This window comes from Sphingomonas sp. DC4900 (genome assembly GCF_049896485.1).
In the GTDB taxonomy this organism is placed as follows: domain Bacteria; phylum Pseudomonadota; class Alphaproteobacteria; order Sphingomonadales; family Sphingomonadaceae; genus Sphingomonas; species Sphingomonas aquatilis.
Genome location: NZ_JAFCUK010000007.1, coordinates 1 through 54,485, shown reverse-complemented (window position 1 = coordinate 54,485; position 54,485 = coordinate 1). Strand labels below are relative to the sequence as shown.

The window sequence follows — 54,485 nt, the reverse complement described above, 5'->3', positions numbered from 1 at the left end:
GACACCGACGTGCTCGGCAAGTGGGCGGTGTTCTTCTTCTATCCGGCCGACTTCACGTTCGTCTGCCCGACCGAGCTGGAAGACCTCGCCGACGTATATCCCACGCTCCAGAAGATGGGCGTCGAGGTGTACAGCGTGTCGACCGACACCCACTTCAGCCACAAGGCGTGGCATGACAGCTCGCCCGCGATCGGCAAGATCAACTATTACATGCTGGGCGACCAGAATCACGTGATCAGCAACAACTTCGAAATCCTGCGCGAAGGCCAGGGCCTGGCCGATCGCGGCACGTTCGTGATCGATCCCGACGGCGTGATCCAGCTGATCGAAGTGACGTCGGAAGGCGTCGGCCGCAACGCCGCCGAACTGCTGCGCAAGATCAAGGCCGCGCAGTATATCGCCGCGCATCCGGGCGAAGTCTGCCCAGCGAAGTGGGAAGAGGGCGAAGAAACGCTCGCCCCCAGCCTGGACCTCGTCGGCAAGATCTAAGCCGGCTGCCCCCCGGGGCCACGGCACGCGCGGCCCGGGGCGGACCATCCGCCTCGGGCCGTTCGCTTTTTACGTAGACTCATTCCTTTCGGGAGCCTCCCATGCTCGACGCCAATCTGACGCAGCAGCTCAAAGCCTATCTGGTCCACGTCCGCTTCCCCTTGGAGCTGGTCGCGAGCCTGGGGCAGGACGCCAAGTCGCAGCAGATGCGCGAGCTGCTCGACGAGATCGCCGCGCTGTCGGACAAGGTCAGCGTCACCACCGGCGATGACGACCGCACCCCCAGCTTCCTGATCCGCCGCACCGGCACCGACATCGGCGTCCGCTTCGCCGGCCTGCCGATGGGCCACGAATTCACCTCGCTGGTGCTCGCGCTGCTCCAGGTCGGCGGCCACCCATCGAAGGCGGCGCAGGACCTGATCGAGCAGGTCGTGGCGCTCGATGGCGACTATCATTTCGAAACCTATTTCTCGCTGTCCTGCGCCAATTGCCCCGACGTCGTGCAGGCGCTGAACCTGATGGCGGTCCTCAACCCGCGCGTGACGCACACCGCGATCGATGGCGCACTGTTTCAGGACGAGGTCGCCAGCCGCAAGGTGATGGCAGTGCCGACCGTATTCCTGAATGGCGAACCCTTCGGCCAGGGCCGGATGGAGCTGGAACAGATCGTCGCCAAGCTCGACACCGGCGCCTCCGCGCGCGCGGCCGAAAAGATCGGGGCCAAGGACGCGTTCGACGTCCTCGTCGTCGGTGGCGGCCCTGCTGGTGCCGCTGCGGCGATCTACACCGCGCGCAAGGGCATCCGCACCGGCATCGCGGCGGAACGCTTCGGCGGGCAGGTGCTCGACACGATGGGGATCGAGAATTTCATCTCGGTGCCGCACACCGAAGGCCCGAAGCTCGCCGCAGAGCTGGAACGCCACGTGCGCGACTATGACGTCGACATCATGAATCTGCAGCGCGCGGAAAAGCTGGTGCCCGCGGGCGCCGACGGCCTGCACGAAGTCGTGCTCGAAAACGGCGCGTCGCTGAAGGCGCGCACCGTCATCCTCTCGACCGGCGCGCGCTGGCGCACGATGAACGTGCCGGGCGAGGCGGAATACCGCAACAAGGGCGTCGCCTATTGCCCGCATTGCGACGGCCCGCTGTTCAAGGGCAAGCGGGTTGCGGTGATCGGCGGCGGCAATTCGGGCGTCGAAGCGGCGATCGACCTTGCCGGCATCGTCGCGCACGTCACGCTGATCGAATATGACAGCGAATTGCGCGCCGACGCGGTGTTGCAGCGCAAGCTGCGCAGCCTCGCCAACGTCACCGTCCTCACCTCTGCGCTAACGACGGAAGTCCATGGCGATGGCGACAAGGTCGTCGCTTTGTCCTACCGCGACCGGAATAGCGAGGCGGTGCATCGGGTCGATCTCGCCGGTATCTTCGTGCAGATCGGCCTCGTCCCCAACACCGAATGGCTGGCGGGAACCATCGCGCTGTCGCCGCGCGGCGAAATCGAAATCGACCACCGCGGCCACACCTCGCAACCCGGCATCTTTGCTGCGGGCGACGTGACGACCGTGCCGTACAAGCAGATCGTGATCGCAATGGGCGAAGGGTCGAAGGCAGCACTGTCGGCCTTCGACCACCTGATCCGCATGCCGGTGGAAGAGACCCGCGACTGGGAAGAAGCGGCGGAGTAATCCTCAAGGCAGACGATCGCCTAGCACTACCCGTCACCCCGGACTCGTTCCGGGGTCCACCGGGCGGCAAGGGGGTGGCAAGAGGCTCCAGCCCTCCCCCCGCGGCTAAGTGGACCCCGGAACGAGTCCGGGGTGACGAGTTTTGCCGGGCAGCCGCCACGCCAGCCAACCCGCCAGACTTAGGACTGGCATCCCCCTGCCCCACCCCCTATCTCGCCAGCCCATGGCGGCGACCTACCTCCCCACGCTCAAACAGCTGCAATATCTCGTCGCGCTCAAGGACCATGGCCATTTCGGCCGCGCGGCCGAGGCGTGCTTCGTCACCCAGTCCACGCTGTCGGCGGGTCTGCGCGAGCTCGAAACGCTGATCGGCGTCACCCTCGTCGAACGCACCCGCCGCGTCGTCCGCTTTACACCGCTGGGCGACCGGATCGCGGACAAGGCGCGCCGTGTGCTGCGCGAGGCGGAAGAATTGGGGGACATCGCTCGCGCTGCCGGCCGGCCGCTGTCGGGCGAGATGCGGATGAGCGTGATCCCGACGATCGCGCCGTTCATGCTCCCCCACATCCTGCCCCGCCTGCGCCGCGACTATCCCGACCTCAAGCTGTTCCTGCGCGAAGAGCCCTCAGGCGCCGCGTGCGAAGGCTTGCATAACGGCCGTACCGATTGCGTGCTGCTCGCTTTGCCCTTCGCGTGCGGCGACGTCGCCAGCCAGCCTTTGTTCGACGATCGGTTGTTCGTCGCCTATCAGCCGCAGGACATGCCGTCGGACCCGCCCGCCGTGCCCGCCGCGCTGATCGACGAAACGCGGCTGCTGCTGCTCGAGGACGGGCATTGCCTGAAGGACCATGCGCTCTCGGCGTGCAACCGCCCGGAATTGCGCGCGGAAGCGACGATGCTCGGCACCTCGCTGCACACGATCGTCCAGATGGTCGACAACGGCCTGGGCATGACAATGCTGCCCGAAATGGCGTTGAAGGCGGGCATCCTCGATCACACCAATATCGTCGCCAAACCGCTGGACGCCGACAATGCGGTGCGGCGTATCGCATTGGTCTGGCGCCGCGCGTCGCCACGCGAAAAGGATTTCCAGCTGCTTGCCGAGGCGCTGGCCGAAGCCCGGTAAGGGCCGAGAAACACAGGAGTGCGCGTGACCCGACCCTACGCCCGATCGATCCGCCGGCTCGGCCCGTCCGTTCTGCTCGCCAGCCTTGCCGGCTGCGTGCCGCCCGCCACCGCGCCGGTGGTCACGCCGCCGCCCGTCGTATCCGCCCCGGCACCGGTGGCGGTCGATCCCAGCCGGATGGAGTCGGAAGCGACGATCGCCCAGTCGGTCGCGATGACGCCCGGCCTCACCACGCTCGCGCGGGAGCTGCGCGTCGCCGAACTCGATCCGCTTCTGGCGGGCAACGGCCCCTACACGCTGTTCGCGCCGACCGACATGGCCTTCACCCGCCTGGCGCCCGGCATCGCAGGCGATCTGCTCGCACCGGAGAACCGGCCGACGCTGGTGGCACTCCTACGCTACCATATCGTCCCCGGCACCATGACCACCGAGCAGCTGGAGGCGCGCATTGCGGCAGGCGGCGGCCGCGCGACGCTGACGACGCTCGGCGGCCAGCCGCTGACCGCGACGATGACCGGCGACGTCATCACGCTGACCAGCGCCAGCGGCAATCGCAGCTATGTCGAGGCGGCGGATGTCGCGCAGGCGAATGGCGTGATCCACGTCGTCAACGGCGTGCTGGTGCCGCGGCTGCCGTAAAGCGCGTCGGCCAACCCTTCCTTCGTCGTCACTCCGGACTTGGTCCGGGGTCCACCGGGCCGCGAGGGGGCGGCAAAAGGCTCCAGCCAACCCCTTGCTGCAAGGGGACCCGATACCAAGTCCGCGATGACGGGTTTAGGAAAGGCGCCCCTAGCGCCCCCACCGCGCCGCCGCGTCGGCGTCACTGTCTCGCGCCTCCACCCAGCGCGCCTCGCCGCCGCGGGTCTCGCGCTTCCAGAACGGCGCATCGGTCTTCAGCCGGTCGATCAGATAGGCGCACGCCTCCAGCGCCGCTCCCCGGTGCGCCGCGGCCGCTGCCACGAACACGATCCGCTCGCCCGGCGCCATTGGCCCGACGCGGTGGACGATCGTCGCCGCGCCCAGCGCCCAGCGCGCCGTCGCCTCCTCCGCCAGCCGCGTCAGCGCAGCCTCGGTCGCGCCGGGATAATGCTCCAGCTCCAGCGTCCCCACGCCATCGTCGCTCCGCACGAGGCCGGTGAAGGTCGCGACCGCCCCGGCACCATCCGCGCGTTCGACTCCGGCCATCTCCGCCGCCAGATCGATCGGCGTGGGCGAGACGTGGACGCGGATCATCCGCCCGTCACCGGCGGGAACAGCGCCACCTCGCGCGCGCCGGCGATCGGCGCGTCGAGCGTCACGAACGCCTGATCCACCGCCGCCCGCAACCGCGCGCGATCGGTCAGCGCCGCGGCGGACGCATCGTCGCGCGCCGCCAGCCAATCGACCAGATCGGCGACGCTCGCCAGCGTGTCCGGCGCGTCCACGGTCTCGCTCGCCCGGCCCATGCCCTCCCGGACCCAGGCGAAATACAGCATCTCGATCCGCATCGCGCTCAGTCCATGTGCTTCAGGCCGACGCGCAGGTAATCCCAGCCCGTCACCAGCGTCAGCACCGCCGCACCCCACAAACAGCCGAGACCGGCGACTTTGATCCACACCTGCGCCGGCAAAGCCCCCGCCAGGATCAGCGCGCCGAAGGCGACGAGTTGCAGCGTCGTCTTCCATTTGGCGAGCTTCGATACGGGCAGCGACACCTGCAGCCCGGCCAGAAACTCCCGCAGCCCGGATACCGCGATCTCACGCAGCAGGATGATCAGCGCCGCGATCAGATGCACGCCGGTGATCAGCGCGCTGTCGTCGTGCCGCGTGCCCACCAGCATCAGGATGACCGCCGCGACCATGATCTTGTCCGCGATCGGATCGAGGAAGACGCCCAGCTTCGACACCGCCCCTTGCGCGCGCGCGAGATAGCCGTCGAAATAGTCGGTGATCCCCATCAGGCAGTAGAGCGCGAAGGCGATGGCGAAGCCCGCCTCCCACCGCGGCCACCACAGAAAGGCGACGAGCAACGGCACCGCGACGATCCGCGACAGCGTCAGAAGATTGGGCAAGGTCAGCATCGTGGGTCTCTCCTAACCCGCTGCGGGCCGGGAAGTAATGATGTTTTGCACATCGCTGCGAAACATGTGCGAGCGCCCTCCTCAACCGTCATTCCCGCGCAGGCGGGAATCCAGACGCGATACCATATCGATAGAGCCGCAGCGTCCGAGGTTCTGGATTCCCGCCTTCGCGGGAATGACGACCTGCGCGGGGAAGCGCCCGCCCACCCAACCCCGGTTGGCGTCGCGCCGCCACTGGGCTATGCCCGCCGCAATCCTGCCACGATCGAAGGCCGTGTTCCGCATGATCAATGCTTTGGGGTTGCTGAAGCAGCGCCGCTTCCTGCCCCTCTTCACGACGCAGTTCCTGGGCGCCTTCAACGACAATCTGTTCAAGACGTCGATGGTGCTGTTCGCGACCTATGCGATCTTCAACGATCCGAAGGTGGAAACGATCTTCAACGCGGTCGCCACCGGCATCGCGATCCTGCCCTTCTTCCTGCTCTCCGCGCTGGCGGGTCAGCTCGCCGACAGCCACGACAAGGCGCGCATCATCCGCATCGTGAAGACCGCGGAAATCGGCATCATGCTGCTCGGCGCGGGCGGGCTGATGGTGGCCCGCGCGGGCTATCCGCACGTCGGCATCGGGCTGATGCTGGGTGCCGTGCTGTTCCTGGGCGTCCATTCGACCTTCTTCGGCCCGATCAAATACGCGATCCTGCCACAGCATCTGAAGGCGCACGACGTCCTCGGCGGCACCGGCCTCGTCGAGGCGGGCACGTATCTCGCCATCCTGATGGGTACGATCATGGCGGGCTGGGTGCCGATCGAGGGCGCCGCGATCCTCGTCCTCGTCATTGCCGGCATCGGCTGGATCACCGCCCGCGCGGTGCCGCCCGCGCCGCGCGAGGGGCCGCGACTGAAGCTCAACTACAACCCCTTCACCGCCTCGTTCCGCCTGATCCGCACGACGATGCACATCCCGCGGCTGTTCCTGGCGATCTGCGCGATCAGCTTTTTCTGGACGATCGGGTCGGTGCTCATCATCATCTTCCCGCCGCTGGTGAAGAACGTGCTGACCGCCGACGAGCGCGTGGCGAGCGGTGCGATCGCGATCTTCTCGGTCGGCGTCGCGATCGGCTCCGTGGTCATCAACACGATGCTGAAGGGGCGGATCAGCGCGCGCTATTCGCCGGTATCGGTGATCGCGATGGGCGCGTTCGTCGTCCTGTTCTCGTTCCTGTGCCGCGGCTGGACGCCCGCGGCACCCGGCCATTTTTACGACTGGGCGCAATTCGTCGCCCAGCCGCGCGCCATCCCGATCATGCTGTCCCTGCTCGCAATCGCGACCACGGGCGGAATGTTCGTCGTGCCCCTCTACGCCTTCCTGACGACGACCGTCGAGAAGGACCAGACCGCGCGCACCGTGGCGGCGAACAACGTCGTCAACTCGGGCGCGATGACGCTGGGTTCGATCGCCGCGATCGGAATCAACGTCGCGGGCGTGCAGGCGGTCGACATGCTGTTCCTGGTCGCCGCCATGTGCCTCGTCTCCGCATGGATCGCGCAGCGGCTGCATCTCGCCTGCGATTGAGCAGGCGCGCGGCGTTCAGAACAGGAACGTATAGAAGCAGGTGAAGAAGGCGGCGAAGCTGAGCAAGAACAGCTTCCAGTCGCTGTCGTCGCTCTTGCGGGGATCGACCACCTTCGGCGGCGGCAACGCGCGACGGAAAGGATGCCGGGCGGATTCGTTGGTAAGGACGAGGCGTCTGGTCATAGCAAAGGCGTTAACGCCGCGTTTACGATTTGGACCAGCGGCAAAGGTGGTTAAGCCCCGCCTGTCCGATGGTGGGACAGTGATGGAGAGGATGAGATGAGCGTCGCCTTCCGCTGCGAGAGCGACGAAGAGCATCTGGAACCCAAGTTCGAACGCCCCCTGCCAGCCGGCCCCAATTGGGTGACGGCGGCGGGCAAGGCATTGATCGAGCGCCAGATAACCGACCTGGAAGCCAGACTGGCCGACGCCGATACCGAACAGGCCGAAGCGATCCGGCGCGATCTGCGCTATTGGCAGACGCGGCGCACGACCGCGATCGAGACGCCAGCCCCTGCGAACGGGAGCGCCGGTTTTGGCACGATCGTCACGATCCGGATGGGCGGCCGCACGCGCGAGATCGGCATTGTTGGCGATGACGAATCGGAACCGCAGGCCGACCGGCTGTCGTTCCAGTCACCGCTCGCGCGCGCACTCATGGGAGCCGAGCCTGGCGACGCCCTGCCCTTCGGCGGTCGCGACGATGCGATCGAGGTGCTGGCGGTCCGCGCGATCGACTGAGGGAGCCGCCCCTCACGCCTTCACGAAAACATCGTCGCCCCAGCGCAGGCTGGGACCTCCTCCGAGCCTTGCCCGCGCGCCACCACCGGGGAGCCAAGCCCTCGCTGTGACGACGGTCGTTTCAACCACCTGCCCCAAAACGCAAAACGCGCGCCGGCCAGAAGCCGACGCGCGCGGTACTCTGTAAGGCAACGTCGATCAGTCGAGGCGGCGTGCCAGTTCCTTGTTGAGGCCCAGCGCCACCAGCGTGCCGATCGCACCCGACAGCAGGTAGCCACCCGCGGCGATCAGCCCAAACTCGCTGGCCAGCACCAGCGCGGCGAGCGGCGCGAAGCCCGCACCGAACAGCCACGCAAGGTCCGACGTCAGCGCCGCACCCGTATAGCGCGCACCCTTGGGGAAGTTGTTGGTCACCGCGCCCGACGACTGGCCGAAGGCGAGGCCCAGCAGGATGAAGCCGCCGATCATGAAGGCAAGCTCACCCGAGCTGCCCGCACCAAGCAGCTGCGGCGCGAAACCGCTGAACACCGCGATCGCCGCCGCGGTATAGCCGAGCACGGAACGCCGCCCGATCCGGTCGGCAAGCAGGCCCGAGATGACGACTGCGCCCAGTCCGAAGAAAGCGCCGACGATCTCGATCCCCAGGAAGCGCGCGATGTCTTCCTTGGTGAACAGCGCGACCCAGGACAGCGGGAACACCGTCACCATGTGGAATAGCGCGAAGCTGGCGAGCGGGGCGAAGGCGCCGATGATGATGTTGCGCCACTGCGCCTTCACCGTCGCGGTCACGCGGCTGGGGGTCAGCTCGCGCGTCTTGAACAGCTGGGTATATTCCGGCGTCACAACGATGCGCAGCCGCGCGAACAGCGCGACGACGTTCAGCGCGAAGGCGACGAAGAACGGATAGCGCCAGCCCCACGACAGGAAATCGCCCATGTCCATATTGGACAGGAAGAAGGCGAACAGCGCACTGGCGACGATCAGGCCGAGCGGCGCACCGAGCTGCGGCACCATCGCGTACCAGCCGCGCTTCTCGGCCGGCGCATTGAGCGCGAGCAACGACGCGAGGCCGTCCCACGCGCCGCCCAGCGCGAGGCCCTGGCCGATGCGGAACAGCGACAGCAGGATCGCCGACCAGATGCCGACTTCGGCATAACCGGGCAGAAAGGCGAGCGACACGGTCGACGTGCCGAGCAGGAACAAGGCGATCGTCAGCTTCGTGCCGCGGCCATAGGTGCGGTCGACCCACATAAAGATCTGCGTGCCGATCGGCCGGGCGATGAACGCCAGCGGGAAGAGCGCGAACGACCAGAGCGTGCCGGTCAACCGGTCGACATAGGGGAACACCAGCGCCGGAAAGACGATGACCGAAGCGATGGCATAACAGAAGAAGTCGAAGAATTCGGACGTGCGGCCGATGATAACGCCGATCGCGATCTCGCCCGGACGGACCTCATGGTCGCCCCGCGTGTTGACGGCACGGGCATCGCGTTCAAGCGGTGCGGAATGGGCGGAAGCCACTGACATGTATCGCAGTCCTGTCGTCTCACGGCCTTTCGGCCACCGGTCGTCAACGCACGTCGTGTCCTTTCGGACGCAGCGCGCGCACGACCTTCTAGCGCGCGAACGGCGGGGACGGGATAGGACAAAATGTCCTATTTTGCGGTGCAGCGAACGGGATTAGCGCGAATGACGATGCGAACCCTTCCGTCCTTCCGCGCGGCGCGCATGCGCACCGCCGCCCTCGCGCTCCTCGCGCCGGCCCTTTTGGGTGGGTGCGATCTGGTGGTGATGAACCCGGCCGGCGATGTCGCGCGGCAACAGGCCCATCTGATCCTGTGGTCGACCGGCCTGATGCTGCTGATCATCGTCCCCGTGATCGCGCTGACCGTCCTGTTCGCGTGGAAATACCGCCACACGAACGAAGACGCCGAATATCGCCCCAACTGGGACCATTCGACGGGGCTCGAGCTGATCATCTGGTCGGCGCCGCTGCTGATCGTCATCGCGCTGGGCGCGCTGACCTGGATCAGCACGCACAGCCTCGACCCCTATCGCCCGCTCGCACGCATCGCGCCCGGCCAGCCGGTGGCGAAGAACGCGAAGCCGCTGGAAATCCAGGTCGTCTCGCTCGACTGGAAGTGGCTGTTCATCTATCCCGAACAGGGCATCGCGACCGTCAACGAGCTGGTCCTGCCGGTGAATCGCCAGGTCGTGTTCCGGATGACGTCTTCGTCGGTGATGAACACCTTCTACGTCCCCACCATGGCCGGCATGATCTACACGATGCCGGGCATGGAGACGCAGCTGCACGCCGTGCTGAACAAGCCCGGCCGGTTCGAAGGCATTTCGGCCAACTATAGCGGTGCGGGCTTTTCCGACATGCGCTTCACCGTCGACGGCTTCGACGATGCCGGCTTCGCCAAGTGGGTGTCGGAAACCCGCAGCGCGCAGGGCAAGCTCGACAATGCGACGTACCTGAAGCTCGAGCGTCCGAGCGAAAAGGTCCCCGCGATCCGCTACGCCGGCTTCGCGCCCGGCCTGTTCGACCGCATCCTCGGCATGTGCACCAAGCCCGGCGAAACCTGCATGCAGGCGACGATGATGAAGGATGGTGGGATGGACATGGGCCATGCCCCTCCCGTCAACGACACCGGCCACATGCGCGGCAGCGATTCGAAGGGCGCGCTGCAGAAGGAGCCGGAGGAAAAGGGCAGCAGCCCGCACCGTAACGCCCCCCGCCAGCAAGCCCCCGGCAGCAGCCAGCCCGGCAGCGAAGCCAACCGCAGCATGACCGCGATCGATCCGCTGCCCCTTCCCGGCGTTACTGCCGTGGCCCGTTCGTAGGACCGACATGATGTCCGATAGCTTTCTCAAGACCATCTTCGGGCGCCTGACGCTCGACAGCTTCCCGATCCACGAGCCGATCCTGGTCGCGACCTTCATCATGGTCGCGATCGGCGGTGCGGCGGTGCTGGGCGCCCTCACCTATTTCAAGGTGTGGGGCTACCTGTGGAAGGAATGGTTCACGTCGGTCGATCATAAGAAGATCGGCGTGATGTACATGGTGCTCGGCATCATCATGCTGCTGCGCGGCTTTGCCGACGCACTGATGATGCGTGCGCAGCAGGCCATGGCGTTCGGCGCCAACGAAGGCTTCCTGCCCGCGCACCATTACGACCAGGTGTTCACCGCGCACGGCGTCATCATGATCTTCTTCGTGGCGATGCCCTTCGTCACCGGTCTGATGAACTATGTCGTGCCGCTGCAGATCGGCGCGCGCGACGTGTCGTTCCCGTTCCTCAACAACTTCAGCTTCTGGATGACCGCGGCGGGTGCGGCGATCGTCATGGTTAGCCTGTTCGTGGGTGAGTTCGCCCGCACCGGCTGGCTGGCGATGGCCCCCCTGTCGGGGCTCGATTATTCGCCTGACGTCGGCGTGGATTATTACATCTGGGGGTTGCAGGTCGCCGGCGTCGGCACCTTGCTATCCGGCGTCAACCTGCTCGCGACCATCGTCAAGATGCGCGCGCCGGGCATGTCGCTGATGAAGATGCCGATCTTCACCTGGTCGGCGCTCGCCACCAACACGCTGATCGTCGCCGCCTTCCCGATCCTGACCGCGGTTCTCGCGCTGCTCAGCCTCGATCGCTACCTCGGCACGCACTTCTTCACCAACACCATGGGCGGCAACCCCATGATGTACGTAAACATGATCTGGATCTGGGGCCACCCGGAAGTATACATCCTGATCCTGCCGGCGTTCGGCGTGTTCAGCGAAGTGACCAGCGCGTTCTGCGGCAAGCGGCTGTTCGGCTATACGTCGATGGTCTACGCGCTGCTGGTCATCACCATCCTGGCGTATCTCGTCTGGCTGCACCACTTCTTCACCATGGGGTCGGGGGCGAGCGTCAATTCGTTCTTCGGCATCACCACGATGATCATCTCGATCCCGACGGGCGCGAAGATCTTCAACTGGCTGTTCACCATGTACAAGGGACGCATCCGCTTCGAACTGCCGATGATGTGGACGGTCGCGTTCATGATCACCTTCGTGATCGGCGGCATGACCGGCGTGCTGCTCGCGGTGCCGCCTGCCGACTTCGTGCTGCACAATTCGCTGTTCCTGATCGCGCACTTCCACAACGTGATCATCGGCGGCGTGCTGTTCGGGATGTTCGCCGGCATCAACTTCTGGTTCCCGAAGGCGTTCGGCTTCAAGCTCGACAAGTTCTGGGGCACGATCAGCTTCTGGTTCTGGGTCGTCGGCTTCTACGTCGCGTTCATGCCGCTGTACGTGCTCGGCCTGATGGGCGTGACGCGCCGCCTGCGCCACTTCGAGGATCCGTCGTTACAGATCTGGTTCATCGTCGCGGCGATCGGCGCGCTGCTGATCGCGGTGGGGATCGGCGCCTTCCTGATGCAGATCTTCGTCAGCATCAAGAATCGCGACAGCCTGCGCGACGAGACTGGCGACCCGTGGCAGGGCCGCAGCCTGGAGTGGGCGACCTCGTCGCCGCCGCCGGCCTATAACTTCGCGTTCACGCCCGTCGTCCGCGACGTCGACGCCTGGTACGACATGAAGGCGAACAACGCCGTGCGCCCGACCACCGGCTTCCGCGACATCCACATGCCGCGCAACACCGGCACGGGCGTGATCCTGGCGGGTCTGGCGGTGGTCTTCGGCCTCGCGATGATCTGGTACATGTGGTGGCTCGCCATCCTGTCCTTCGTCGGGATCGTGGCGGTCAGCATCGGCCACACCTTCAACTACGACCGCGATTATTACATCCCCGCCGAGGAAGTGACGGCGTGCGAGGACCTGCGCACGCAGCAACTCGCCGCCCGCGCGGCCCAGCAGCCGGCCCAAACCCCGGCCCAAACCCCGGCAATGGGGGCCTGAGGAGCCATGAGCGAAGCGACCATCCCCCCGGGCACCCAGGCCCCGGTCTTCTACGAGACCGACGAACATCATCACGACGCCGGCGGCAGCACCATGCTGGGCTTCTGGCTGTACCTGATGAGCGACTGCCTGATCTTCGCCATGCTGTTCGCAGCCTATGGCGTGTTCGGCAGCAGCTACGCCGGCGGCCCGCAGCCGCACGAGATTTTCGAGCTGCCGCTGGTGGCGCTCAACACCTCGATGCTGCTGCTGTCGTCGATCACCTATGGCTTTGCGATGCTGTCGATGAACGACGGCAACGTGAAGGGCACGCAGGGCTGGCTGGCGATCACCGGCCTGTTCGGGCTCGCCTTCCTCGGGATCGAGCTCTACGAATTTTCGAACCTGATCGCCGAGGGCGCCGGCCCGCAGCGCAGCGCGTTCCTGTCGTCGTTCTTCACGCTCGTCGGCACGCACGGCCTGCACGTCACCTTCGGCATCATCTGGCTGGTGACGCTGATGGTACAGGTCGGCCGCAAGGGCCTGATCCCCGCCAACCAGCGTCGCCTGCAGTGTCTGTCGCTGTTCTGGCACTTCCTCGACGTGATCTGGATCGGCGTCTTCACCTTCGTCTACCTGCTGGGAGTGCTGCGATGAGCGCGCATAACGCACACGATCATGCGCACGATCACGGCCATGGCCATGACCACGGCCATTCCTCGGGCGAGGCGCACGGCACCCGCCGCGATTATGTGATCGGCTTCGTCCTGTCGGTGATCCTCACCGCCATTCCGTTCGGGCTGGTGATGAGCGGCGTCATCGCCGACGCGCGGATCACGGCGGGCATCTGCATGGCGTTCGCGCTGGTGCAGATCGTCGTCCACATGATCTACTTCCTCCACATGAACTCCAAGTCGGAGAATGGGTGGACGCTGATGGCGCTGATCTTCACCGTCATCATCGTGGCGATCTGCCTCGCCGGCTCGATGTGGGTCATGTATCACATGAACGCCAACATGATGCCGGGCATGAGCGGCGGCGACATGGGGGCGATGTAGCCCCATGAATCGTGCGCGCGCGATCACGACCGGCCTGCTGCTGTTCGTGATCGCCGCGCTGATCGGGCTGGGCGTCTGGCAGCTCGAGCGCCGGACGTGGAAACTGGCGCTGATCGCGCACACCGAGGCGATGCTGGCGCAGCCGCCGGTGCCCGCCCCCGGACCTGATCGCTGGTCCACCATCGGCAAGGACGACGTCTACCGCCCCGTCATCGTGCGCGGGCATTATCGCACCGGCGCCGACACGCTGGTGCAGGCGGTGACGGAACTGGGCGGCGGCTTTTGGGTGATGACGCCCTTCGATACCGATCGCGGCTTCACCCTATTGGTCAACCGCGGCTTCGTCCCCGCCGACCGGCGGACCGGAATCGCCCCCTCCCCCGCCATGCAATCCATTCGTGGCCTGTTGCGGCTAAGCGAACCGGGTGGCGCGTTCCTGCGCAGCAACGACCCGGCGGCAGACCGCTGGTATTCGCGCGACATCGCCGCGATCGCGGCGCGCCGGGAGTTGGGCCGGGTCGCCCCTTATTTCATCGATGCGAGCGAACCCAGGAGCGGGTGGCCGCGCGGCGGGCTGACCGTGGTGCGGTTCCGCAACAGCCATTTGGTGTATGCGCTGACCTGGTTCGGACTGGCCGCGCTGGTTGCGGTGATGGCGTGGCGGGTGCGGCGGCGGGTGTGAGCCGTTAGAGCGCAGCACCTGCCCTCACCCTTCCGGCGCTACGCGCCTCCCTCCCTCTCCCAATGGGAGAGAGAAGAGCCGCCGAAGGCGGCGAAGGGTGAGGGTGGGCGCAATGCCCTCTTCCTCAATCCTCCAGTTTCGCCCCATCCAGCGTCCGCTCGATCCGCGCCGCCTCGGCGTCTGCGGCCTCACGCTCCGCCTTGGTCCGCCCGAATTTCGCGCGGTTCGCATCGGCAACCCTGCCCGCCGCGGCCCGGTCCCGTGCCTTGCGGGCGCGGCGGAAGTTGACCACCTCGCCCATCAGCGCCCCGCCCGCTCTTCCGCGGCGCGCTTCACCAGCCCCCAACGACGCCATTCGTCGCGCGCGTCGGCCAGCGCCCGGTGCGCCGGCACGTCTTGATCGCGCACCTCGCCCAGCACCACGGCATCGGCTACCGCCCGCCCCAGTTCGACATCCGGCACCACCCCGCGCAGAATCGCGGTCGCCGTCTCGCGCTGCGCCTCCTCGCTGTCGCGCAACCGCAGCGCGTGGCGCGGCTGTTTCGCGGCACGCAGCAACGCGCTCAGCCATTTGCCGTCCCACGACGGCGCACTCGCGAACAGGGCATGGCCGCTGAGCACATCGATCATCCGTTGCGCGACCACGTCATGCGGCGTGCCGTTCGCCTCGATCTCGGCGCGCGTGATGTGATGGATCGCCTCCGCCTCGTCGTCCCAGTCCGACCATTGTAGCGGCGGGCGGATCAGGTGGCTTTCCTCGGCGCCGTCCTCGAACACCCAGGCGACCTCGATCGGATAGCTTTTTTTGGCGAGCGACGAGGCTTCGAAATCGAGGAAGACAAACATGATGCCTCAACGCCTACGCGCTGGGGCCGGGTTCCGTCTACTGCCCCGATCGCCGCCATGCGCCCGCAGCGAGCCGGGCGACCAGCGCAGGCACGCCCGGACGCACCAGCAGCCAGTCGCGGATCGCCGGCCCCCGATCGGCGCCGATCACCTGCTTATACCCGCTGTCGCCCGCCCCCCAGTCGACCCGCGTGATTCCCCGCGCCTGTGCCTGCACGAGATTGCGGTAATACAGCAGCTTGCCGGGCGAATGCTTGGCATAGGCGGGGTCGTAGCTGTTGGCGATCGCGTATGTCAGCGCCCCCGCGTCGAGATCGAACGAAAAGGCCGCAGGCGTGCCGTCGATGGTCAGCAAGGCCGCGCGCATCCGCTGCGCCAGCACCGGGTCCCGCGCCGCCGCGCGCCAGAAGGCGCCATGGCCATGCCGTGTGAACTTGGCATCGCGACCGTCGGTGCGCGATGCGATCCAGCTCGCCTGCTCCACTGCCGCCAGATCGTCGAATGCCGCCGGCCAGTCCGCCCCCGACAGGAAGCGCCAGTCGGGCACGCCATGGCTCGCGAGATGCTTTTCGTGGAAGCGGTTTTTGCGCAGCGTCGATCCGCGCGGCCACGCCCCCTCCTGTTGCCGCGCCGCCATGTCGAGCAGCCAGCTGTCCGCCACGAACCGGTCGAGCACCGCCCAGCCCTGCGCCCGCGCCGCAACGATCAGCGGCATCACCGCGGCATCGTCGTCATAGACCGGCCCGATCCGCAGCAGTGTGACGGCGCGCGCCAGCGTTGCCAGCGCCACCCGCAGCACCGCCTCCCCCGCATCGGTGGCGAGCGGAAAGCTGCGAAACGGCCAATAGCTGCCCGGCACCGCCGCCGCGCGCACGAACCCTGGCCCGATACCGACGAACGGCAGCGCCAGCGCGGGCCGCCCCTCCTCCTCGACCACCAATGTCCGGGCCCTGCCGCCATAGGCATCCAGCGCCGCGGCATACCATCCATAGCGCAGGAAGCCGTGCGTCGACGGCGCCCGCGTCGCCACCGCGTCGATCGCCACGGACAGGCCATCGTCGATCCGCGCGCGCGCGGCGGGAGGCAGACGTTCGAACGTCGAAAGGCGCATCGGCGACAGCACGTCCGCGGGTCTATCGCTCGATCGGCGGCGGGCAACGAAAATCCGCCGATCGCAGCCCCGCGATCGACAAACTGCCCGCCCGGAACGGATCGGCCCTTTCACGCGGCGCCGTCCCGGATATGATGGCGCCATGCCCACGTTGCTCCAGGTGTCCACGATCGCGCAGACGATCCAGCTGTCGCTCGCCCCCGTCTTCATGCTGGCGGCGATCGGCCAGATCCTGAACGTGCTCGCCGGCCGCCTCGCCCGCGTCATCGATCGCGCCCGCGTGCTGGAAGAACGGGTTATCGCCGAAAGCGGCCGCGATCAGCAGCGCGACATCTGGGAGTTGAAGCTGCTCGACGAACGCATGTCGATCATCAACGCGGCGCTGTTCCTCGCCGTGTTGAGCGCGGTGATGGCGTGCATCGTCATCGCGATGCTGTTCGTCGCCAATATCGCGCGGCTGCACATCGGCACCGGCATCGCCTTCTGCTTCATCGTCGCGGTGACGCTGCTCACCTGTTGCCTCGCCGCCTTCATGTGGGAGGTGCGCGTGTCGCTTCGCGCGATTCACGTGCGGAAGGAGATTCTGTCGTGAGCCCCGCGGTGGAGCGCCGTGCGCTACAAATCGTGGTGGCGCTCGCCTGTCTCGTCCCGCTGTCGGTCGGCGGCTGGAGCGTGGCGCGGGGGCCCGGCTTCCTCGGCCATCCGCCGGTGATCCCGACCGATCTCGACAGCCATTTCCGCTACATCTCCGGCATCTTCTTCGCCGTCGGTATCGCGTTCGCGACGTGCATCCCCGGGATCGAGCGCAAGGGCCCCCGCTTCCGCCTGCTGGGCGCGCTGGTGGTCGCGGGCGGCCTCAGCCGGATCGTATCGCTGGTCGCGGTCGGCGTACCGTCCGCGGGGCATGTGTTCGGCTTCGCAATGGAACTGGGCGCCGTGCCGCTGCTGATGCTCTGGCAGTGGCGCCTGGAACAGCGGTTTCGCGCCTAATCCGCCCTCACCCGCAGGGTGAGGGTGGGTGCGGGACCTCAGCGACTTCCCTCCAGCCCCGCCCCCACATCCGCCTGCGCGAGATAGCGCGGCGCCACGCGCGCCTTCGCCCGCTGCTCATAGGCATAGCCAGCGCCCAGCACCGTCGCCTCGCCGTTCTTCGTCGCGATGAACGACAAGCCGACCGGCAGCCCCCTCACCAGCCCCATCGGCACGGTGAGATTGGGATAACCGGCGATCGCGGGCAGCTCCGACGACGACGGCCCGTTATATTGATCGCCATACACGGGATCGCTCAGCCACGCCTCGGCATAGGTCGGCTCGACCAGTATCTGTGCGCCCGCCGCCGTCAGCATACCGTCGATCGCACCGCTCGCCGCCTTCAGCGATTTGGCCCGCGCCGCCACATATTCAGGATCGCGCAGGCCTTTGGTCTGCGCCGCCATCTCAAAAATCTCCTGCCCGAAGAACGGCATTTCCTGCGTCGCATGATCGCGGTTGAAGGCGATCAGCTGGTCGAGGTCGCGCGCTGTCACCGCCGACGGCGTCGTCGCGAGATACGCGTTCAGGTCAGCCTTCAGCTCGGTCTTCAGCACCATGAATTCGGCATCGCCCACCCCATCGAGCTTGGGCGGCGTCACCGGCACCAGCACCGCGCCCGCCGCGGTCAGTACGGCCAGCGCCGCGTCGTAGCGCGCGGCGAGGTCTGCGGGCATGTCCTTCGGCCGAATCACACCCACGCGCATCCCCGACAGCGCGCTGACCGACAGCCCCGCCGCATAATCGCGCGGAACCGCGCCCGCCGTCGCCGGATCGGCGGCATCGGGCCCGACCATCGCCGAAAACAGCACCGCGACGTCGCGCACGCTGCGCGCCATCGGCCCGGGCGTGTCCTGCGAATGGCTGATCGGCACCACATGCGTGCGACTGACGAGGCCGATCGAAGGCTTCAACCCGACAAGGCCGTTGATCGATGACGGGCACACGACCGACCCGTCGGTTTCCGTCCCCACCGCCGCCGCGGCGAAGCTCGCCGCCACCGCCGCGCCCGATCCGGACGAGGATCCGCACGCGGTACGATCCAGCGCATAGGGGTTCTTCACCAACCCGCCGACCGCGCTCCACCCGCTCATCGCGTGCGTCGACCGGATATTCGCCCATTCGCTCAGGTTCGTCTTGCCAAGGATCACCGCGCCCGCCGCGCGCAGCCGCGCCACCACCGGCGCGTCGCGCCCGGTGAAATTGTCCTTCAGCGCCAGGCTGCCTGCGGTCGTCGCCATCCGATCGGCGGTTTCGACATTGTCCTTGATCAGCACCGGCACGCCATGCAGCGGCCCCCGGATACGCCCCGCCTTGCGTTCGGCATCCAGCGCCTTCGCCTGCGCCAGCGCATCCGGATTGATCGCGATCACGCTGCGGAGTGCCGGCCCCTTGCGATCCAGCGCGGCGATCCGGTCGAGATAGGCGCGCGTCACCTCGACGCTCGTCGCCTTGCCCGCGGTCATTAGCGCCTGCACCTGCTCCAGCGGCACCTCTTCGACGGTGACCCGACGCGCGACCGCCGGCGTTGCAAGCACGGGGCTCGCCAACAGAAAACCCAACGCAATCCGACGCATATCCATCCCCTTTGCGGCGGGATGCTAGCCGAGCGCACGGCCCGCACAAGTCCCCTCCCACGCCCACCCGCGATTGACGTGCCATTGAACCCACGGCACCTCCGCGGCGTTCACCCGCATCAATCTCCAAAGGGGCTGCCGTGGCGCTGGCACTGAAGATCATCGGCGGCATCGTGTTGGCGCTCGTCATCGCATTCGGCCTGACCGTGACGATCGTCCCGCGCTTCCTCGACCGCATCTATTACGAAGGCGACGAAAGCGACCATTACGACGGGCAGCGCTTCTTCAATCCCGATGGCGATCAGGACACGATGCGCATGCCCACGGGCGGCAGCCGCACCGGCTTCTTCTGGCGTTATTTGATTGGAAACGACGGGCGTCCCGAATGGCCCAAGAGCGTGGCGGTCACACCGTCCCGCCCCGCCGCGCGGATCGATGGCGATCGCATGGTCGTGACGTGGATCGGCCACGCCAGCGTCCTCATTCAGACGCACGGCCTCAACATCCTCACCGACCCCATCTATGCGGAGCGCGCCGGCCCGTTCGGTTTCGGTCCACAGCGCGTCGCAACACCCGGCATCCGGTTCGACGATCTGCCGAAGATCGATCTCGTGCTGGTCAGCCACAATCATTACGATCACCTCGATCAGGCGACGCTGAAGCGGTTGTGGGAGCGGGATCATCCCGCGATCGTCACCAGCCTGGGCAACGACAGCGTCATCGGCCAGACTGGCGCGAAGGCGACCGCACTCGACTGGGGCGGCAACGCGACGCTCACCGCCTCCGGCATCCAGGACACCAGCAGCGACATCCGCTGTGACCCGGACAGCTGGTGCCCCGGCGACCGCGCGCGCGTGTTCGTGACGCGCAACCACCATTGGGGCAGCCGCTGGTTCACCGATCGCAACCGCGCGCTCTGGTCCAGCTTCGTCGTCGCGCTGCCCAGCGGCGGCAACATCTTCTTCGCGGGCGACACCGGCTTCGGCGATGGCCTGTGGCCCGCGGAGGCCGCGACCTACGGCCCGATCCGCTTTGCGATGATCCCGATCGGCGCCTTCCGCTTCGCGCCCGGCCAAATGTCGTCGGGCAGCCATGTCGGCCCCGCAGAGGCGGCGCTCATCCACCAGCGCCTGGGCGCGGCGCGATCGATGGCGATCCACTGGGGCACGTTCCGCCTGTCCTACGAAGGCTATGACACGCCGCCAAGGATGCTGGCGGCGGCGATGCGCTGCACGGGTGGCAGTGGCTTTACGGCGGAAGGGCTCGGCAAGCCGTTCGACGTGCCCGTCTACACCGCGCCGCAGACCGGCCGCGCGATGCAATCGGCCGACATGATGCGCTGCCTCGACACGCCCGAGGTGCGCGCGCTGCGCTAACCCCCACCCCCGTCATTCCCGCGCAGGCGGGAATCCATAACCTCTAACCTCAGCGACAGAAGCGAAACGGTAGCGCATCTGGATTCCCGCCTCCGCGGGAATGACGAGGACGGGCTGGTGGTCGCGCGCCTTACCGAAACGTCTGCGACAGCCCGTGATACAGCTTCTCGCGGCACACCAGCTGGCTCGCCCAGTCGGCGATGAAGGCGGTGGCGAACATCGGCAGCAGCAGCCCGCGGCTCACCGTCGTTTCGGACAGGATGATCACCGCGGTCAGCGGCGCACGCACGACGCCCGCGAAATAGGCGACCATGCCGAGGATCACGACCGCGCCCGCCGGATCGTTCGGGAACACCGCGTGTAACAGATTGCCGACACCCGCCCCCACCGCCAGGCTGGGTGCGAAGATGCCGCCGGGCAGCCCGGCGACCGCGGTCGCCGTCGTCGCCAGCGCCTTCGCCGGCCCGAACCACAAGGGTGCATCGACGCCGATGATCATCGCCCGCGCCGCGGAATAGCCGGTGCCCCAGGTCAGCCCGGCCGAGAACACGCCCAGCACCGCGACGACGACGCCGCAGATGCCGGCGAACAGCACCGGGTTCGCCTTTGTCCAGCGTGTTACGCGACCCGGCCCGCTGGCGAGCCCCAGCAGCACGCGCGAGAACAGCCCGCCGGCCAGTCCGCCGAAGACGCCCGCGACCGGCACGACGATCAGCGCGCTCGCGGTCGGCATATGCGCGCCGATCGCACCGAAATAGATATAGTCGCCCGCCAGGCTCTGCGCGACGAGGCCGGCGATGACGATCGCCGACAGCACCAGCAGCGTCACCTTCTGCTCATAGGCGGCGGCCAGTTCCTCGATCGCGAACATCACGCCCGCCAGCGGCGTGTTGAACGCCGCCGCGACGCCCGCCGCGCCGCCCGCGATCACCACCGCGCCCTTCAACGGTACGCGCAGCACGCGGTGACTGATCCCCATCACCGCCGCGGCGATCTGCACCGTCGGCCCTTCGCGCCCGACGCTCGCGCCGCACAGGATCGCCGCCATGGTCAGCACGACCTTACCCAGCACCGTCTTCACCGCGATCAACCCGCCCGTCGCCGCGGTCGGGTCGGTCTGCGCCGCCATCACCTGCGGGATGCCCGAACCGCGCGCCAGCGGCACGAACCGCCGCGTCAGCCAGACGAGCGCCATGAAGCCCAGCGGCGTCGTGACGAGCGGCAGCCAGTGCCAGGTGCGCGCATAGGCGCTGAACACCAGTCCCGTATAATCGGCCGCCTCGGCGAACAGCACCGCGACGATGCCGATCAGGATCGCCCCGGTGATCACCGCGATCCGCCGCCGGAAGCGCACGCTGGTCGGCCCGCGCGATCGCAGCAGCGCGCGCAGGCGGTAAAGCGTCCAGCGGCGGGAACGCGGCGACGGGGCGGATACGTCGGACATGGACAGGCCCTAGCCGACGATGGCGCTCAGCGGAACCGCTGCGGCGCGTTAATAATCCTTCGACACGCGCACGTTCGCGCTTTGCCGGCCCAAGGTGGAGATGCTGGACAGCAGCGAGAGCCAGCGCGTGACCTGATATTCCAGCCGCGTCGCCGAATAGCCCTGCCCGTCGGTGACGATTTCCGCATACAGCCGCCGCGTCACGAACTTGCCCGCCGCGATCGACGTGCCCTGACCCGTCTGCGGGTCGGCGGGCAGGATACGCAACCGGTCGAGCCCCGCCGCACGCCGTACCGCGTTGATCGGGTTGAGGCCGTTGCCGCCGTCCTGCAACGCCGCCACCGCCGCGGCGAGCTGCAACGCCTCGGGCGCGGACAGCTTGGTGATCGACGTGCCGAACAGCAGGCGCGACAGCAATTCGTCCTGCGGCAGCGCCGGCACGCTGGTGAAGCTGATCTCGGGCTTCAGTGCCGTGCCGGTGACGCGGATCGAGGCGCTCAGGCCCGTGCTGTCGGCATTCGCCTCGATATCCAGCGCGGGATTGGCCGGCACCTCGCCGCCGAAGCGGATGATGCCGCGACGCAGCTCGAACTTGCGGCCGGCGAATTCATAGTCGCCGCGGACCAGCGTCGCCTGGCCGGTGATCGCCGGATTGCCCGGCTCGCCCGCGATCGACAGGTCGGCGGACCATTCGCTCGACAGGCCCAGGCCGCTGACAATCATCTTGTCGGGCGCCTTCGCCTTGATCGCCAGCGTCCAGGGCGATGGCGGCGCCTCGTCCTCTTCGCCGCCGTCGGGCAGGTTGATCTCGCGGATGTTGAGCCGCGGCACCGCGGTGGCGGCGCTCGCCTGCCCCAGGCGATAACGGCTGCGGTCGAGCAGGACGTTACCCGCGATCTGGCCGCCGACGCCCTTGGACAAGAAGGTCAGCGGCCCGGTGACGGTCGCGCCGAAATCGTCGCGGTTGATCATCACCGCGCGATCCGCTTGCAACCGCACGTCGACCCCCACGCCGCGCGCCGCGCCGAAATCGAACGTGCCGACGCCGGTCACGCGCCCGCCCTTGCCCGCGTCGGCGGCGAAGCGGTCGATCTGCAATTGCGATCCGCCGAACTTGCCGCTGGCGACGACGTTGGTCAGCACGGTGCCGGTCGCGGCGCTTTCGATCCGCGCGCCATTGGCCTGCAACACGCCCCGGATCACCGGCGCGCCGATCCGCCCGCTGACGTCCGCGCCGATCGCGACGGGGCCGGACAGGTCGAACAGCTCGACGCCCGTCAGCCGCCACAAGGTATCCGCCGGCCCCTGATAGCGCAGCTGTGCGATCAGCGGCGCCGCGGCGATACGGCTGGCGAGGTCGCCCGCCCCCAGCGGCTTGAGCAGCGCCTGCGCCCGCCCGATCGTCCGCCCGCCCGACGCCATCACCGCGCGCACGCCAAGCCGGTCGGCGGAGAGCACGCCCGCCAGCCCCACGTCGATCGGCCGCGACGCGAGGACGAGGCCAGCACGGCTCAGCCCGCGCAGCGTCAGGTCGATCCGCCCGGTCGGTGCCTCGCCCGCCCGGCTGGCATAGACGATCCGGCCCGACGCGGTGCCGCCCAGCCCCAACCGCGGAAAGCCGATGTCGAGGATGGCGAGCGGCATGCGCGTCAGGCTGGCATCCACCGCCAGCGCGTTGTCGGCGAACCGCCCCGCCAGGCTCCCCTCGCCACCCGCAAAGGCGAGCTTCGTCGGCGCGAGCTGCCACCCGTCGCCATCGCGCGTGACGATCGCGGATTCGAGCAATTTCAGCGGCCGGCGGTCGAGCGTACCCTGCGCCGACACGGTATAGCGATCCGGCGCCACCGCGATCAAGGTCTGCACATCGAACGCCCGGCCGCGCGATCCGGCGATCGACGCACGAATTTCCCCCGTCCCGCCGCGCAGCTTGGCGCTCCCCGCAAAGCGCGCGAGGCTCAGCCGCCCCTGTCGCAGCCCCTGCCCCGATGCGGTCGCATCGATCGACGCTCCCGCCGGATCGAGCAGCAGCGTCGCTTCCAGATGCCCACGCCGCAGCGTCGCGCCCGCCAGCTGCGCATTCGCGGCATCCAGGCTCATCACGATCTGCTGCACCGTGCCCACCGGGTGGAAGCGCAACGCGCCCGACAGGCCGCCGCCCGCTACGGTCAGCGTGCCCTCGAACCCGCCCGGCGGCATCGCGAGCCGGCCCGATGCAACCGTGCCACTCACCGCCAGCCGGTCGACGAACAGCACGTCGTCGACGCCCGGCGGCAACAGCAGGATGCGCCCCGTCCCCGCGAACGGCCCCAGCCGCGATCCGCCCTGCGCCTGGACGTTGAATCCGGTCGGCGTCGGGTCGAGGTGCAGCCGCACCTGGCTCAGCGCAAGCGTCGCATTGGGCGCGGCGAAGACGATATCGAGCGTCGGCCGGTCGATCTTCCCATCCAGCCGCAGCATCGTCACCGGACCGTAGCGGGCATGCCGCCCGGTCGCGTCGATATGGAACGTCTCGTCGTTGCGGCGATAGCCGCTGCCCCGCAACGTCAGCAGCGGCGACGTCAGCACCAGATCGGCAAAGCGGATCGTCCCGTCGGGCGCGCGTTCCAGCGATGCGACGACGCGCGGCAGACCACCGGTCAGCGTGCGCAGGAAGCCGTTGTCGAGCCGCACGACCTGCGCGATCCCGCGCCCGACGATCCGCGTGCCCTTGCCGCCCGGCCCCGGCACAACGCGCAGGTCGGATCGGACGTCCACGACGCCCAGCCCCTTGATGTACAGCCGCCCGAGCGTCCCGTTCAGTCCCGCCTCGTATCGCCCGGTCGCCAGATCCAGCGACACCATGATCCGCCCGTCGAGCTTGTCCGATCGCAGCCGCAGCGCATCGGCGGTCAGCAGCGATCCCGTCAGCCGCACCGGCCCGTCGAGGCTGAGGTTGCGCAGGATGCCGCCGGCGACGTCGCCCACGCCCGTCACCTCCGCCGCAACGAAGCGCGTCGGCATCGTCAGCACACGGCCGCCCAGCCGTCCGCTGCCCGCCAGCCGCACGCCGCGCATGCCGGTCCGGTCGATCGCCAGCTGGTCGGCGCGCAGGCGATAGTCGAACTGCGCGGTCCGGAACCCGCCGTCCAGCACCGCGCGCAGCACGACGCCGCTGCCGCTCATCGTCGGGATCACCGCGGCGGGGCGCAGCAGCCGCGCCTCGATCCGCACGTTGCGCCAGGCCGATGTGCCGAGATCGATCACCCCGGTCGTCGTCATCGCCAGCGCCGTGCTGCGCAGCGACAGCGTGCCGTCGAGCCGCCGGTCGGCGAAGGTCGCAGAGCCCGCGATACGCACACGCGGGCTGGTCAGCCGCTGGACGACCGCGCTGGTCCATCCCCCCGTCGCCACCTCGCCCCCCAGCGTATAGCGGCCAGCATCCGCCGCCAGCGCGAGGTCGATCGCCCGTGCCGTACCGATCCGCCCGACCGCACGCCCGCGCCAGTGCGTCCAGCTGCCCTTGCCGTCGACGTCCAGCCGCACCGCCCGCCGCACGCCGAGGCTGCGCGCCAGCACACCGTTCGCGGCGCCGGCTGCGCGCACGTCGATGTCGAACCGGTCACGATCCGGCGCGGCATCGATCCGCACCGCCAGCCGATCGGTCCCCGCGACCACCGCGCCAAGCCGCACGAGGGCCCGTCCGTCACGGATATCCGCCCGCCCCGCGATCCGCCCGACCCGCGGCGTGCCGAGCACCGGCTTCGCGAGCACCAGTCGATCGACACGCAGATCGTCGATCGCGATATCGAAATCGGGCAGGATCGGTCCGCGCTGCGGGTTTGCCCGCGTATGCGGTGCGTGGAACAGCACCGCCTGCCCCACCGCCAGCCGCCGGATCACCAGCCGATGCCGCACCCACGCCCAGGGCCGCCAGTCGAGATCGACCGATGGCGCCTGCAGCAACAGTCCGTCGAGATCGTAGACGCGCACATCGGTCAGCCGCGCCCTGCCATACAGCGACCCGTCGATCCGCCCGATCGCGAAGCGCAGCCCATTCGCGGTGCGCACCGTCGCGATCCGCTCCGTGACCCAGCGATGGCCGATGCCGGTGTCGACCAGTGCCAGCGCAGCGACGAACACCGCCACCAGCGCGACGATGCCCAGCCCCAGCCAGCGCAAGGCGCGCCTCAAAACGCCTGCCCCAGCGATACGTAGACGGCGATGCGGCTATCGCCCGGCTTGGGGTTCAGCGGCGTGCCGACGTCGAGGCGGATCGGCCCGAAGTTCGAATAATAGCGCACGCCGACGCCCGCGCCGTATTGGAAATCGCCCAGCCCCGGGAAGGCCGTGGTATAGACCGTGCCACCGTCGAGGAACGGCACGATGCCGAAATTCCCGAACGTCTTGACCCGCGTCTCGATCGAGAATTCGGCCAGGCTGCGCCCACCGATCGGATCGTTGTTGACGTCGCGCGGGCCGATCGCCTGGAAGCCGTATCCGCGCACCGACGCGCCGCCGCCTGCATAGAAGCGCCGCGACGGCGCGATCTGGTCACGCGGTGCGCCCAGGATCGACCCCAGCCGGATGCGCTCCGCCAGCACCACGCCGCTATGGACGGGCTGGTAGGCGCTGGCATCCAGCTGCATCCGCGCATAGCCGAAGACATTGCCCTGCAACGACACTTCCGGGCTGAACCGCCCGCCGATGCGAAAGCCGCGCGTCGGATTGAGCAGGTCGTCCGACCCGTCGTAATTCAGGCTGGTCGGCACCGCGCCGATAAAGAAGGTGCGCCGCCGCGGCTCGCCCGTCGCCGCGATCACGTCGCGCTCGTCCGACGCGATGAGTTCGCCGCCCAGCGACCAGGTCCACGCCTTCTGGAAGAAGATCGTCGTCTGCCGCTCCAGGCTGCCGGCCAGCGTGAACGTCTTCGCGTCATAGGCGTCACGCACCGTATGGGCGGCGGCGGCCTGCAGCGTCAGCACCCGGTCGCGCCCGCCGACATTGCTGCGGCGGAAGACGATGTTGCCCAATTGCTCCTGCGTGCCCAGCACGCTGCGCAGCGTCAGCGCGCCCTCGGGCGGGAACAGGTTGCGGTGCGTCCAGCTGATTTCGGCGCGCGCGCCTTCGCCCGTGCCATAGCCCAGCTCGCCCGCGATCGTGCGCGGCGGCGCCGGCTCCATCTTGACGCCGATATCGACCGTGCCGGGATCGGCGTCCGCGATCGGCTTCACCTCGACGGAGGACACGAGGCCCGTCTGGATCAGCGCGCGCCTCAGATCGTCGAGCGACGCGGCATTATACGCATCCCCGGGCTGGAAGCGCGCAATCTCCTGCACATGGTCCGCGTCGAACACCCGATTGCCGGGCAATGCGACGATCCGCCCGAACCGCCGCGCGTTGCCGGTCGCGACGGCAAGGTCGAGCGTCGCGGTCTTGGTCGCATGATCCACCACGATCTGCGGCTCGCCGATGTCGGCGAAGGGGAAGCCCGCCTGCCCCGCCTTCGCGCGCAATTGCGTCGTGCCCGCAACGATCGCGTCGGCGTTGACCGGGTCGTCCGCCTTCACCCCGAAGGCCTTGTCGAGCACCGGTGCCTTGTCCCCCGCCGCGCCGACGCCGCCCAGTGTCACCGCGGTGAAGCGATACAGCGTCCCCGGCTCGGCCGCGAGCACCACCTGCGGCTTGACGCTCGGTTCGATCCGCGTCGTGACACGCGCATCGTAATAGCCCTCACCGCGCAGCAACGTGCGCAGCAGGTCGCCGTCCTCGCGCGCACGCCGATCGAGCTGCGCGGCATTGGCGGCGCTGCCGTCATTCTCCGCCAGCGTCGACAATTCCTCGAACCGGCGGCGCAGCAGCGGCGTCGCGGCGCTGTCGATCCCCTCGATCCGCCAGCCATAGCGCCGCTCGCCCGCCGCATCGGTCGCCTGCGTGGCAGCCGCCTCGGTCGCGTCGGGTTTCAGCTCGGGCCAGGCGACCCCGATATCGGGCAATGCCGCGAGCGGGGCGTTGGGATCGAGCGACACGCCACCGTCGGTTGTGGGCGCGGATGGTGGACGCGCCGTATCCCCCGCGGGCGAGGTCTGCGCCGCAGCCGATCCGGCAACAAGGAACGCGGCAGTCGCGCCTAGCCCGAACCACCCCCAACGCGACACCATGCGCCTGTCCTAGCGCGCGGCGCCCCGGCGCAAAAGTCCCACACCGGCGCGAATCCCGATCGACCGGACGCGGCGACGGACCGGCCGGACGCATGCCGGACGGCTTTCGTCCGCCAGCGAACAGTGGGAGGAAGGGTCAGCGGCCTTGCGCGCCCTGCCAATACCGGGCCTTCACGCCTCAATGCCGTCATTCCCGCGCAGGCGGGAATCCAGATTGGCTAGCCGTCCGACTCCATCGGCGACCTAGGACCGATCAACATTCATTCACGCCTAGATACGACGAGGTGACGACAAGTCGGTTCGCGCGGAGGCGCGGAGGACGCAGAGGCGTCGCGTTTGCCGCGCGAGCGGCCTGTCTATCTCGGTCGCGGTGAAGGCGAAGCGCTGCCACGCGCATGACATCTCTGCGTCCTCTGCGCCTCCGCGCCTCCGCGCCTCCGCGCGAACAAAACTCTTTTTCTTCGGGCCTTTCCGCTCGTCGAAAAATCCATCACGACGGTGAATGGCGATACGGCCTAGGCGACGCATCCCGTTCGCCGGCATGACGGGGTCGCATGCCCACCGCCAACGGCGCGAGCCTGCAGCAACCTAGCCGCGCGCGCGGCTCAGTGAACCGTACCGACCACCTCGTCCGACGCCAGCAGCTCCACCAGCCGCTCGGTCTGACGCCAGCGGCAGAAATGCACGTGGTTGCCGATGTCGCGCATATGGCCCGCGCGGATCGCGGCCTCCACCGGGGCATGATCGCCGAACGTCGCGATCAGCTCGGCCGCCTCGGCGACCTGTTGCGCATCGGCGACATACAAAGCGACCATAAGCGAAAAACTCCTCAAGCGAACGCGGCACCGGTCGTATCTACAATCGCCGTGCCAATGTCGGCGGATCGGCGCGCGCCTGCCGCGTCCGATGGTAAATGCCTGTGCGGCCTGCCGTCCCGCCTGTCCCGAGCGGGGACGCTGGCGTCCCGGCGCGGGACGTGGCAGGGCTCGACCATGGCCGACACTCCTCCTTCCGCCGCGGGCGGCATCCTGATCGCCCTCTGTTCGATCGGCGGCACCGCCATCGGGCTGATGCAGGGACAGGTGACGATCGGCTTCCTGGCAGGACTGGCGATCGGCGCCGCCGGTGCCGTCGCGGTCTGGCTGCGCGACCGACGGCGCTAACGCGGCGCGCGCATCAGCCAGACGACGCGGCCGATCACCTCGACCGTCCCCTCGGGCACCGGCGGCGCGGATGGATTGTCGCTGCCGATCGTCACCCCGCCCCGCCCGCGCGCCACGCGTTTCACCATCACCGCATCGTCGATGCGCAGCACGAACACCGCGCCCGTCGCATCCGGTGACCGCCGCGCCCGGTCGACCACGATCAGATCGCCGTCGATCAGCCCCGGCTCCATCGAATCGCCGCGCACCCGCACGATTCCCGTCAGCCCCTCGCGCAGGCCCAGTCGCGCGGCGAGCGCCGGATCGAGCGCCTCGGCCCCCAGCACGATCTCGCTGTCGACCAGCGCACCCGGCCCCGCCGACGCCGCCACGTCCAGCCGCGGCACCGTGAACGCCCGCCGCTGTTGCGGCCCGCCCAAGGCCGCCTCGTCGACCCCGAAATAGTCCGCCAGCCGCCGCCGGTCATCCTCCGCCAATCGGCGTGGCGATCCCCGCGTCACGAACTGCTGCAGATAGGCAGCGTTGCGCCCGATCATCGCCGATAGCGCCGCCAGACTGTCGCCCCGCGCGTCGGCCAAGGCCTTCAGCCGCACCCTTGGATCGTCCTGCTCCACAGGCTCGACCTTAGCGTAGGATTTTTCCTAGACAAGCCGAAACGATGAGAACATATGAAGAACATGATTCGCGGACTCGGGAGGGAGATGCATGTGCCTGCTGTTGAAGATCGATCGCTATCTGCGCGTGACCAAGATGTCCCGCAGCGAGTTCGGGCGGCGGACGGTCAACGATCCGCGGCTCGTGACCGACATGATGCGCGGCCGAATCGTCGGCCAGGATCTGGAACATCGCATCGAACGCTTCATGGCGGAGCGGCGCGCATGAGCCGTGGCCACGACCCGCATGCCAGGCTGTTGAAATCCTTGGAACGCAGTGCGCGAAACTATGGCGTCGGTGCGACTTTTAGTGACTTTTCGGAAACGCCCTGGTCCAGCGCCACCTTCATTGGCTATCGCCTGACCATGGCGGTGACGGTCGATGGCGACGCCACCGCCTGGTTCGCCGCCTTACCCGAGGAAGACTTGTCTGCGCCAGGTCGCCTCGTTGCCGACCTCGCGCTGCGTCGCGACGCGGACGCCATCCGGCTCGAACTGCTGGTGCTACTGGAAGCCTGAATCAGGCCACGCTACGCTGTCGCCATGACGATCACCTACCGCAGCTATCTGCGCCTGCCCGAACTGCTCGACGTGCAGAGCCCGTTGAGCGGTGTCCATGACGAACTGTTGTTCATCACCATCCATCAGGCGTCCGAACTCTGGATGAAATTGTGCCTGCACGAATTGGGCGAGGCGCGGCGGCGGATCGCTGCGGATGACGTCGCGCCGGCGCTCAAGATGATGGCACGGGTCAGCCGCATCCAGGCGCAGCTGATCCAGTCGTGGGAGGTGCTGGCGACGATGACCCCCGCCGATTACGCCGCGATGCGCGGCAAACTGGGGTCAAGCTCGGGATTCCAATCCGACCAATATCGCAGCCTGGAATTCGTGATGGGCAATCGCAATCCGGCGATGGTCGACGTGTTCGACGAAGGCGACGTTCGCGCCCGCCTGTCCGACGAACTCGCCCGCCCCAGCCTGTATGACGAAGCGTTGCGCCTGCTCGCGCGCCGCGGCCTGCCGATCCCCGCCGACCGGCTGGAACGGGACTTTGCCCAAAGCGTCCCCCCATCGCCCGACGTCGAAGCCTGCTGGGCGACGATCTACGGCCATCCCAACGACCATTGGGATCTGTACGCACTGGCCGAAAAGCTGGTGGACCTCGAATATCACGTGCAGTTGTGGCGGTTCGGCCATTTGAAGACGGTGGAGCGCGTCATCGGCTTCAAGACCGGGACCGGCGGCACCGAGGGCGTCCCCTATCTCGCGCGTGTGGTCGAACAGCGCTTCTTCCCCGAACTGCTCAACGTCCGCACCAGCCTGTAGCATCGGGGCCACAGTGCTGACGTAACCGCGCCGTCACACCGATTTCATCTTGATATAACGTATCACGTCGCACAGACGCTTCGCAGTTGCACAACGCCCGGGTCCGGGCGTGTTTTTACGCGGAGTATCCATGCGCACCTTCCTGCTCGCCGGCGCCAGCCTGCTCGCCAGCCCCGCCTTTGCCCAGACCGGCGCCCCCGAAGCCGCGCCGCAGGGCAAGGACATCATCGTCACCGCCGCCGTACCGCAGAGCGAGCGCGACGTATTGCAGGGCACCACCGTTCTGTCGGGCGAGCAGCTGACCCGCGAATTGCGCCCGACGATCGGCGAAACGCTCGCCCGCCAGCCCGGCGTATCCGCGACCTCGTTCGGCCCCAGCGCCTCGCGCCCCATCCTGCGCGGCTTCCAGGGCGACCGTATCCGCGTGCTGACCGATGGTATCGGCGCGATCGACGTCAGCAACACCAGCGTCGACCATGCCGTCATCATCGATCCGCTGCTCGCCGAGCGGGTCGAGGTGCTGCGCGGCCCGTCCGCCTTGCTGTTCGGATCGTCCGCGGTCGGCGGTGTCGTCAACGTCATCGACACGCGCATACCGCGCACCGTGCCCGAAAACGGCTACCGCCTGAACGGGATCGCCGCGTACGGCTCGGCGGCGACCGAGCGGTCGGGCGGCGCTGCGGGCGACGTTGCCGTCACGAACAACATCGTGCTGCACGCCGACGGATCGTACCTCAAGTCGAACGACCTGCGCACCGGCCGCGGCTACATCCTCTCCCCCGCCGCCCGTGCCGCCGCGCTCAGCCAGGTCGGCCTGCCGCAGGATACCGACGAACCGATCGACTTCGCCGCCTCGGCTGCACTGCGGAACCGCCTGCCCAATTCAGCGTCGGAGACGTGGACCGCGGGTGCCGGCGCATCGATCATCACCGACACCGGCAATCTGGGCGTGTCGTACAGCCATTATGACAGCCTGTACGGCGTCCCCATCCGCTACGCGACCGCCGTGGGCCAGGAACAGGAAGCCCCGCGCCTCTCCGTCGTCCAGAACCGCGTCGACTTGCGCGGCGAGGTGCAGACCGGCGGCAGCGTCCTCGAGAAGATCCGCGTCCGCGCCGGCCAGGCGAACTACCGCCACTTCGAACTCGAAGAGGACGGCAGTGTCGGCACCGCTTTCTACAATAAGGGCCTCGAAGGGCGTCTCGAGCTGGTCCAGGCCAATCGCGGCGGCTGGCAGGGCGCCAGCGGCGTTCAATATTTCAACCGCATCTTCAACGTAGTCGGCGACGAAGCCTTCCTGCCAAAGAACGAAACCAACCAGATCGGCTTCTTTACGCTGCAACAATATGCCAACGGCCCGTTCCGCGCCGAGGGCGGCCTGCGCTATGAGCTGACCGACGTCGCCGGCCGCGTGCCGGTGGGCAACGATCGCTTCTTCGGGGGCAAGCGCCATTTCGAGGCGCTGTCCGGCTCGATCGGCGCCTCCTATGCGATCGCCAACGGGGTGCGCATCGGCCTCAACGGCTCGCGCACCGAGCGCGCGCCCTCGGCGGAGGAATTGCTGGCCAACGGCCCGCACGCCGGCACCCAGGCCTATGAGCTCGGCAACCCGAACTTCAGCCTGGAAAAGAGCTGGGGGTTGGAGGCGACGCTACACGCGCATGGCGATGGCTTCAGCCTCGACGCCTCGGCCTATTACAACTGGTTCACCAACTACATTTCGGAAAACCGCGTCGACCCCGCCGTCTGCCTCGCCCGCACCGACGACCTGTCGGGCCTGCCTTGCTTCCAGTATCAGCAGGGTGACGCACGCTATTACGGGTTCGAGGCCGACGCCTCGGTCCGCCTCGCCCGGATCGGCAAATACACGATCAACGCCGACCTGCTCGGCGATTACGTCCACGCCAATATCGTCGACGTCGGCCCCGTGCCCCGCATCCCGCCGGCCCGTGTCCTCGGCGGGCTGGAAGCGCAGGGCGACCGGCTGGGTGGCCGGATCGAGGCGGAGCATGTGTTCGCGCAAAATCGCCTCGCCGCCTTCGAAACGCGCACGCCCGGCTACACGATGGTCAACGCCAGCGCCTCGATCCGTCCGTTCGGGCAGGACAGCAAGACCAGCCTGCTGCTCTCGGCCAACAACATCTTCGATGTCGTGGCGCGCCGCCATTCGAGCTTCCTGAAGGACTTTGCGCCGCTCGCCGGCCGCGACATCCGCGTGACGCTGCGCTTCGGCCTGTAACCGCCGCTTGCCTCGCGCCGCTCGTCACCCCGGACGTGTTCCGGGGTGACGGGATGGATCGGCTGCCCCCTTGCCCCCTCCCGCATCCTCCCGTACCGGCTCTTCAAAAGGAGACGATGCGATGGCCGGCATGGGCAAGTTCGACTGGGCGGATCCCTTCCTGCTCGACGAGCAGTTGAGCGAAGACGAGCGGATGATCCGCGACACCGCACGCGCCTATGCGCAGGATCGGCTCGCCCCGCGCATCGTCGAAGCGTTCCAGCACGAACATACCGACCCTGCGATCTTCCGAGAGATGGGCGAACTGGGGCTGCTCGGCCCGACCGTCCCGGAAGAATATGGCGGCGTCGGCGCCAGTTACGTCGCCTATGGCCTCGTCGCCCGCGAGGTCGAGCGGATCGACTCCGGCTACCGCTCGATGATGAGCGTCCAGTCGAGCCTCGTGATGTACCCGATCTACGCCTACGGTTCGGAGGAACAGCGCCACGCCTTCCTGCCCAAGCTCGCCAGCGGCGAATATATCGGCTGCTTTGGCCTGACCGAACCCGATGCCGGCTCCGATCCCGGCGGCATGACGACGCGGGCGCGCAAGGTGGACGGCGGCTATGTGCTCAACGGCGCCAAGACCTGGATTTCGAACAGCCCGATCGCCGACGTCTTCGTCGTTTGGGCGAAGAGCGACGCACACGGCGGCGCAATCCGCGGCTTCATCCTCACCAAGGGATTGAAGGGCCTGTCCGCGCCAAAGATCGAGGGCAAGCTCTCCTTACGCGCCTCGATCACCGGCGGCATCGTCATGGATGATGTCGAGGTCGGCGAGGACGCGCTGCTGCCCAACGTCGAGGGGCTGAAGGGTCCATTCGGCTGCCTCAATCGCGCGCGTTACGGCATCAGTTGGGGCGCATTGGGCGCCGCGGAATTCTGCTTCCACGCCGCCCGCCAATACGGCCTCGACCGCAAGCAGTTCGGCACCCCGCTGGCCGGCCGCCAGCTCTATCAGAAGAAGCTTGCCGACATGGAGACCGAGATCGCACTCGGCCTGCAAGCCTCGCTGCGCGTCGGTCGCCTGATGGACGAGGGGCGGTTCGCGCCCGAGATGGTCTCGATCGTCAAGCGCAACAACGTCGGCAAGGCGCTCGATATCGCCCGGATGGCGCGCGACATGCACGGCGGCAACGGCATCAGCGGCGAATATCAGGTGATGCGCCATGCGATGAACCTCGAAACGGTCAACACCTACGAAGGCGCGCACGACGTCCACGCGCTGATCCTGGGCCGCGCAATCACCGGCATCGCGGCGTTCTAAGAACATCGCGAGGGGTTCCCACGGGTTCGCCGGTCCGTCACCTCCCATCGTCACCCCGGCCTTGAGCAGGGGTCCCGCTTCTTTGGCCGCACAGGCGTAGCGGGACCCCGGATCAAGTCCGGGGTGACGGGAGAGGGGTATTGCATCGGTAAAGACGCCTCGCGCACCTAGCATAACATTTGTTGTGCTCGCTCACCGCCACGCTTACCCTCCCCCGAAACAGAGGGAGAGGACACATGGCGCCACCACCGCTCACCGGACTGCGCATCGTCGAGATGGCGGGGATCGGCCCCGGCCCGTTCTGCGGCATGATGCTCGCCGACCATGGCGCGGAGGTGATCCGTATCGATCGCGGCCCCCAGCCGGGGTTCAGCGATCCGACCAAGGACCCGTTGCTACGCTCGCGCCGATCAGTGGCGATCGACCTCAAGACGCCGCAGGGCATCGCCGCGGTCCGCCGCATCGTCGCAAGCGCTGACGGCCTGATCGAAGGCTACCGCCCCGGCGTAATGGAGCGGCTGGGCCTCGGCCCCGACGTGCTGCTCCACGACAATCCGCGCCTCGTCTACGGCCGCATGACCGGCTGGGGACAGACCGGCCCCCTTGCCGCCGACCCCGGCCACGACATCGACTATATCGCTATCTCGGGCGCGCTCCACGCCTTCGGGCGCGCTGGTGACAAGCCGACGGCGCCGATCAACATGGTCGGCGATTTCGGCGGCGGCGGCATGATGCTGGCGTTCGGTATGCTTGCCGCGCTGCTCCACGCGCAACGCAGCGGCGAAGGGCAGGTCGTCGACGCCGCGATGACCGACGGATCGGCACTGCTGATGAGCATGATCTGGGGCTTCCGCGGCATGGGACGGTGGAGCGACACGCGCGGCACCAACCTGCTCGATGGCGGCGCCCCCTTCTACGACACGTATGAAACGCAGGATGGCAAATGGATCGCGGTCGGCGCGATCGAACCAGCTTTCTACGCCGCGCTCCGCCGCGTGCTCGGCCTCAGCGATCCGCTATGGGACCGCCAGCTCGATCCCTCCACGTGGCCAGCAATGCGCGACGGTCTGGCGGCCGTCTTCCGGACCAAGTCGCGCGATGCCTGGGTCGCAGCGTTTGCGGGCAGCGAGGCGTGCGTGGCCCCTGTCCTCGACTTCGACGAAGCCGCCGCCCATCCTCACAATGTCGCGCGCGAGACGTTGGTTGAGGCGGGCGGCGTGGTCCAGCCCGCCCCCGCCCCGCGCTATTCGGCGAGCGCCACCGTGGCCCCCGCGCTGGCGAGCGAGCGGACCGATGCCGCCACGCTCGCCGATCTCGGCTTCACGCCCGCGGAGATCGCGAGCCTCGGCCTGTAGCTCAGGCCGTCACCGCCGACCGCCGTGCGTAGAGGCCATAGGCCAGAATCAGCGCGTAACAGATCGCCGGCAGCGTCAGCGACAGCTGCATCGATCCGGTCGCATCGGCGATCAGGCCGGTCAGCGGCGGGATGATCGCGCCGCCGACGATCGCGGTGGCGATGACGCCCGATCCTTCCGCGGCGCGCTTGCCCAGGCCTTCGCTGGCGAGGCTGAAGATCGTCGGGAACATGATCGAGTTCATCAGGCCGATTGCCAGCAGCGCATAGCCCGAGATCGCACCCGTCGTGTTGGCGGAGATCAGGATCAGCGCGATCGCGCCCGTCGCCACGGCGGCGAGCACCTTGCCCGGCGCGACGCGGGTCAGCACCCACGAACCGATGAAGCGGCCGACCAGCGCCCCGCCCCAGTAATAAGGCACGTAATTGCCCGCGGCCTGATCGCCGATGCCGAACACCGACGCCTGCATCAGATACAGCACGATGACCGACCCGATCGCGACTTCCGCACCGACGTACAGGAAGATGCACGCGGCTCCCATCGCGAAGCGCGGGCGCTTCAGCAGGGTGAAGGCGTGGAAGATGCTGCCCGTCTGGTCCTGTTCTTCCTTCAGGCGGTTGCGACGCGTCCACACGACGGCGGCGATCACCAGCAGCGCGACCGCGAGGCCCAGATAGGTATGGACGATCGCCTGCGACGCTTCCTGACGGTACGTTACCAGTGCCGCGCCGCTGAGCGACGCCGCGCTGACGCTGGCGAGCCCGCCGAGGATCAGCGACGAGCCGACGCGCGGGAAGATCGTGGTGCCCAGCGAGTTGAACGCCTGCGCGAAGGTCAGGCGGCTCGACGCCGTTTCCGGCTTGCCGAGCAGCGAGATCAGCGGGTTGGCGACGACCTGAACGATCGTGATGCCCGCACCCAGCACGAACAGCGCAACCAGGAACATCGCGAAGGTCGCGCTCTGCGCCGCCGGGATGAACAGCAGGCAGCCGACCATCATCGTGACGAGGCCGATCGACGCGGTGCGCATATAGCCCGCCTTGCGCACGATCGCCGCCGCCGGCAGCGAGAACAGCGCATAGGCCAGGAAGAACGCCGACTGGACCAGCATCGACGTCGCATGGTCGAGCGTGAACAGCTCCTTCAGCTTCGGGATGATGATGTCGTTGAGGCTGGTGATACCGCCGAAGATGAAGAACAGCGCGATGACGAAGATGCGCAGATCGGGCGCGTCATAGCCGTGCGCGGCATCGCCGCGGGCCGCGGCTTGGGTTGTGTCGACATGCATGGCCATGGGACTGGCAGCCTCTCCTGGGGAAGATTATGATCCCCAGCGCATAGGCGCCCGCCGCCATCGCTGGCAAGCCGCACCACCGACCCCCGGCATACCCGTCACCCGAATCGAAACCCCGACACCGCCCAGCCCATCACCACGTCGCGATAGTCGCAGAGCGCCGCATCGTCCGCACCCGCCCCTAGCGCGACCATCAGCGGCAGCAGATGCTCGGCCTCGGGGTGCGCGAACCGGGCGTGCGGCAGCGTCTCCCACGCTGCCACCCGAGCCGCGCGCCGTGCCGGATCGGGATCGGTCACGGTGGCGACCAGCGCATCGTCCCATTCGCGCGCGACCGGCGTCACCGCAGGCCCGCGCGCACGCAGATTGTGGAAGCTCATCCCCGATCCGACGATCAGCACCCCCGCATCGCGCAACGGCGCCAGTGCCCGCCCGATCGCGATATGCGCGGCGGGGTCCAGATCGGCCCGCAGCGACAGCTGGGCGAGCGGGATGTCGGCGTCAGGGTTGGCGACCATCATCGGGATGAAGACGCCATGATCCCAGCCGCGCTGTGCCTCTTCGCCGACGGCATGCCCTGCCGCGCGCAACAGGTCTGCCGCCGCCCGTGCCAAATCGACCGCCCCGGGTGCATCCCAACGCAAATGATAGGTGTGGTCGGGAAAGCCGTAATAGTCGAACAGCAACCCGGGTCGCTCGCCGACATGCACGGTCAGATCGGGCGTCTCCCAATGCCCCGATACCATCAGAATCGCACGCGGCCGTTCGGGCAGCGACGCGATCAACCCGGCAAGATACGCCTGCATCGGCCGCCACATCGGGTCGGGCGGGCCGCCATGCGGGTCCATGAAGAAGCACGGACCACCGCCATGCGGCACGAACAGCGTCGGAAGCGTCATGTCGCCAAGATCGCCGCACGCCGCCCCGTCCGCAATCGCTGTGGATCGAAACGCCGCGTTTCGCTTATGGGGCTTTCATGTCGCGCCTCACGGTCAACAACCAGCCGGTCGAATATCGGCTCGACCCCGCAACGCCGCTGCTATGGGCGCTGCGCGACGCATCCAACCTGACCGGCACCAAATACGGCTGCGGCACCGGCGATTGCGGTGCCTGCACCGTCGATATTGATGGTCGCGCGGTCTTGTCCTGCCGCGTTCCCATCGGGTCGATCGAGGGCAGCTACGTCACGACGATCGAAGGGCTGTCGCGCGAACGAAACCACCCGCTGCAACTCGCCTTCATCGCCGCCAACGTGCCGCAATGCGGCTTCTGCATACCCGGCATCATCATGGCGGCGTCGGTACTGCTAAAGCGCGACACCGACCCCGACGAAGCGGCGATCAAGGCGGCGATCCGCAACCTGTGCCGCTGCGGCATCTACCCCCGGCTGGTCGAGGCGATCCAGCGCGCCGCCCGCGCCGCGCGCGGTGAGGAAACGATCCCCGCGGGCGCCCGTCCCGGCATCGATCCCGCCGACGCCGCCCGCGTCGTCCCCGCGCTTGTGCCGCCGCCCGCGCGGTAGGAAAAACGGGTCCGCCACGGCCCAAGCTTTCGCAACGCTGACGAACCAATTCAGCTTCGGCACAGCGCCGGTGTGTCATTCCGACGTCATCATCGGGGCCGGCTCGTGCGCCGGCAGTGGAAGGACGAACGTTCGTCATGAAGAGCGTGATCAAGGCGTTGCTGGCTGCATCGATGCTGATGCCGGTTGCGGTGCAGGCGCAGGAGGTGGGCGAGCGCGGCCCTGGCGGTCCCGGCCGTCGTGGCGACTGGCAGGCGCCGGGTGGCCCGCGCCCCGACGGTGGTCGTCCGCCGCTGTCGGCCGAGGTCGGCGTGGATGCCCAGATTCGTACCGAGCGCCCGCAATGGCGCGGCGAGCGCCCCGGCGGCCCCGATGGCGGTCAGTGGCGCCGCGACCGCCCCGGCGGCCCGGACGGCCAAGGCCCTGCGCCCGGCCCGGATCGGCGCCCCGGCCCCGATGGGCAACGCCCCGACTGGCAGCGGCCGGATCGCCCCGATCCCGGCATGGAGCGCCGCCCCGACTGGCAGCGTCCAGGCCGGCCCGGACCGGGCATCGACCCGAGTCCCCGCCCCGACTGGAACCGCCCCGGACCGGATCGTGCCGATCAGGATCGCCGCGACCGCGAACAGCGCGACTGGCAGCGGCGTCAGGACATCGATCGGCGCTGGACCGAACAGCGCGGCTGGGATCAGGGATGGAACCAGCGTGGCCGCTTCGACCGGCGCAACGACTGGGGCCGTAATGATTGGGGCCGTAACGACTGGGATCGGGGCTGGCGCAACGACCGGCGCTACGACTGGGCGCGTGAGCGCGCGGCCAACCGCGGTGTCTTCCGCCTGCCGCGCTATTATGCGCCGTCGGGCTGGGGCTATGGCTACCGCCGCTTCTCGATCGGCATCTCGCTGGCGCCGCTGCTCTTCTCGCAGAGCTACTGGATCGACGATCCCTTCGTCTATCGCCTGCCCGAAGCCTACGGCCCGTATCGCTGGGTGCGCTATTACGACGACGCCTTGCTGGTCGACGTCCGCAGCGGGCTGGTGGTCGATGCGGTCTACGGCATCTTCTACTGATCGATCGGCAGGATGACGGGAGGCCCGGTGGCGACATCGGGCCTCTTGTCTTGTCCCTATCCCGACGGCATTTTCCCCACGCCATGTTCTTCCGCAAGAAAGCCGCCGCCCCCTCGCCCGCACGCCGCGACACGGGTCGCGCAGTCGCCACCCGCCTTGCCGCCAATCCGCAGGTGACGGCGGCCGAGGTGTCGGGCGTCGAGCTGTTCTACCACCTCGATTTTCTCGATGCCGCGCAATGCGACACGCTGATCGCGATGATCGACGCGGACCGCCGGCCGTCGTCGCTGCTATCCGACCGCCCCGAATCGGATTTTCGCACCAGCGAAAGCTGCGACATGAACCGCTATGCGCCAGAGGTGCAGCCGATCGACGAATCGATCGCCGACCTGCTCGGCCTGCCGCATGAGAAGGGCGAGACGATGCAGGGCCAGCGCTATGCGCCCGGCCAGCACTTCCGCGCGCACCACGATTACTTCCACGACACCGAAAGCTATTGGCCGCAGATCCAGGCGTCGGGTGGGCAGCGGACGTGGACCGCGATGATCTACCTCAACGACGTCGCCGAAGGCGGCGAAACCTGGTTCCCGCAGGCCGGCTTCAAGATCGCACCGCGCCGCGGGCTGCTGCTCGCCTGGAACAACATGAACCCGGACGGCACGCCCAACACGCTGACGCTGCACGAGGGCATGGATGTGGTGGAGGGCACGAAATATATCGTGACCAAGTGGTTCCGCGAAGGATCGTGGCTCAAGCGGGGATAAGGCTCCGGCCCGCCGAACACCCGCCCCCCATACTCCGTCACACCGGACTTGATCCGGGGTCCCGCTTCTTTTGCGCACACAGATCAGCAGAGCGATCCGCAGAGGATCGCCGCGATTAAAGGCTCAATAAACAAAAAAAACATCATGGCGAAGCCATGACGTCGGACGGTGCTCTGCACCAGCGGCCGCGCAGCATGCCTCGCACGCTGCGGTGGGAGCCGGGACGACCCGCGGCGAAATCGTTGCGGCTGCTTCCTTCCGGACCTGACCGGGTTGGCGACGACCACGTCCGCCCGACTCCCGCGGCGCATATGGCGGGGTCGGGCGGCAGGATCAAGTGGTCAGATCAGCGCCATACGCGGAAGCAGCGCCGCACCGGTCCGTAATAGCCCGGCTGCAACCGGCAGACGACGCGGCTGCGGCCGTAGCCATAACCGGGACGACCCCAGCCCGGCCCGCGATCCCAGCCGGGACCACGATCCCAACCGCGGTGGCGACCCGGCCCACGATCCCAACCCGGACCGCGACCCCAACCGGGTCCGCGATCCCAGCCCGGTCCGCCACGCGGGCCATGCCAGCCGTGCGGCCCAGGAGCGGCCTCGGCCGGGGCGGCGGCGACGACGGTGCCCGCGGCGAGCGCGGCGGCACCGAATAGAGCGACAAGCTTCATGATCGAACACTCCCTCTCATGAACCCGCCAAAGCGGGCATGAGAGTACAATCGCCGATCCGCGATGCACGATCCCTGAACCCGTCGTTGTCCAACCGTCAGGAAAGACGGGAGCATTTTGGTGGGAGCAACGATGAGATTCGCAGCGCTTCCTCATCCGTCATCCCGGACTTGATCCGGGGTGACGGTGGAATCTACACCCCTACCCCGGCACCCGCACCGTCAGCCCGTCGAGCGCCGCACTTAACCGGATCTGGCACGCCAGCCGGCTGGTCCGCGTCGCCTGCGGCACCATGTCGAGCAGGTCTTCCTCCTCCTCCCGCGGCCGCGTCAGGCGACCCGCATCCTCGGCCGCGACGATCACGTGGCACGTTGCGCAGGCCATATCGCCATCGCACGTCCCCTCCAGCGGCTGCCCGTCCGCCTGCGCCACATCGAGCAGCCGCGCGCCCTCGACGCCCCGTGCCTCGCGCACGCTGCCGTCCGCCCCGATGAACCGCACCCGGATCATGCCGCCCCCTGCGCCCGCGCCGCCGCGGCGATCGCCTCCAGCGCCTGCTCCAATTCAACCTCAGTCGTGTAGCGCCCCCAGCCCAGCCGGACGCTCGACCGCGCCTGCGTTTCGCTCAGCCCCAGCGCGCGCAGCACATGGCTCGACCGCCCCGATCCGCTCGCGCACGCCGACCCCGCCGAAAAGGCGATGTCGCGACAATCGGACATCAACCGCGCCACATCCAGCCCGTCGCACCGTACGTTGAGATTGCCGCGATAGCGCGGCTCGACCGTACCGTTGATCGTCCACCCGCGCAGCCGCTCGACCGCTCGGCCCCACAATCGCTCGACATGCGCTGCGTCTGCGTCCCACCGCTCCGCCATCAGTCGCGCTGCCACCCCGAAGCCGACGCAGAGCGCGGGCGACAGCGTGCCCGATCGCCCGCCCTCCTGGTCGCCACCGTGCAGCAGTGGCGCCAGCGTGACGCCATCGCGCACCCACAGCGCGCCGATCCCCTTCGGTCCGTAGATCTTGTGCGCCGACACCGCGACCAGATCGACATGTTCCGGAATCGCCACGCGACCATAGCCCTGCACCGCGTCGCACAGCATCAGCGCAGACCCGGCATGCGCCCGCGCGGCGAGCTCGGCGATCGGTTGCACCACCCCGATCTCATTGTTGACGAGCATCGCCGCGACCAGCCCACCCTCGGCCGACACGTCCGCCGCTGCGACCAGTCCGCCCTCACCGACGCCTAATACGGAGGCCGACCGCCCCGACGCCCGCACCGTATCGAGCACAGCGGCATGTTCCGTCGCCAGCGTGACGATCGCCCCCTGCGTTCCCTTGATCGCCCAGTTGAGCGCCTCGGTCGCTCCGCTGGTGAACACCACGCGCCCGCCCGGCGGCAGCAGCGCCGCGACCTGCGCGCGCGCCACCTCGACCGCCGCCTTGGCGGCCCGGCCGGGACGGTGCGGCGAATGCGGGTTCGCGTGCTGATCCGCCAGCCACGGCAGCATCGCCGCGAGCGCTTCCGGCGCGAGCGGCGTCGTCGCCTGATAATCGACGTAGATCACGGCGCCCGCCGCATCTGCTTCGCCATGGCGCGCCAGGCGGCGATGAACGCGTCCACCTCCGCCTCGGTCGTCGTGCGGCCGAAGCTCACCCGGATCACCTCGCGCCCCGCGTCCGCGCTCCAGCCCATCGCGGCGAGCACATGGCTCGGCTTCATGCTCCCGCTCGAACAGGCACTGCCCGCCGAGACTGCAAAGCCGGCGCTGTCGAGCAGGATCAATTGCGCCGCCGCCGCGGATCCGCGCAACCGATACGAACCGATCGCCGGATGCCGCAGCGCGCCTTCCGCGACCACCTCACCGCCCGAGCGCCGGATCGCATCGTCCAGCTTCGCCCGCAGCGCGCCATGATCCGGCTCCGGCTCGGCCAGCGCGGCGGCATAGCCCAGCACCCCCGGCAAATTTTCGGTGCCGGGCCGGTAGCCCCGCTCCTGCCCGCCGCTCGGATGCAGCAACGCCAGATCGCGCACCAGCAGCGCCCCCACACCCGGCGGCCCGCCGCGCTTGTGCGCCGACAGTGCAATCATATCGGCAAGGTCGGCCAATTCCACCGACGCGGGCATCTGCGCCGCATCGACGAGCAACCATCCCCCCGCCGCATGCACACGCTCGGCGATCGCCGCCAGCGGCTGGCGCACCCCCGTCTCGCTGTTCGCCCATTGCACGCAGACCAGCGCCGACCCCGCCGCCACCATCGCCTCCAGCGCCGCAAGATCGACCAGCCCGTCGCGGCCCACCGGCACCACACCCGCATCGCCCCCGGCCCTCAGCGCGGCATCATGCTCCACCGCGGTCATCAGCCGCCGCGGCGCGGTCGTCCGCCCCAGGGCGATGCCGAGCGACTCGCTCGCCCCGCTGGTCAGGATCGTCTCACCCCGCCAGCCATGCGCCGCCGCGATCGCGCGCCGCGCCTCCTCCAGCGCCGCGCGCGCCGCGCGCCCTTCGCGATGCGGCGACGACGGATTGGCCCATAGATCGACCCCCTTCGCCACAGCCGCCCGCGCCGCGGCAGTCATCGGCGTCGTCGCGGCATGATCCAGGTAGAGACGGTCGGGCAGGATTCGTTCCAATTGCGAAAACGGGTGTGCGGCCTATATAGCGCGCAACATTCTGCGCATACCCGCGCGCCCCTTATCTGTGGCGAGACCCATGCCCGAAGTCATCTTTCCCGGCCCCGAAGGCCGCCTCGAAGGGCGTTTCGCCCCCGCTCCCCGTCCCCGCGCACCGGTCGCGATGATCCTGCACCCGCACCCCAGCGCGGGCGGCACGATGAACAACCGGCTGGTGCAGGAGCTCTACAAGACGTTCCAGCGCCGCGGCTTCGCGACTCTGCGCTTCAACTTCCGCGGCGTCGGCAAGAGCCAGGGTACGTTCGACAATGGCGTCGGCGAACTCAGCGACGCGGCGAGCGCGCTCGACTGGGTGCAGAGCTTCCACCCCGAAGCCTCGACCACCTGGATCGCGGGCGTCAGCTTCGGCGCGTGGATCGGCATGCAGCTGCTGATGCGCCGCCCCGAAATTCGCGGCTTCATCTCGGTCGCGCCGCCGGCGAACATGTACGATTTCAGCTTCCTCGCCCCCTGCCCCTCGTCGGGCATCATCATCCAGGGCGAAGCCGACGAGGTCGCGACGCCTGGCGCGACGCAGAAGCTGGTCGACAAGCTGCGCACGCAGAAGCACATCACCATCCACCACGACACGATCCCGAAGGCGAACCACTTCTTCGAGAACGAGACGCCCGAACTGATGCGCTCGGTCGACAATTATCTGGATATGCGGCTGGACCCCAATTCGCCGATCCGGTGAGGCTGGCGGCAGCGGAATAGCGGCACGCTAATCCGCGTCTCGGCCGCCAGCCCGGCCAGCGGGGCGCAGCCCCGACTGACGGCATAGGCTTCGCCTATGCCGGGCAACCAGCGGTTCCCAAATTCCTCCCCCGCCAGGGGGAGGTGGCACGCCGAAGGCGTGACGGAGGGGGAGGATACGGCGCCCCTATCCATCGCCGCGGCACCGGGCGTACCGCCGCCACGAGGCTCTGAAATTCCGAGCACAGGGCGTCCCCGGAAACGCCCCATCCACCATTCGCTGCGCGAACGCTCCCCCTCCCCCGCTAAAGCGAGGGAGGACCTACAACATCACATCTGCCAGATCAGCACATTCCCCAGCAGCACGGCAGACATCACCAACAGCAGCACCGCCTTCTTCCGGTCGCCGCCCCGCGCCAGCAGCGCGCCGCCGCCGATCAGGCAGGCGAAGCACCCCAGCATCGCGATCGCCGGTGCGGCACGCGCGACCGATCCCAGCGGTCCGTCCATCAGAACGGCAGCTTGAAGCCCGGCGGCAACGGCAGGCCGCTCGTCATCTTCGACATTTCGGCGCCCGATGCCGCATCCGCCTTGGCCCGCGCATCGTTGAACGCGGCGGCGAGCAGGTCTTCCAGCATCTGCTTCTCGCTCACCTCGATCAGCGAATCGTCGATCGCGATACCGATGATCCGGCCCTTGGCGGTCGCCTTCACCTTTACCAGGCCGCCGCCCGACACGCCCTCGACCTCGATCGTGTCGAGCTGGTCCTGCGCCTTTTGCAGTTCGCTCTGGACGTTCTGCGCCATCGCGAGGATTTCATCGAGGTTCTTCATGCCACACTCCGTTTACCGGGCCAGGTTTCCAGCTCCGCGTCGGGAAACGCCGCCAACGCCGCCTGCACCAGCGGGGTCGCCAGGATCGCCTGTCGCGTCGCTTCTTCCTCGGCCTTGTCCTTCTCGCGCAAGGTAGGCGCGCCGGGCGCATCCTCCAAGGCTATCTTCCAGACCTGCCCGGTCGCGCGCTTCAGCGCATCGGCCGCATCGCGCAGCGTATCCGCCGACATCGGCCGCGATCCGCTGAGGATCAGTTCGGGCGGTTCGTACCGCACGACGCGCGCGCCATAGCCCAATTGGGCGGCGACGGCGTGATGCCCCTTGTCCTCCAGCATCGCGACCAACGCCTCGAAGTCCGCCGGCATGGCTGGCTTTTCATCGATGGCCGCAACCGGCGCAGGCGCCGGGGCCGCCGCCGGGGCGGACGCGGGCGCAGCGCCACCAATCTTGCCGCTCGCGATCTGCTTCGCCAACTCGCCCGGATCAGGCAGGCTGGACGCATGGATGACGCGCAGCAGCGCCATCTCGGCCGCCTCGATCGGCAGCACCGCCTTGGCGACCTCGTCATGCCCCTTCAGCATCAGCTGCCACAGCCGGTGCAGCGCTGGGAAAGAGAGGCTCGCCGCCCATTCGCTCCGCGCCTGCCGCTCCTCGACCGGCTGCGCCGGGTCCTCCGCTGTACCGACCTTGGCCAGCGTGATGCCGTGTACCGTCTCCAGCAACGCACGCAGCACCGATTGCGGATCGACGCCATAGTCATATTGCCGCCGCAGGCTGGCGAGCGCACCCGCCGCATCGCCGGCCAGCAGCAACGCCATCAGGTCGCGCACCGCGCCGCGATCGGACAGGCCCAGCATCTGCCGCACCGCCGCCGCGGTCACGCCGCCACCTTCCAGGCCAGCATGCGCGATCGCCTGGTCCAGGATCGACAGGCCGTCGCGCGCCGACCCCTCCGCCGCGCGCGCAATCAGCATCAGCGCTTCCGACTCCGCCTCGACGCCCTCTTCGCGACAGACGAAGGCGAAATGCTCGGCCAGCTGCTCCGCCGAAATGCGGCGCAGGTCGAACCGCTGGCAGCGCGACAGCACCGTGATCGGCACCTTGTTCACTTCCGTGGTGGCGAACAGGAATTTGACGTGCGCAGGCGGCTCTTCCAGCGTCTTCAGCAGCGCGTTGAACGCGTTCTTCGACAGCATGTGGACTTCGTCGACGATGTAGATCTTGTAGCGCGCGCTGACCGCGGCATAGCGCGCCGCATCGATGATCTCGCGCACGTCGTCGACGCCGGTGTGGCTGGCGGCGTCCATCTCGATCACGTCGATGTGGCGCCCCTCGGCGATCGCGCGGCACGGCTCGCACACCCCGCACGGATTGATCGTCGGCCCACCCTGCCCATCCGGTCCGACGCAGTTCAGCGCCTTGGCGATCAGCCGCGCGGTCGACGTCTTGCCGACCCCGCGCACCCCGGTCATCAGAAACGCATGCGCCAGCCGGTCGCGCTTGATCGCATTGCCCAGCGTTGTCACCATCGCATCCTGCCCGATCAGCTCGGAAAAGGTCTGCGGACGATATTTGCGCGCGAGCACGCGGTAGGGATTCGCCTTCGCAGGCTGGGGCGGTTCGCCAAGGTCAAAGGAATCAGCCATCACGTTCCTCTATAGGAGCGCAAGGGGTTGGTGTCGAAGGGCGGACGCTGGTGCAGACGCCTGCCGCCGCGTAGACTCGCGCGATGTCACTCGCGGCCCATCTGCTCAACGCCTTCGCGTCCACGTTGCTCATCGCGCTCGTCACCCGGCTGGTGCTCGGCCGGTTGGCCCCGCGCCTGCCCGCGGCATTCGGCGGCTTCATGCTCGCGTTCGGCTACGCCATCGCGCGCTACACTGGCAATGCGCCGTTCGGGGGCGAGACGGATGCGCTGGTGATGCGCGGCATTGGCACGCTCGCCGGGTTTACCGTCCTGTGGCTCTGGTGGTTCCGCAGGCGCCCCGCCACCGCCTGATGTTTGCGGCCGCTCTCGGTCTGCCCTAAGGGAGACGTCGCGCGCGGCCCGCGCCCCCTTCGGAAAATCCTGCTCCCATGTCCCCCGTTCTCGGCGTTACCCACTCGATTCTCGGCCAGCCCTGGCATTGGCGCAGCCTCGCCGCCGACGGGCGTGAGGGCTTCGGCACCGACGATCTGGTGACGCAGCTCCTTCTGGCCCGCGGTGCCCCGCGCGAGGCGCTGGAGCAGCATCGCGCACCCTCGATCCGCGCCTTCATGCCCGACCCCTCGGTCTTCCGCGACATGGATCGTGCCGCCGTCCGCCTCGCCGACGCGGTCGAAGCCCGTGAGAGCATCGCCGTTTTCGGCGATTATGACGTCGACGGCGCCACCTCCGCCGCCCTTCTCATCCTCGTCCTGCGCGACCTCGGGATCGAGGCGCGCGCCTACATCCCCGACCGCCTGCTCGAAGGCTATGGCCCGTCGGGCGACGCGCTCGTCCGCCTGGCCCACGAAGGCGCCTCGCTGATCGTCACCGTCGATTGCGGCGCGCAGGCGTTCGACGCGCTCGCCATGGCGCACGCCCACCCGGTCGACGTCGTCGTCGTCGACCATCACAAATGCGCCGCCGCCCTCCCCCGCGCGCATGCTCTGGTCAATCCCAACCGGCTCGACGAGGACGAAGGCGCCGCGCACGGCCACCTCGCCGCCGTCGGCGTCTGCTTCCTGCTCGCCGCCGCGTTGATCCGCGAGCTGCGCCGCCGTGGTTTCTTCGCGAGCCGCCTCGAACCCAGACTGATCGATCATCTCGATATCGTCGCGCTCGGCACCGTCGCCGACGTCGCGCAATTGCGTGGCCTCAACCGCGCCTTCGTCGCGCAGGGGCTGAAGGTGATGGCACAGCGCCGCAACATCGGCCTCGACGCGCTGATCCAGGCGTCTCGCCTCACCCGCGCGCCGACGTGCAGCGACCTCGGCTTCGCATTGGGCCCCCGAATCAACGCCGGTGGCCGCGTCGGCCGGGCCGACCTCGGCGTACGCCTGCTCACCACGCAAGACCCCGCCGAAGCGCGCACGATCGCCGAGGAACTCGACCGCCTCAACGACGAGCGCCGCCTGATCGAAAGCGGCGTGCAGGAAGCCGCCGACGCGATGATCGCGAGCGACCGCGCGGTCGCCGTCGTCGCGGGCGAAGGCTGGCACCCCGGCGTCATCGGCATCGTCGCCGGGCGATTGAAGGAAAAGCTCGGCCGCCCCGCGATCGTCATCGCGATCGACGAACATGGCGTCGGCAAGGGTTCTGGCCGGTCGATCGCCGGCGTCGACTTGGGCGCCGCGGTACTCGCTGCCAAAGAACACGGCCTGCTCGTCGCTGGCGGTGGCCATGCGATGGCCGCAGGCCTCACCATCGCCGCCGATCAAGTCGCGGCCTTTACCGCCTTCCTCGAAGACCGCCTCGCCGCCGCCGTCACCCGTGCGATCGGCGAGCGTGCGCTGCTGGTCGACGCCGTGCTCGCCCCCGGCGGCGTCAATCCGGCACTGGTCGATTCGCTCGATGTCGGCGGTCCCTATGGCATGGGCTGGCCCGCGCCGCGCATCGCCGCCGGCCCGGTCCGCATCATCAAGGCCGACGTGGTCGGCAACGGCCACGTCCGCGCCATCGTCGCGGGCGACGACGGCCGCAGTTTCAAGGCGGTCGCCTTCCGCGCCGCCGACAGCGCGTTGGGGCAGGCGCTGCTCGCCGCCGCCCCGCACCGTCGCCTGTGGCTCGCCGGCCGCGCCAAGATCGACGATTGGGGCAGCCGCCCCGCCGCCGAACTGCATCTGGAAGACGCCGCCTGGGCCGATTGACGAAAAGAGGCTTGACCGACGGCCCCGCCTCCCCTAACCGCCCCCAACGCCTTCACGGCCCCTTCGTCTAGCGGTTAGGACGCGGCCCTTTCACGGCTGAAACACGGGTTCGATTCCCGTAGGGGTCACCATTCCAGCGATAAGTCGCGGAGTTTGACGGAAAACGGCGGATATCAACGCTTCATTAGGTGCCCGATGCTACGAAAGGGTGCTACGAATGGGGCGTCGAATGAGTCACTCGCACAAGCGCGCGAACTCGCGAAATGCATGGTTCCGGATGGATGTCCCCAAAGACATTCGTCATCTTGCCGGCAAGACGTCCTGGCAGCATTCCTTGCACACCGCAGAGCCCAACCTCGCCGCACAGCGCCGCGCTGCCTGGAGCGCCCACTACAAGGGCGAGGTGATCCGGCTGCGGATGCTTGCGGCGCATGAGGCACAACAATCCACCGACGCGCTCGTCGATCAGGCCTTCAATAAGCTGGCTCAATTCACCTGCTCGATGGATTTGGCCATCGCCGGCGAATTGCAGAAGCTCGCATCTATCGTCCGGTCGTCGTGGAGCAATGCTCATGCTCGAGCCGTGGAACGGCAGCATCTCGGCGAGGCCTGGACCAGCCTGCTCGACCCGGAACCAGCGTCGATCCCGTCGATCGACGACGATGAGGAGCGCCGCCGGTTCCAAGTGCGCGCCGAAATCCTCGAAAGCAACGCTGCGACCAGCGGTATCGTCTACCAGGAACTCGCTCGCGAGTTACTCTCGCGCGGCGTGTACGAACCGCTGTACTTCGCCATCAGCTACCTGCCCTATCTGGTCCCGGCCATCGATCTCTCCACCAAGGCTGCCTACGACCGCGTCGCGCATGCATATCTAACGCGCTTGGCCGAGCATGCGTTCGGGTCCTGGCCGATCGGCATCCGTGAAGCGCTTCGCCCCGTCGTCACGTCAACTACGAACGGCGTTGCCGCGCCAGCAATAGCGGCGACGCCACCGGCGTTTTCCGCAGCACCACCCTGCCCTACCCCGGCGCATCATCACACGTTGTCCGAAGCCTTCAGTCTCTGGCGTAGGCGCAAGCGGATCACCGGCAAGGACAAGACCGGCGACGAGTTCGCCAAGGCGATCGCGCGCTTCGAGGAACTGACCGGCACCAGCATGGTCGAAGCGATCACGCCAGCGATGGTGCGGACGTTCATCTCGCTGGTCGAGCAACTGCCGTTCCGCCCGAAGAGAGCCGTCAGCGTGCTGCCGCTGAGCGAGCAGATCGCAGTGGGGCATGCAAAAGCGTTGCCGACGCTGTCGCCACCGACCGTCGGCAAGCAGCTAACCGCCCTCCGAGCGATCCTGAGCGTGGCCAAGGATGCAGAGTGGATTACCGGCAATCCAGCGCGAGGCATCTCCGTCGAGGGAGCCGCCTGGGAGGGTGACGAACGCGACCACTTCTCGGATGAGGACATGCAGCGGATCTATGCCTCGCCGCTGATGACCGATCCCGATGCCTGCGACGACACGATGTTCTGGATCCTGTTCTTGGCACCGTTCCATGGCTCGCGCCCAGGCGAGCATTGCAAGCTCAAGCCGAGCGAGATCGTGCAGGACGATGGCGAATGGGTCATGCGGTTCCGCCGCGACCGCCGCATCCGCCCCACCGCTGCCACAAACAATGAAACGCGCCCGCGGCGACAGAAGACACGCAGCTCGGTCCGCGATGTGCCGATCCACTGGATCCTGCTCGAAGCGGGCTTTGTTGATTTCGCACGGCGGCAGCGGGATCGTGGCGCGGAGTGGCTGTTCGACGATCTCGAGGCCGACAAGTATGGTGACCGATACAAGTACCTGTCACGCCGGATCAACGACGCTTTGCGCAAGCTCGGCATCCATGAACCCGATAAGTCCTTTTACTCCACACGCCATACCATGAAGCGTGAGGGGAGGCGGCTCAGGATCGACCACCAAAGCCTCGACCAACTTGCCGGCCATGCTCCGGTGTCGGTGGGGGGCCGCTACGGACAAGGGTCATCCACCGAAACGCTGAAGGCCGACCTCGATCGCCTGGAGTTTCGAAGTGTAGCGTGGGACGACGTCGTAGCCTGTGCCCAGAAACGCCTCATCCGCCTGGGTATCACCAAAGGTGGCGCTTTAATTCAGAACTAATTTTTCAGCCGGCAATTTGGCAGCTTGACCGAGGCTATTGCATCATGCGCACGCTGTCGAGTCACGATGTCTGGATTGGAACGCGCCAGTGAACCAGACTGGCGGCGGCCATTGTGCTCTTGTCGAACAGCACAGTCAGTAACCATGACCCGGCCTGACAAATTGCCCGCGATGACCATGTGAGCGTCGGCAAATGTCGACAGCCCCACGATATGGTTGGCGGCGATGCCGTGGTACATGTGCTTAATGACGAAAAGCGGTGCATGGATCAAGCAACGCTTAATACGCGAAGGCCTCTCCACCGCTTGAAGCCGACAATCCCGATCTGGCAGATGCTGCTCACCTGCGAGCAGGACGTCTCGACGTCGACGACGACGAAATCGGGTGCGTCGATGCCGCCGGCCTGCTCCGTCACGAGACTTCCCGTCACGCCGGTCATCGCGTGTCTGCCAGGCTGCGGAAGGTGATCGACCAGCGCGGTCGTTCCATCGGTGCGATGCTATGCTCCCATTCGTGTCGTGCGGGGCCGGTCATGTGATAGCCACCGCGCGGGTCGAGCGGCACCAATACGCGCTCGAACCCGTCGCTGCGCCGGCGCCGGAAGCGCATGGTGGCAGGCTCGCCGAGCGACAGGCCGACGACATGGCCGTAGATCGGCCGGTCGCGATGCCAGCCAATCCCCGCGCCCGGATCGTAGCGGATCAGCAGCGCCTGGATCAGCGCTGCCGGTGCCAGCCCGGCGAACCCGGCCGCGCGGTCGCGGATGGGGAGCAGCCAGTCCGGCATCGGCGGGGCGTCCTTGGGGCGGCCTATCTCGAAATCGTAGCTCCAGCCGAAGGATGTCGTCAGCCGCTTGCCCGTCCAGCCCTGGAACCGGAACGGCGCGAGATCGGTGGCATCGATCCGTTCGATCAGCAGGCGCTCCTCCTCCGCACTGATCAGCGCCGCGCGCTGTGCGAGACCCGGCAGTAGCGGCGTGTCGAACAGGTCCAGCATCATGCCACCGCCTCGACAAAGATCGGCAGTTCGTCGGCGGCATCGGTCGTCACCTCGGCGAAGTTGGACACCGTCACGCCGACCAGCCGGATACCTTTTTGCGTCGGCAGCACCGACCGAATCAGCGCCAGCGCGGCGCCGTGCAGCGCGTCGCGGCTGACGACCGCCACGGGCTGGCTGCGGCGCCGGGTGATCTGGTGGAAGTCGGCATATTTCACCTTCACCGTCACCGTCCGGCCGAACGCCTGCCGGCGCTCGCACCACGACCACACGTCGTCGGCCATCCTGAGCACGCCCGCCTCAATCTCCGCTGCCTCCGTCAGGTCGCGGTCGAAGGTCGTCTCCGATCCGGACGACTTGCGCACCCGGTTGGGATTGACCGGGCGGTCGTCCTGCCCGCGCGCGATGGCATGATACCATTCGGCGGCGCTGCCGAAATGCTGCTGCAGGAACGCCAGCGACTTCGCCTTGAGGTCGGCGCCCGTCTCAATTCCCAGCCGCTTCATCTTCTCCGCCGTCACCGGCCCGACCCCGTGGAAGCGGCTGACCGGCAGCGTTTCGACCCAGGCGGCGCCCATGTCCGGCGTCACCGCGAACTGTCCGTTGGGCTTGCGATGGTCGGAGGCGAGCTTGGCGAGGAACTTGTTGTACGAAACACCCGCCGACGCGGTCAGCCCGGTTTCGGCGAGAATGTCGGCGCGGATCGCCTTGGCGGTCAGCCAGGCGGTCTCCAGCCCGCGCTTGTTCGCGGTGACGTCGAGATACGCCTCGTCGAGCGACAGTGGCTGGATCAGGTCGGTGTAGCGCGCGAACACCTCATGGATCTGGCGCGATACGTCGCGATAGACCTCGAAGCGCGGCGGGACGAAGACGAGGTCGGGGCAGCAGCGCAACGCCGTGACGGAGGGCAAAGCAGAGCGAACGCCGAACGTGCGCGCCTCGTAGCTGGCCGCCGCCACCACGCCCCGTGCGGCGGCATGACCGACCGCGACCGGCTTGCCGCGCAAGGACGGATCATCGCGCTGCTCCACCGACGCGAAGAAGGCGTCCATGTCGACGTGGATGATCTTGCGCACCGCCATGGCGCCTTCTACCGCAGTCGGAACGGAATGAGAACATCCTGTTGGGGACGCTGGGGAATATGCACCGGCGCGCGCTCCGGCTTGACCATGGGCCCGCCCCGCCCAACCTGTACCCCTGCAGAGGAGAAGCACGATGGTTGAGGCACGGTGGAACGGCGCGGTGATTGCGAGGAGCGACGATACCGTGGTGGTCGAAGGCAACCACTATTTCCCAGCGAATTCGGTCGACCAGTCGGTGCTCCGGTCTAGCGCCACGACGTCGGTCTGCCCGTGGAAGGGCACGGCGCATTACTACAGCCTCGACGTCGATGGTGCGACGAATGCCGACGCCGTCTGGTACTATCCCGACCCGAAGCCAAAGGCTGAGGCAATCCGAGACCGGGTCGCCTTCTGGAAAGGCGTGACGGTCAGCTGACGCCCATCAGCTGCGACGGATATGCCGTCAGCAGCCCCACCGTCTCCTGGACGAGCGCAGTCAGCCAGCGTTGCTGATCCTCGGCCAGCAGGATGACCGGCATCGCCTTCGGGTGCTTGGGCGCGACCAGCGGGTTGGGCTCGGTCGTGCAGAAGGCGTAGACGCGGTCGTGGTCCTGGTCGAACTTCCACAGCCCGGCGAAACACGGCGTCTGCTGATCCGCGACGGTGAACCACCAATTGGTGTCGCCGGGCCCCTGCCGGTCGGCAGCAGCCTTCGGCTCGGCGAAGCGGGTGAAGGGCACGAGGCAGCGGTGCTCGGCCTTGAGCAGCCACGGCTTCCACATGTTGCTCTGCATGTTCCGCGCGTTGGTCCACCAGTCGTAGAGGAAGGGCATCTCGCCCTCCCGCGCCGGTCGCTTGCGCGGTTTGCGGGTCGGAAAGCCCCAGCGCATCGTGCTCAGCACGCGGCTCCCGCCCTCCTGCCGCACGACGAAGCCGGGCTTGTGGATCGGCGTGGAAAAGGGACCCCGTTAGCGGGGTGATCGGCGTCGAAAAGGGACCCCTCATCCTGGTGTTCTAGGCTGTTCGCTTGGCGGTGTGTCAGGCGGCGAGATCGGGATG

58 protein-coding genes, 1 tRNA gene and 1 other RNA gene (1 of these 60 running past the window's edge) are annotated in these 54,485 nt (G+C 67.9%); 30 read left to right on the top strand and 30 right to left on the bottom strand.

All coding sequences use genetic code 11. The annotated features are described in order from the left end of the window. The 4 genes from ahpC to ACP690_RS09840 all read left to right on the top strand — a co-directional run. A protein-coding gene (gene ahpC, locus ACP690_RS09855) for an alkyl hydroperoxide reductase subunit C (protein ID WP_295561803.1) crosses the window boundary here: on the top strand, positions 1–489 show its 3' portion. The gene continues 75 nt to the left of window position 1, outside the view; the window shows 489 of its 564 coding nt (coding positions 76–564); its start codon lies off the left edge, out of view; the stop codon is at positions 487–489. Positions 490–590: 101 nt separating this feature from the next. Then, positions 591–2,177, top strand: coding sequence for an alkyl hydroperoxide reductase subunit F (gene ahpF / locus ACP690_RS09850; RefSeq protein ID WP_426261043.1), 1,587 nt, complete (start codon positions 591–593; stop codon positions 2,175–2,177). 223 nt (positions 2,178–2,400) lie between these two features. Next, positions 2,401–3,303 carry a hydrogen peroxide-inducible genes activator gene (locus ACP690_RS09845; protein WP_017977919.1) on the top strand — a complete coding sequence of 301 codons (903 nt, stop codon included), beginning with the start codon at positions 2,401–2,403 and terminating at the stop codon, positions 3,301–3,303. A gap of 24 nt (positions 3,304–3,327) precedes the next feature. Next, positions 3,328–3,942 (top strand): fasciclin domain-containing protein, encoded by a 615-nt coding sequence (locus tag ACP690_RS09840; RefSeq protein WP_426261044.1) that lies wholly within the window; start codon positions 3,328–3,330, stop codon positions 3,940–3,942. Positions 3,943–4,092: 150 nt separating this feature from the next. On the opposite strand, the gene ACP690_RS09835 is transcribed toward ACP690_RS09840, so the two are convergent. The 4 genes from ACP690_RS09835 to ACP690_RS09820 form a co-directional block, all read right to left on the bottom strand. Then, on the bottom strand, positions 4,093–4,536 hold the full coding sequence (locus ACP690_RS09835) for a molybdenum cofactor biosynthesis protein MoaE (protein WP_426261045.1): 444 nt from the start codon (positions 4,534–4,536) through the stop codon (positions 4,093–4,095). After that, entirely contained in the window at positions 4,533–4,790 is a 258-nt protein-coding gene (gene moaD, locus ACP690_RS09830; protein ID WP_426261046.1) for a molybdopterin converting factor subunit 1, read from the bottom strand. Before moaD ends, ACP690_RS09835 begins: the two co-directional genes overlap by 4 nt. Before the next feature lie 5 nt (positions 4,791–4,795). After that, entirely contained in the window at positions 4,796–5,362 is a 567-nt protein-coding gene (gene pgsA, locus ACP690_RS09825) for a CDP-diacylglycerol--glycerol-3-phosphate 3-phosphatidyltransferase (protein ID WP_063688019.1), read from the bottom strand. 81 nt (positions 5,363–5,443) lie between these two features. Next, positions 5,444–5,647: a hypothetical protein gene (locus tag ACP690_RS09820; protein WP_426261047.1), complete on the bottom strand. Its 204-nt coding sequence runs from the start codon at positions 5,645–5,647 to the stop codon at positions 5,444–5,446. On the opposite strand from ACP690_RS09820, the gene ACP690_RS09815 reads away from it, so the two are divergent. Beyond that, entirely contained in the window at positions 5,646–6,935 is a 1,290-nt protein-coding gene (locus tag ACP690_RS09815; protein WP_043059460.1) for an MFS transporter, read from the top strand. The two genes, ACP690_RS09820 and ACP690_RS09815, sit on opposite strands and share 2 nt — an antisense overlap. A 15-nt stretch (positions 6,936–6,950) precedes the next feature. Here ACP690_RS09815 and ACP690_RS09810 read toward each other — a convergent pair whose 3' ends face one another. Beyond that, positions 6,951–7,118 (bottom strand): hypothetical protein, encoded by a 168-nt coding sequence (locus ACP690_RS09810; RefSeq protein ID WP_017977913.1) that lies wholly within the window; start codon positions 7,116–7,118, stop codon positions 6,951–6,953. 96 nt (positions 7,119–7,214) lie between these two features. Here ACP690_RS09810 and ACP690_RS09805 point away from each other — a divergent pair, with 96 nt between their 5' ends. Beyond that, positions 7,215–7,676, top strand: coding sequence for a GreA/GreB family elongation factor (locus tag ACP690_RS09805; RefSeq protein ID WP_426261048.1), 462 nt, complete (start codon positions 7,215–7,217; stop codon positions 7,674–7,676). A 198-nt stretch (positions 7,677–7,874) separates the two neighbouring features. Here the strand turns inward: ACP690_RS09805 and ACP690_RS09800 are convergent, their stop codons facing one another. Continuing rightward, positions 7,875–9,203, bottom strand: a complete 1,329-nt coding sequence (locus ACP690_RS09800; protein ID WP_063688013.1) for an MFS transporter — start codon at positions 9,201–9,203, stop codon at positions 7,875–7,877. Positions 9,204–9,404: 201 nt separating this feature from the next. Here ACP690_RS09800 and cyoA point away from each other — a divergent pair, with 201 nt between their 5' ends. Genes cyoA through ACP690_RS09775 form a run of 5 tightly spaced genes read left to right on the top strand, consistent with a single transcriptional unit; the run spans position 9,405 to position 14,298 of the window. Beyond that, positions 9,405–10,523 carry a ubiquinol oxidase subunit II gene (cyoA, locus tag ACP690_RS09795; protein ID WP_017977910.1) on the top strand — a complete coding sequence of 373 codons (1,119 nt, stop codon included), beginning with the start codon at positions 9,405–9,407 and terminating at the stop codon, positions 10,521–10,523. A 7-nt stretch (positions 10,524–10,530) separates the two neighbouring features. Then, on the top strand, positions 10,531–12,579 hold the full coding sequence (cyoB, locus tag ACP690_RS09790; RefSeq protein WP_043059430.1) for a cytochrome o ubiquinol oxidase subunit I: 2,049 nt from the start codon (positions 10,531–10,533) through the stop codon (positions 12,577–12,579). Positions 12,580–12,585: 6 nt separating this feature from the next. Beyond that, on the top strand, positions 12,586–13,215 hold the full coding sequence (cyoC, locus tag ACP690_RS09785; protein WP_017977908.1) for a cytochrome o ubiquinol oxidase subunit III: 630 nt from the start codon (positions 12,586–12,588) through the stop codon (positions 13,213–13,215). Beyond that, a complete protein-coding gene (gene cyoD / locus ACP690_RS09780) occupies positions 13,212–13,616 on the top strand; it encodes a cytochrome o ubiquinol oxidase subunit IV (protein WP_063688007.1) in 405 nt (134 codons plus the stop codon). The genes cyoC and cyoD overlap by 4 nt, the downstream gene beginning before the upstream one ends. Before the next feature lie 4 nt (positions 13,617–13,620). Continuing rightward, the gene (locus ACP690_RS09775; protein ID WP_426261049.1) at positions 13,621–14,298 is read left to right on the top strand and encodes an SURF1 family protein; all 678 of its coding nucleotides are present in this window, start codon (positions 13,621–13,623) and stop codon (positions 14,296–14,298) included. A 124-nt stretch (positions 14,299–14,422) separates the two neighbouring features. Here ACP690_RS09775 and ACP690_RS09770 read toward each other — a convergent pair whose 3' ends face one another. From ACP690_RS09770 to ACP690_RS09760, 3 genes are read right to left on the bottom strand one after another with little or no spacing between them, the layout of a single operon-like run. Further along, positions 14,423–14,599, bottom strand: coding sequence for a DUF4169 family protein (locus ACP690_RS09770; RefSeq protein WP_017977905.1), 177 nt, complete (start codon positions 14,597–14,599; stop codon positions 14,423–14,425). After that, on the bottom strand, positions 14,599–15,144 hold the full coding sequence (locus ACP690_RS09765; RefSeq protein ID WP_426261050.1) for a transcriptional regulator: 546 nt from the start codon (positions 15,142–15,144) through the stop codon (positions 14,599–14,601). The genes ACP690_RS09770 and ACP690_RS09765 overlap by 1 nt, the downstream gene beginning before the upstream one ends. Positions 15,145–15,181: 37 nt before the next feature. Further along, the gene (locus ACP690_RS09760) at positions 15,182–16,255 is read right to left on the bottom strand and encodes a GNAT family N-acetyltransferase (protein WP_426261051.1); all 1,074 of its coding nucleotides are present in this window, start codon (positions 16,253–16,255) and stop codon (positions 15,182–15,184) included. Positions 16,256–16,397: 142 nt separating this feature from the next. Here ACP690_RS09760 and ACP690_RS09755 point away from each other — a divergent pair, with 142 nt between their 5' ends. Both ACP690_RS09755 and ACP690_RS09750 read left to right on the top strand, forming a co-directional pair. Then, positions 16,398–16,847, top strand: a complete 450-nt coding sequence (locus ACP690_RS09755) for a DUF2721 domain-containing protein (protein WP_017977902.1) — start codon at positions 16,398–16,400, stop codon at positions 16,845–16,847. Continuing rightward, the gene (locus ACP690_RS09750) at positions 16,844–17,245 is read left to right on the top strand and encodes a DUF4345 domain-containing protein (RefSeq protein WP_426261052.1); all 402 of its coding nucleotides are present in this window, start codon (positions 16,844–16,846) and stop codon (positions 17,243–17,245) included. Before ACP690_RS09755 ends, ACP690_RS09750 begins: the two co-directional genes overlap by 4 nt. 38 nt (positions 17,246–17,283) lie before the next feature. On the opposite strand, the gene ACP690_RS09745 is transcribed toward ACP690_RS09750, so the two are convergent. After that, on the bottom strand, positions 17,284–18,867 hold the full coding sequence (locus ACP690_RS09745; protein WP_426261053.1) for an amidase: 1,584 nt from the start codon (positions 18,865–18,867) through the stop codon (positions 17,284–17,286). Between the two features lie 134 nt (positions 18,868–19,001). On the opposite strand from ACP690_RS09745, the gene ACP690_RS09740 reads away from it, so the two are divergent. Next, complete coding sequence (locus tag ACP690_RS09740; protein ID WP_426261054.1) at positions 19,002–20,237, top strand: MBL fold metallo-hydrolase; 1,236 nt, start codon at positions 19,002–19,004, stop codon at positions 20,235–20,237. A 130-nt stretch (positions 20,238–20,367) separates the two neighbouring features. Here the strand turns inward: ACP690_RS09740 and ACP690_RS09735 are convergent, their stop codons facing one another. The 4 genes from ACP690_RS09735 to ACP690_RS09720 all read right to left on the bottom strand — a co-directional run bounded on the left by ACP690_RS09735 (position 20,368) and on the right by ACP690_RS09720 (position 28,633). Then, on the bottom strand, positions 20,368–21,681 hold the full coding sequence (locus ACP690_RS09735) for a chloride channel protein (RefSeq protein WP_426261055.1): 1,314 nt from the start codon (positions 21,679–21,681) through the stop codon (positions 20,368–20,370). 48 nt (positions 21,682–21,729) lie between these two features. Then, entirely contained in the window at positions 21,730–25,839 is a 4,110-nt protein-coding gene (locus ACP690_RS09730) for a translocation/assembly module TamB domain-containing protein (RefSeq protein WP_426261077.1), read from the bottom strand. Positions 25,840–25,847: 8 nt separating this feature from the next. Beyond that, entirely contained in the window at positions 25,848–27,818 is a 1,971-nt protein-coding gene (locus tag ACP690_RS09725; protein WP_426261056.1) for an autotransporter assembly complex protein TamA, read from the bottom strand. A gap of 605 nt (positions 27,819–28,423) precedes the next feature. Continuing rightward, positions 28,424–28,633 carry a hypothetical protein gene (locus ACP690_RS09720; protein ID WP_017977894.1) on the bottom strand — a complete coding sequence of 70 codons (210 nt, stop codon included), beginning with the start codon at positions 28,631–28,633 and terminating at the stop codon, positions 28,424–28,426. A 177-nt stretch (positions 28,634–28,810) separates the two neighbouring features. Between ACP690_RS09720 and ACP690_RS09715 the strand changes: the two genes are divergently transcribed. Continuing rightward, positions 28,811–28,981, top strand: coding sequence for a hypothetical protein (locus tag ACP690_RS09715; protein ID WP_167509715.1), 171 nt, complete (start codon positions 28,811–28,813; stop codon positions 28,979–28,981). On the opposite strand, the gene ACP690_RS09710 is transcribed toward ACP690_RS09715, so the two are convergent. Continuing rightward, complete coding sequence (locus ACP690_RS09710; protein WP_426261057.1) at positions 28,978–29,595, bottom strand: S24 family peptidase; 618 nt, start codon at positions 29,593–29,595, stop codon at positions 28,978–28,980. The two genes, ACP690_RS09715 and ACP690_RS09710, sit on opposite strands and share 4 nt — an antisense overlap. Before the next feature lie 91 nt (positions 29,596–29,686). Between ACP690_RS09710 and ACP690_RS09705 the strand changes: the two genes are divergently transcribed. From ACP690_RS09705 to ACP690_RS09680, 6 genes are all read left to right on the top strand, one after another. Then, complete coding sequence (locus tag ACP690_RS09705; protein WP_167509714.1) at positions 29,687–29,863, top strand: hypothetical protein; 177 nt, start codon at positions 29,687–29,689, stop codon at positions 29,861–29,863. Continuing rightward, the gene (locus ACP690_RS09700) at positions 29,860–30,153 is read left to right on the top strand and encodes a hypothetical protein (RefSeq protein ID WP_426261058.1); all 294 of its coding nucleotides are present in this window, start codon (positions 29,860–29,862) and stop codon (positions 30,151–30,153) included. The genes ACP690_RS09705 and ACP690_RS09700 overlap by 4 nt, the downstream gene beginning before the upstream one ends. A gap of 24 nt (positions 30,154–30,177) precedes the next feature. Further along, the gene (locus ACP690_RS09695; protein WP_426261059.1) at positions 30,178–30,960 is read left to right on the top strand and encodes a tryptophan 2,3-dioxygenase; all 783 of its coding nucleotides are present in this window, start codon (positions 30,178–30,180) and stop codon (positions 30,958–30,960) included. A 130-nt stretch (positions 30,961–31,090) separates the two neighbouring features. Then, positions 31,091–33,199: a TonB-dependent receptor gene (locus ACP690_RS09690; protein ID WP_426261060.1), complete on the top strand. Its 2,109-nt coding sequence runs from the start codon at positions 31,091–31,093 to the stop codon at positions 33,197–33,199. 121 nt (positions 33,200–33,320) lie between these two features. Further along, the gene (locus ACP690_RS09685; protein WP_426261061.1) at positions 33,321–34,505 is read left to right on the top strand and encodes an acyl-CoA dehydrogenase; all 1,185 of its coding nucleotides are present in this window, start codon (positions 33,321–33,323) and stop codon (positions 34,503–34,505) included. 236 nt (positions 34,506–34,741) lie between these two features. Then, positions 34,742–35,860, top strand: a complete 1,119-nt coding sequence (locus ACP690_RS09680) for a CaiB/BaiF CoA transferase family protein (RefSeq protein WP_426261062.1) — start codon at positions 34,742–34,744, stop codon at positions 35,858–35,860. 1 nt (position 35,861) lies between these two features. On the opposite strand, the gene ACP690_RS09675 is transcribed toward ACP690_RS09680, so the two are convergent. After that, entirely contained in the window at positions 35,862–37,154 is a 1,293-nt protein-coding gene (locus ACP690_RS09675; RefSeq protein WP_426261063.1) for a sugar MFS transporter, read from the bottom strand. 98 nt (positions 37,155–37,252) lie between these two features. Further along, positions 37,253–38,053: a DODA-type extradiol aromatic ring-opening family dioxygenase gene (locus tag ACP690_RS09670; RefSeq protein ID WP_426261064.1), complete on the bottom strand. Its 801-nt coding sequence runs from the start codon at positions 38,051–38,053 to the stop codon at positions 37,253–37,255. A gap of 77 nt (positions 38,054–38,130) precedes the next feature. Here ACP690_RS09670 and ACP690_RS09665 point away from each other — a divergent pair, with 77 nt between their 5' ends. The 3 genes from ACP690_RS09665 to ACP690_RS09655 all read left to right on the top strand — a co-directional run bounded on the left by ACP690_RS09665 (position 38,131) and on the right by ACP690_RS09655 (position 40,510). Further along, positions 38,131–38,676 (top strand): (2Fe-2S)-binding protein, encoded by a 546-nt coding sequence (locus ACP690_RS09665; RefSeq protein ID WP_017977883.1) that lies wholly within the window; start codon positions 38,131–38,133, stop codon positions 38,674–38,676. A gap of 137 nt (positions 38,677–38,813) precedes the next feature. Beyond that, positions 38,814–39,746, top strand: coding sequence for an RcnB family protein (locus ACP690_RS09660; RefSeq protein ID WP_426261065.1), 933 nt, complete (start codon positions 38,814–38,816; stop codon positions 39,744–39,746). An 83-nt stretch (positions 39,747–39,829) separates the two neighbouring features. After that, positions 39,830–40,510 carry a 2OG-Fe(II) oxygenase gene (locus tag ACP690_RS09655; protein ID WP_043059446.1) on the top strand — a complete coding sequence of 227 codons (681 nt, stop codon included), beginning with the start codon at positions 39,830–39,832 and terminating at the stop codon, positions 40,508–40,510. 209 nt (positions 40,511–40,719) lie between these two features. On the opposite strand, the gene ffs is transcribed toward ACP690_RS09655, so the two are convergent. From ffs to ACP690_RS09630, 5 genes are all read right to left on the bottom strand, one after another. After that, positions 40,720–40,813: signal recognition particle sRNA small type (gene ffs, locus ACP690_RS09650), an RNA gene on the bottom strand. Positions 40,814–40,856: 43 nt separating this feature from the next. After that, positions 40,857–41,180: a hypothetical protein gene (locus tag ACP690_RS09645; protein WP_294284407.1), complete on the bottom strand. Its 324-nt coding sequence runs from the start codon at positions 41,178–41,180 to the stop codon at positions 40,857–40,859. A 201-nt stretch (positions 41,181–41,381) separates the two neighbouring features. After that, positions 41,382–41,690 (bottom strand): 2Fe-2S iron-sulfur cluster-binding protein, encoded by a 309-nt coding sequence (locus ACP690_RS09640; RefSeq protein WP_426261066.1) that lies wholly within the window; start codon positions 41,688–41,690, stop codon positions 41,382–41,384. Next, entirely contained in the window at positions 41,687–42,748 is a 1,062-nt protein-coding gene (locus ACP690_RS09635) for a cysteine desulfurase family protein (RefSeq protein ID WP_426261067.1), read from the bottom strand. Before ACP690_RS09635 ends, ACP690_RS09640 begins: the two co-directional genes overlap by 4 nt. Continuing rightward, positions 42,745–43,761 carry a cysteine desulfurase family protein gene (locus ACP690_RS09630; protein ID WP_426261078.1) on the bottom strand — a complete coding sequence of 339 codons (1,017 nt, stop codon included), beginning with the start codon at positions 43,759–43,761 and terminating at the stop codon, positions 42,745–42,747. The genes ACP690_RS09635 and ACP690_RS09630 overlap by 4 nt, the downstream gene beginning before the upstream one ends. A gap of 133 nt (positions 43,762–43,894) precedes the next feature. Here ACP690_RS09630 and ACP690_RS09625 point away from each other — a divergent pair, with 133 nt between their 5' ends. Continuing rightward, positions 43,895–44,551 (top strand): alpha/beta hydrolase, encoded by a 657-nt coding sequence (locus ACP690_RS09625; protein ID WP_043059448.1) that lies wholly within the window; start codon positions 43,895–43,897, stop codon positions 44,549–44,551. Between the two features lie 329 nt (positions 44,552–44,880). Here ACP690_RS09625 and ACP690_RS09620 read toward each other — a convergent pair whose 3' ends face one another. Genes ACP690_RS09620 through ACP690_RS09610 form a run of 3 tightly spaced genes read right to left on the bottom strand, consistent with a single transcriptional unit; the run spans position 44,881 to position 47,029 of the window. Then, positions 44,881–45,060 (bottom strand): hypothetical protein, encoded by a 180-nt coding sequence (locus ACP690_RS09620; protein WP_017977875.1) that lies wholly within the window; start codon positions 45,058–45,060, stop codon positions 44,881–44,883. Then, positions 45,060–45,383 (bottom strand): YbaB/EbfC family nucleoid-associated protein, encoded by a 324-nt coding sequence (locus ACP690_RS09615; RefSeq protein ID WP_018251134.1) that lies wholly within the window; start codon positions 45,381–45,383, stop codon positions 45,060–45,062. Before ACP690_RS09615 ends, ACP690_RS09620 begins: the two co-directional genes overlap by 1 nt. Continuing rightward, positions 45,380–47,029 carry a DNA polymerase III subunit gamma/tau gene (locus tag ACP690_RS09610; protein ID WP_426261068.1) on the bottom strand — a complete coding sequence of 550 codons (1,650 nt, stop codon included), beginning with the start codon at positions 47,027–47,029 and terminating at the stop codon, positions 45,380–45,382. The genes ACP690_RS09615 and ACP690_RS09610 overlap by 4 nt, the downstream gene beginning before the upstream one ends. Before the next feature lie 83 nt (positions 47,030–47,112). On the opposite strand from ACP690_RS09610, the gene ACP690_RS09605 reads away from it, so the two are divergent. The 4 genes from ACP690_RS09605 (at position 47,113) to ACP690_RS09590 (ending at position 51,369) form a co-directional block, all read left to right on the top strand. Further along, positions 47,113–47,382 (top strand): hypothetical protein, encoded by a 270-nt coding sequence (locus ACP690_RS09605; RefSeq protein WP_426256889.1) that lies wholly within the window; start codon positions 47,113–47,115, stop codon positions 47,380–47,382. A 77-nt stretch (positions 47,383–47,459) separates the two neighbouring features. Further along, positions 47,460–49,214, top strand: a complete 1,755-nt coding sequence (gene recJ, locus ACP690_RS09600; RefSeq protein ID WP_426256890.1) for a single-stranded-DNA-specific exonuclease RecJ — start codon at positions 47,460–47,462, stop codon at positions 49,212–49,214. A 56-nt stretch (positions 49,215–49,270) separates the two neighbouring features. Continuing rightward, positions 49,271–49,345, top strand: a tRNA-Glu gene (locus ACP690_RS09595). A gap of 86 nt (positions 49,346–49,431) precedes the next feature. Continuing rightward, positions 49,432–51,369: a DUF6538 domain-containing protein gene (locus ACP690_RS09590; protein ID WP_426289669.1), complete on the top strand. Its 1,938-nt coding sequence runs from the start codon at positions 49,432–49,434 to the stop codon at positions 51,367–51,369. Here ACP690_RS09590 and ACP690_RS09585 read toward each other — a convergent pair. Genes ACP690_RS09585 through dinB form a run of 4 tightly spaced genes read right to left on the bottom strand, consistent with a single transcriptional unit; the run spans position 51,366 to position 53,447 of the window. Continuing rightward, positions 51,366–51,641 (bottom strand): hypothetical protein, encoded by a 276-nt coding sequence (locus ACP690_RS09585; protein ID WP_426256892.1) that lies wholly within the window; start codon positions 51,639–51,641, stop codon positions 51,366–51,368. The two genes, ACP690_RS09590 and ACP690_RS09585, sit on opposite strands and share 4 nt — an antisense overlap. Beyond that, positions 51,638–51,808 (bottom strand): hypothetical protein, encoded by a 171-nt coding sequence (locus ACP690_RS09580; protein ID WP_426256893.1) that lies wholly within the window; start codon positions 51,806–51,808, stop codon positions 51,638–51,640. The genes ACP690_RS09585 and ACP690_RS09580 overlap by 4 nt, the downstream gene beginning before the upstream one ends. Continuing rightward, the gene (locus ACP690_RS09575) at positions 51,805–52,368 is read right to left on the bottom strand and encodes an alpha-ketoglutarate-dependent dioxygenase AlkB (protein WP_426261070.1); all 564 of its coding nucleotides are present in this window, start codon (positions 52,366–52,368) and stop codon (positions 51,805–51,807) included. The genes ACP690_RS09580 and ACP690_RS09575 overlap by 4 nt, the downstream gene beginning before the upstream one ends. Next, positions 52,365–53,447, bottom strand: a complete 1,083-nt coding sequence (gene dinB / locus ACP690_RS09570; RefSeq protein ID WP_426261071.1) for a DNA polymerase IV — start codon at positions 53,445–53,447, stop codon at positions 52,365–52,367. Before dinB ends, ACP690_RS09575 begins: the two co-directional genes overlap by 4 nt. Before the next feature lie 133 nt (positions 53,448–53,580). Here dinB and ACP690_RS09565 point away from each other — a divergent pair, with 133 nt between their 5' ends. Further along, positions 53,581–53,862 carry a DUF427 domain-containing protein gene (locus ACP690_RS09565; protein ID WP_426256896.1) on the top strand — a complete coding sequence of 94 codons (282 nt, stop codon included), beginning with the start codon at positions 53,581–53,583 and terminating at the stop codon, positions 53,860–53,862. Here the strand turns inward: ACP690_RS09565 and ACP690_RS09560 are convergent. Continuing rightward, on the bottom strand, positions 53,855–54,352 hold the full coding sequence (locus ACP690_RS09560; protein WP_426261072.1) for an SOS response-associated peptidase family protein: 498 nt from the start codon (positions 54,350–54,352) through the stop codon (positions 53,855–53,857). The genes ACP690_RS09565 and ACP690_RS09560 overlap by 8 nt on opposite strands. Positions 54,353–54,485 lie beyond the last annotated feature (133 nt).

Excerpts from the sequence above, each read along its gene's own strand:
- ahpF (WP_426261043.1), top strand. The coding sequence starts at position 591 with ATGCTCGACGCCAATCTGACGCAGCAGCTCAAAGCCTATCTGGTCCAC.
- ACP690_RS09845 (WP_017977919.1), top strand. The coding sequence starts at position 2,401 with ATGGCGGCGACCTACCTCCCCACGCTCAAACAGCTGCAATATCTCGTC.
- ACP690_RS09835 (WP_426261045.1), bottom strand. The coding sequence starts at position 4,536 with ATGATCCGCGTCCACGTCTCGCCCACGCCGATCGATCTGGCGGCGGAG.
- moaD (WP_426261046.1), bottom strand. The coding sequence starts at position 4,790 with ATGCGGATCGAGATGCTGTATTTCGCCTGGGTCCGGGAGGGCATGGGC.
- pgsA (WP_063688019.1), bottom strand. The coding sequence starts at position 5,362 with ATGCTGACCTTGCCCAATCTTCTGACGCTGTCGCGGATCGTCGCGGTG.
- ACP690_RS09815 (WP_043059460.1), top strand. The coding sequence starts at position 5,646 with ATGATCAATGCTTTGGGGTTGCTGAAGCAGCGCCGCTTCCTGCCCCTC.
- ACP690_RS09820 (WP_426261047.1), bottom strand. The coding sequence starts at position 5,647 with ATGCGGAACACGGCCTTCGATCGTGGCAGGATTGCGGCGGGCATAGCC.
- ACP690_RS09810 (WP_017977913.1), bottom strand. The coding sequence starts at position 7,118 with ATGACCAGACGCCTCGTCCTTACCAACGAATCCGCCCGGCATCCTTTC.
- ACP690_RS09805 (WP_426261048.1), top strand. The coding sequence starts at position 7,215 with ATGAGCGTCGCCTTCCGCTGCGAGAGCGACGAAGAGCATCTGGAACCC.
- ACP690_RS09800 (WP_063688013.1), bottom strand. The coding sequence starts at position 9,203 with ATGTCAGTGGCTTCCGCCCATTCCGCACCGCTTGAACGCGATGCCCGT.
- cyoA (WP_017977910.1), top strand. The coding sequence starts at position 9,405 with ATGCGCACCGCCGCCCTCGCGCTCCTCGCGCCGGCCCTTTTGGGTGGG.
- cyoB (WP_043059430.1), top strand. The coding sequence starts at position 10,531 with ATGATGTCCGATAGCTTTCTCAAGACCATCTTCGGGCGCCTGACGCTC.
- cyoC (WP_017977908.1), top strand. The coding sequence starts at position 12,586 with ATGAGCGAAGCGACCATCCCCCCGGGCACCCAGGCCCCGGTCTTCTAC.
- cyoD (WP_063688007.1), top strand. The coding sequence starts at position 13,212 with ATGAGCGCGCATAACGCACACGATCATGCGCACGATCACGGCCATGGC.
- ACP690_RS09775 (WP_426261049.1), top strand. The coding sequence starts at position 13,621 with ATGAATCGTGCGCGCGCGATCACGACCGGCCTGCTGCTGTTCGTGATC.
- ACP690_RS09770 (WP_017977905.1), bottom strand. The coding sequence starts at position 14,599 with ATGGGCGAGGTGGTCAACTTCCGCCGCGCCCGCAAGGCACGGGACCGG.
- ACP690_RS09765 (WP_426261050.1), bottom strand. The coding sequence starts at position 15,144 with ATGTTTGTCTTCCTCGATTTCGAAGCCTCGTCGCTCGCCAAAAAAAGC.
- ACP690_RS09760 (WP_426261051.1), bottom strand. The coding sequence starts at position 16,255 with ATGCGCCTTTCGACGTTCGAACGTCTGCCTCCCGCCGCGCGCGCGCGG.
- ACP690_RS09755 (WP_017977902.1), top strand. The coding sequence starts at position 16,398 with ATGCCCACGTTGCTCCAGGTGTCCACGATCGCGCAGACGATCCAGCTG.
- ACP690_RS09745 (WP_426261053.1), bottom strand. The coding sequence starts at position 18,867 with ATGGATATGCGTCGGATTGCGTTGGGTTTTCTGTTGGCGAGCCCCGTG.
- ACP690_RS09735 (WP_426261055.1), bottom strand. The coding sequence starts at position 21,681 with ATGTCCGACGTATCCGCCCCGTCGCCGCGTTCCCGCCGCTGGACGCTT.
- ACP690_RS09725 (WP_426261056.1), bottom strand. The coding sequence starts at position 27,818 with ATGGTGTCGCGTTGGGGGTGGTTCGGGCTAGGCGCGACTGCCGCGTTC.
- ACP690_RS09720 (WP_017977894.1), bottom strand. The coding sequence starts at position 28,633 with ATGGTCGCTTTGTATGTCGCCGATGCGCAACAGGTCGCCGAGGCGGCC.
- ACP690_RS09715 (WP_167509715.1), top strand. The coding sequence starts at position 28,811 with ATGGCCGACACTCCTCCTTCCGCCGCGGGCGGCATCCTGATCGCCCTC.
- ACP690_RS09705 (WP_167509714.1), top strand. The coding sequence starts at position 29,687 with ATGTGCCTGCTGTTGAAGATCGATCGCTATCTGCGCGTGACCAAGATG.
- ACP690_RS09700 (WP_426261058.1), top strand. The coding sequence starts at position 29,860 with ATGAGCCGTGGCCACGACCCGCATGCCAGGCTGTTGAAATCCTTGGAA.
- ACP690_RS09695 (WP_426261059.1), top strand. The coding sequence starts at position 30,178 with ATGACGATCACCTACCGCAGCTATCTGCGCCTGCCCGAACTGCTCGAC.
- ACP690_RS09690 (WP_426261060.1), top strand. The coding sequence starts at position 31,091 with ATGCGCACCTTCCTGCTCGCCGGCGCCAGCCTGCTCGCCAGCCCCGCC.
- ACP690_RS09685 (WP_426261061.1), top strand. The coding sequence starts at position 33,321 with ATGGCCGGCATGGGCAAGTTCGACTGGGCGGATCCCTTCCTGCTCGAC.
- ACP690_RS09680 (WP_426261062.1), top strand. The coding sequence starts at position 34,742 with ATGGCGCCACCACCGCTCACCGGACTGCGCATCGTCGAGATGGCGGGG.
- ACP690_RS09675 (WP_426261063.1), bottom strand. The coding sequence starts at position 37,154 with ATGGCCATGCATGTCGACACAACCCAAGCCGCGGCCCGCGGCGATGCC.
- ACP690_RS09670 (WP_426261064.1), bottom strand. The coding sequence starts at position 38,053 with ATGACGCTTCCGACGCTGTTCGTGCCGCATGGCGGTGGTCCGTGCTTC.
- ACP690_RS09665 (WP_017977883.1), top strand. The coding sequence starts at position 38,131 with ATGTCGCGCCTCACGGTCAACAACCAGCCGGTCGAATATCGGCTCGAC.
- ACP690_RS09660 (WP_426261065.1), top strand. The coding sequence starts at position 38,814 with ATGAAGAGCGTGATCAAGGCGTTGCTGGCTGCATCGATGCTGATGCCG.
- ACP690_RS09655 (WP_043059446.1), top strand. The coding sequence starts at position 39,830 with ATGTTCTTCCGCAAGAAAGCCGCCGCCCCCTCGCCCGCACGCCGCGAC.
- ACP690_RS09645 (WP_294284407.1), bottom strand. The coding sequence starts at position 41,180 with ATGAAGCTTGTCGCTCTATTCGGTGCCGCCGCGCTCGCCGCGGGCACC.
- ACP690_RS09640 (WP_426261066.1), bottom strand. The coding sequence starts at position 41,690 with ATGATCCGGGTGCGGTTCATCGGGGCGGACGGCAGCGTGCGCGAGGCA.
- ACP690_RS09630 (WP_426261078.1), bottom strand. The coding sequence starts at position 43,761 with ATGACTGCCGCGGCGCGGGCGGCTGTGGCGAAGGGGGTCGATCTATGG.
- ACP690_RS09625 (WP_043059448.1), top strand. The coding sequence starts at position 43,895 with ATGCCCGAAGTCATCTTTCCCGGCCCCGAAGGCCGCCTCGAAGGGCGT.
- ACP690_RS09620 (WP_017977875.1), bottom strand. The coding sequence starts at position 45,060 with ATGGACGGACCGCTGGGATCGGTCGCGCGTGCCGCACCGGCGATCGCG.
- ACP690_RS09615 (WP_018251134.1), bottom strand. The coding sequence starts at position 45,383 with ATGAAGAACCTCGATGAAATCCTCGCGATGGCGCAGAACGTCCAGAGC.
- ACP690_RS09610 (WP_426261068.1), bottom strand. The coding sequence starts at position 47,029 with ATGGCTGATTCCTTTGACCTTGGCGAACCGCCCCAGCCTGCGAAGGCG.
- ACP690_RS09605 (WP_426256889.1), top strand. The coding sequence starts at position 47,113 with ATGTCACTCGCGGCCCATCTGCTCAACGCCTTCGCGTCCACGTTGCTC.
- recJ (WP_426256890.1), top strand. The coding sequence starts at position 47,460 with ATGTCCCCCGTTCTCGGCGTTACCCACTCGATTCTCGGCCAGCCCTGG.
- ACP690_RS09590 (WP_426289669.1), top strand. The coding sequence starts at position 49,432 with ATGGGGCGTCGAATGAGTCACTCGCACAAGCGCGCGAACTCGCGAAAT.
- ACP690_RS09580 (WP_426256893.1), bottom strand. The coding sequence starts at position 51,808 with ATGACCGGCGTGACGGGAAGTCTCGTGACGGAGCAGGCCGGCGGCATC.
- ACP690_RS09575 (WP_426261070.1), bottom strand. The coding sequence starts at position 52,368 with ATGATGCTGGACCTGTTCGACACGCCGCTACTGCCGGGTCTCGCACAG.
- dinB (WP_426261071.1), bottom strand. The coding sequence starts at position 53,447 with ATGGCGGTGCGCAAGATCATCCACGTCGACATGGACGCCTTCTTCGCG.
- ACP690_RS09565 (WP_426256896.1), top strand. The coding sequence starts at position 53,581 with ATGGTTGAGGCACGGTGGAACGGCGCGGTGATTGCGAGGAGCGACGAT.